The sequence below is a fragment of the Stenotrophomonas sp. 96582_Sma genome, assembly GCF_056480905.1.
On sequence record NZ_CM151122.1, the window covers coordinates 3,652,523 to 3,710,193 of the forward strand.

Here is a 57,671-nt window from a genome sequence, read left to right on the forward strand (position 1 = left end):
CGTTGGCCACCGAGTACGTATGCGTGCTGCGCTACTACCGGCACTACTTCATGGCCAAGGGCATGCTGGCCGACGCGGTGAAAGCCGAATTCCTCGAACATGCACAGCAGGAACAGGCGCACGCCGGCAAGCTGGCCGAGCGCATCGTCCAGCTCGGCGGTGAGCCGGACTTCAACCCCGATACACTGACCGCACGCTCGCACGCCGAGTACAAGGAAGGCAGCGACCTGCGCGACATGGTCCGCGAGAATCTGGTGGCCGAACGCATCGCCATCGACAGCTACCGCGAGATGATCAACTTCATCGGCGACCGCGATACCACCACCAAGCGCATCCTTGAAGAGATACTGGCGCAGGAAGAGGAGCACGCCGACGAGTTCGCCGACCTGCTGGATGGGTGGATCGGGGAATAGCGGCCCCGCATACGCCTTGGTAGATGCCCACCTTGGTGGGCGCATTTATCGCGTGCCAACCAAGGTTGGCACCTACCAGAGCACGGCGGTGTCGTTGGCGTTGGACCGCGCGCCGACCAAGGCCGGCATCTAGCGGAGAACGTTGAACCGCACCTGCGTCCACGCGCCATCGGCCGCCAGCGCGGTCAAAGTGTGTGCGCCCGGATCGGCGAACTCGCGCTGCATCAACTGCGCGCCACGGGTCTGCGCGATCCAACGGCCATCCAGCAGCCAGTCCACCGCCTGCTCGCTGCCCAGCGCGCGCAGCTGCAGGCGCACGCCATGTTCGGCATTGGGTGCACGCGCCAGCGTGGCGCCATCATTGAGGCCATCGATGTGCAGGGCCACGCTGGCCTCACGCCCGTCGTCGCGGCAATCCGGCGACAACGCCGGCAACTGCGAGGCAGCGCGCGTGGCCTTGGGCAGCCACGGTGACAACAACGCCGGCCAGCGCGCGATCTCGCGCGCTACTTCCTCATGTGGATTACGGCAATCGGCCGATACACGCAGTCCGGTCCGCGCGTCGGCCAGGTAACGCTGCCGCCCCGGCTGCCAGCGCCGCGCCTCGCGCTCGGGGAAGGTCGGTGGTGCCGCGCCGTCCAGCAGATAGGCCGACATCCGCCGCTGGCACAGTGCCGTCGGCAGGCCTTCGGCCCGTTCGCCGGTGGGCCAGCAGATATCTTCCTGGCTGACACTGGCCGGCATCGGTGCAGCAGCCGAATCGCCGCGCTGGCGCGGTAGGCTGTCCACCACTTCGAACATCAGCGGCAGCGCGGTCACCGCGCCGTACTGGCCCGGTAGCGGTGTGCCGTCCGGCCGGCCCACCCACACGCCCACGGTGTAGTGGCGCGTGCTGCCAATCGCCCACGCATCGCGATAGCCATAGCTGGTACCGGTCTTCCAGGCCACGCGCGGGCGGCCACCGATATCGAAGGTACCGACGCTGTAGCCCGGTCGCGGGTTCGATTCCAGCATCTCGCGCACGATCCAGCTGGCGCCCGGCGACGCCAGGCGCCGCTCGATCATCGGTTCGTCATCGGTGTAGCGCACGCGTCCGGCAATGCCGTTGCGGTTCAGCGCGGCGAACGCGCCGACCAGATCTTCCAGCCGCGCACCGGTGCCGCCCAGGATCAGCGAGAGGTTGGGCGTGCTGCCCGGCGGGAAGCGCAGCTGGATGCCGGAGTGCGACAGGCGCGCGGCGAAGCGCGCGGCCCCGACCCGCTGCAGCAGGTCCACCGAGGGCACATTGAGCGACAGCCGCAATGCGCTGGAAGCACCAATCGGCCCATTGAAGGCCATGTCGAAGTTGCCGGGGCGGTAGCTGCCGAAACTCTGTGGCGCATCCACCAGCAGGCTTTCCGAATGGATCAGGCCATCGTCCAGCGCCATCGCATACAGGAACGGCTTGAGCGTGGAGCCCGGCGACCGCCAGGCCTGCACCATGTCGACGTGGCCGAGCCGCTGGCGGTCACCAAAGGACAACGTACCGACGTAGGCACGCGCCTGCAGGGTCTGGTTGTCGACCACCAGCAAGGCTGCCGAGGTGCGCTCCGGCAGCGTCGAGAAATAGCTGGCCACACGTTCTTCCAGCGTGCGCTGCAGGCCGATGTCGATGCTGCTCTGGATACGCGCCTGGCCCGGATGCGCCGAGTGCAGGCGCTGCGCCAGCAGTGCGGCGTGCAGCGGAGGCCGCAGCGAGCGCGCCACCACGTTCTCGATGCGCGCATCCTGGACCTCCTCCGGCGTCCACGCGCCCAGTTCGGCCATGCGTGACAGCACCTTGTCCCGCGCCTTCTGCGCGGCTTCCGGGTGGCGGTCCGGGCGCAGCCGGCTTGGTGCCTGTGGCAGTACCGCCAGCAACGCGGCCTCTGCATGTGACAGCTGCGCCGCCGGCTTGCCAAGATAGGCCCAGCTGGCCGCTTCCACGCCCTCGATGGTGCCACCGTAGGGCGCGCGCTCCAGATACAGGGCCAGGATCTGCCGCTTGCTCAGGTGAACTTCCAGCTGCACCGCGCGCAGCATCTGCTTGAGCTTTCCCCAGGGTGTGCGCGTATGCGGGTCGAGGATGCGCGCGACCTGCATGGTCAGGGTCGAGCCGCCGGAAACGATGCGACCACCGCGCAGCAGCTGGCCGCTGGCACGCAGGATGGCCAGTGGGTTGATACCCGGATGGCGCCAGAACCAGCGGTCTTCGTAGGTCAGCAGCGCCTGCAGGTACAGCGGCGAGACGCTGTCGATCGATGCCGGATAGCGCCACACGCCCTCGGCATCGGCGAACGCACGCAGCGGCGTACCGTCGGCAGCCACCACCAGGGTGCTGGTATCGCGCTGCTTCGGCAGCGGCGGCGGGAAGGCGAAATCCAGCACCAGCAGCAGCGCCAGCGTGGCGGCCGTGCCCCAGCGCAGCCACGGCCACAGCGGCCGCAACCGGCGGCGCAGGGCCGCCAGCCGGATCGACATCGTCTTCTTCATTGCAGCGTGCCGGATTGGAGCTTGCCAGCGGGACGGGCCGCGCCGTCGCGGCCCGTCCGCGCGGTCACGGCTGTACCACCGTGATCGTGGTCGGGTTGCTACGGCCGACGCCACGCAGCTGCGGCCGGTACATGTCCTCCACCAGCGGCGGCGGCACCGAGTAGGTACCCGGGGTCACCGCACGCACCAGATAGAACACGTTGGCCTTGCTGCCACGCGAGAGCTTCAGCGCAGCCACATAGCGGTCGTCGCGGAACTCTTCGTGCTTGGTGTCGGCAGCTTCGCCGCGGTCGCTGATGGTGATGCCATCAACCACTACGTCGGCCCACTGCTTGGCATCGCCCAGGTTGAAGTTCTCGATCTCCAGACCCGCCGGCAGCAGGTCGGTCAGCAGGGCATCGGGCATCGTGGTGTCGGCGGTGACGGTGACGCGCACGATCAGCGCTTCGCCTTCCTTCAGCGGGCGCGGCGACCACGGCTTGCCATCGGTGCCGAAGTAGCTGCGCTCAATGCCCAGCACGCTGTTGTCCGGTGCCGGCGCACTGCGCGGGATACCGGCCACGTCGATGCTGGCGAACATCGGCGGCTGCCCCTGCGGGGTGAAGCGCACGCCGCTGGCCAGCTCGCTGGCGCTGAAATTGCGGCCGAACAGCTTGCGCTCGCCGATGGCTTCGGTGTTGCCACCGATCACCAGCTCACCGGCCACCAGCGCCTTCTGATTGGCGGCCAGTGCCTTGCCAAGGCGGGCGATGGCCACCTGTTCCTGCGTGCTCAGCCACATCCAGCCGGCATTGCGGCGCGCATCCAGGCCACGGCCCAGATCCACCGCACGCGCATCCCAGGCCGGCTTGGCCAGCTTGTTTTCGTGGGTCAGCGCGATCATCAGCGCGTCATCACGGATCGCGCTGCCGTAGTCGCCGAAGTACGACGGACGTTCGCTGCTGGACTTGGCGAAGGCCGCGGCCAGTGCCGCCTGGCCACGCTTGGCATCGCCCTGCAGCGACAGCGCCACGCCCAGATGGACCAGCGACAGGCCGCCGACCGCCTTGCTGCGCTCGTTGTCATACAGCGTGCGCAGCGTCCCCAGCGGAGCGCGGTTGACCCGGGCCAGCACGTAGCCCGAATAGGCCTGATTGGCGAACTTCAGCTTCTCGCGGTCGTCCTGGCCGTAGAACTGGTTGCCGCCGGACAGCAGGTCCTCGCTGAGCCGGTTCAGTGCCTTCTGCAGCACGTTGTCCGGCACCGCGAAGCCGGCCTCCTTGGCATCGAGCAGGAACTCGGTGATGTAAGGCGTCAGCCACGGGTTCACGTAGCCGTCGTCACCCCACATCGAGAAGTTGCCATTGGCCACCTGCATCGACGCCAGGCGACCGAACGCACCTTCCATGCGCTCGCGACGGGTCTTGGCATCCAGCCCGTCGGCACCGAGCATCGACGACGTCGCCTGGTCCAGGATCAACGCAGCGTAGCCCTTGCTGGTGGTCTGCTCGGCACAGCCATACGGGTAGTTCAACGCGCCCTGCAGCGCACTGGCGAACGGGATCGGCGGCAGCGGGCTGACCAGCAGGCGGGCATTCACCGACTCGGACATCAGGCCATCGGTCAGGCTGTTGTCGAGGCTGACCGCCGCCAGCGGATCAAGCGTACGTACCTGCGAACGCAGCACCTGCGGCCACGCCGCACGCACCGGCAGCTCGTAGCGGCGATCGGCCTTGAAGCCGTTGCCGTCCACACGTACGCGCACCTTGGCCACGCTGTGGCCCTCACGCGCCGACAGCGGGAAACTCAGCGTTGTCTTGGCATCAGCATTCAACTGCACGCTGCGGCTGCCCTCGCCCAGGTTCAGCGGGCCTTCGCTTTCCACCTTCACGTTGAACTGGCCCGGCTTGCCGGTGAAGTTCTGCACGTCCAGGGTCACGGTGCTGCGGTCGCCCGGGGCGAGCACGCGCGGCATGCTGGCTTCGGCCAGGATCGGCGCGCGCACCACGGTCTCCACGTCGCGCTTGCCGTACTGGTCATCGCTGTAGACCAGCGCCGACACCCGCAGGGTGCCGTTGAAGTCCGGCACCTTCAGGCGGATGCGGGCGATGCCCTTGGCATCGAGCTGCACCGGGCCGGAGAACAGGTCCACGGTCTGCACGCGCGCAGTCGGGCGCTTGGCCTGCGGCAATGCCTGCAGCGCCATGTCGCCACCGAACTTCAGCTTGCCGGCACCGCCGTCAAAGCTCTCGATCACCCGGCTGTAGATGTCATAGGCATCAATGCCGAGGCGACGCTGGGCGAAGAAGTGCGCACCGGCATCGGGTACCGGGAAGCGGGTGATGTTGAGGATGCCCACGTCCACCGCCGAGACGGTGACGTGCGCCATCTTGCCAGCCAGCTGCGGCGCGCTGACCGTCACCGGCAGGTCCTGCTCCGGTCGCATCTGCTTGGGCGCTGCCAGGCCGACGGCCACGGTGCGGCCCTTGCGGTCCATCGGCACATGCACCACGCCCACGGCACGGGCCGGAGTGATCTTGCTCGGCGCACTGCCGCCACGGAACACCAGCGCGGTGATGTAGACGTCGTGCCGCTCCCAATCGGCGGTGACCGGAATCTTGAAGGTCGAACCCGGCTTGGCGTCGATGTCCTGCACGTACAGCATGCGGTCGGTCTCGACCATCAGGATGCCCTTGCCGGCATGCGGCGGGGTCACCGTCACCTCCAGCGTGTCACCGGCCTTGTACCCGGTCTTGTCCAGGCCCAGCTTGACCTTGTCCGGGCGCGCGTCCAGGCCGCGGTTGTCATCGCCCCAGCTCCAGCCGGCACGGAACGGGTAGCGGCTGGTCAGGCCGGTGGACGGATCGAACACGTCCACCCGGTACTCGCCCCACTCCACCGGGAAATCGAAGGCGACCGCGCTGCTGCCGGCGTCGACGGTGCGCGTTTCCTTGTTCTCGAAGCGGCGGGTGAAATCGTAGTCCCAGCGGTTGTCGTTGAAGGTCCAGTGGTAGTCGCGCAGCTCGCGTACCAGGGTGATCTTCAGGCCCTTGGCCGGCTGCGGCGCACCGACGGCATCCACACGCATCAGTTCGAAGCGCGCATTGCCGTTGGAATCAGCACCATCCTCGGGGTTGAACAGCGGCCGCACGCCGACCAGCGCGTTGGCCGGCCACATCACCCGCTTCAGGGTACGGGTGACCGTGCGGCCACCGGTTTCATACAGGCTGCCGGACAGCACCACGGCGATCGGTGCCTTGGCCTTGGCGGCCTCTTCCGGCAATGCCACATCCTCACGCAGCTGGCCGTTGCCCGGCAGCGTGGAGTCGATCACGTCCTTGGCTTCGCGCGGCAGCTGCAGGGTCGGGTCACCGAAGAAGTAGCCCGGCAGGCCTTCGACTGGCTGCTGTTCGGCGGCCACCGCCATGCGCGCAGTGAAACGGTTGCCGTCGGCCGGCGCACCGTACAGGTAGGCACCATTGGCCTGCAGGCGCAGGTCCTCGCCCGGCTTCAGCGTCTTCTGCGCGCTGTCCAGGTCCAGCTTCATGCGCTCGGGCAGGAACTCCTCGATGCGCAGGGTCATGCCCTGGATCGCTTCCTTGCTGGCCGGATCGGTGCGGAACTCGACCTGCCAGCGCCCGGTCGGCGCCTCGGCGGGGATCACCTGCTCGAAGTTGATGTAGCCCTGCTCGCCCGGCTGCAGGCGGGTCTCGCGGAAGGTCTTGCCGTCGGGCTGCTTCAGGCGCAGGAACACCGGCTGTGCCTTGACCGGCTTGCCATCGTTGTCGCGCAGCAGGGCGGACAGGCGCACGGTCTCGCCCGGGCGGTACAGGTCACGGCCGGACCAGGCGTAAACGTCGAACCAGGCATTGTCACGACCGGCGACGGCAAATTCGCTCAGGTCCAGCGCCGGCTGGTTGAACGGCAGGAAGCTGGTGTCCTTGCCCGTGCTGGCGACCAGCACGTGGGTGGCATCCAGCGTGTAGTTCAGCAGCGCATTGCCGTTGCCGTCAGTGCTGCCCTTCAGCACCACCTCGCCCTTGGCGTCGAGCACGCGCAGGTCGATGCCCTTCAGCGGCGCACCGTCCTTGAGGCCGGCGGTGTGCACGAACAGCTTGTCCTTGTAGGCGCGGGTATGCAGGCCGATGTCGCTGACCGAGAAGAACGCGGTATCGAACTCGCCTTCATAGTCGCCGGTGCGCTTGAGCAGGGCAAAGTACAGGCCCGGTTCCTGCAGTTCCTTGATGTCCTGGGTCGGCAGGTAGGTCAGCACCCGCTCGTTCTTCTTGCCGCCGAGGATGAAGCGGTTGACGTAGACCGGCTCGGCCAGCTTGTTGATCGGGCTGCGCTCGTAGTCACTGCTCAGCTCCCAGCTGCCGCGGCGGCCACCGCGCTGGTACTGGCTGAAGAAAGTCGGCAGGTCCTTCTCGCGCACGCGCAGGAATTCAACATCAACCTCGGGCACGTTCACCGAGACCACCGGCAGGCCACGGCTGTCCTTGGCCGGCAGCACGCTGCCCTGTGAGGCGAAACCGACCACCGGCTTCAGCTCGCCGCTGAACACCTTCTGCTTCAGTTCCTTGCCCAGGCGGCTGCCATCGGCGGCCAGCAGGTCCGGCGAGACCACCAGGCTGAACTCCTTGCCAGCCTCGACGAACGGGTAACGCAGGGTCAGGCCGTCATCGGACAGCGTCCAGCTGCTGTCGTCGGTGCCGACCTTCTCTTCGAAGCGCACCAGCTTGTCGAAATCCTGGGTGCCGACCAGCGGGCGCGAGAACTCCAGCGCCAGCGACAGGCCGTCATTCTTCTGGTCCGGGTAAGCGCGCAGCAGGGTGAATTCCTTCACCTGCTCGGCCTTGGTGGTGATCGCTTCACCGCTGGCCTTGGGCAGCTGCCCGCTGTCGTTGCGGCAGCCGGCCAGGCCCAGCAACAGGCCTCCTGCCAGTACCGCCGCCGCCCATCCCCACCGCTTCCGCCGTGCCGGACCGCTCATGTCGTCACTCCTTGATCGAGGCGGCCATTATAGGCAGGCCGCGTCAAGGTGTTGACGCGAATTCGGCAATTGCCCGGGCGGGTAGTGCCGGCCGCTGGCCGGCGGAACCGGTAGTCGCCAACCTTGGTTGGCGTCGGCTGTGCCAACCAAGGTTGGCACCTACCAAAGCAGGTGCAGCTACGTGCCCGGCAAGCAGGCGCAGCGCCAGATCCGCCGAAGCGCGTTCCCTACACCGGCAGGTACAGGTCCACGTAATCGGTCACCGGCATCGCCGCCAGCGCCACCGGGTCCAGCGAGGCGGCCAGGATGCGCTGCTGCTGGGCGGTCGGGAAGCGATGGGCCAGGTGCCGGCGGAACTTGTCCATCAGCAGCGGAATGCCTTCCTCGCGGCGCCGGGCATGGCCGAGCGGGTACTCCACCAGCACCTCCGGCAGTCCGCTGCCATCGTTGAAGCGCACGCTGAGGCCGTTGGCGATGCTGCGCTTGTCCGGGTCCAGGTAGTCGGCGCTGAGCTGCGGATCCTCGTGGCAAGCCATCTTTGCGCGCAATGCGTCGATGCGCGGATCGGCGGCGACGTCGTCCTCATAGTCCTCGGCCACCAGCCGCCCATGCAGCAGCGCGATGGCGATCATGTACTGCACGCAGTGGTCGCGGTCGGCCGGGTTATGCAGTGGACCCCGCTTGTCGATGATGCGGATGCAGGCGTCCTGGGTCCGGATCGCGATGTGTTCGATGTCCTCGGCGCGCCGCCCGGCCACGCGCAATTGCTGGTGCAGCGTAATCGCTGCCTCCACTGCGGTCTGGCCGTGGAACTCGGCCGGGTAGCTGATCTTGAACAGCACGTTCTCCATCACATAGCTGCCCAGCGGTCTCTCCAGCGTCAATGCCTGGCCATGCATGGACACTGCCTCGAAGCCCCAGGTCGGTGCACTGAGCACGCTCGGATAGCCCATTTCACCCGTTGCCGCGATCAGCGCCAGGCGCACGCCACGGCTGGTGGCATCGCCGGCGGCCCAGCTCTTGCGCGAGCCGGTGTTGGGCGCGTGCCGGTAGGTCCGCAGCGCCTGGCCATCGACCCAGGCCAGCGACACTGCATTGAGCATGCGTTCGCGATCAAGCCCGAGCAGCTGCGCTACCACGGCGGTGGTCGCCACCTTGACCAGCACCACATGGTCCAGCCCGACCCGGTTGAACGAATTCTTCAGCGCCAACACGCCCTGGATCTCATGCGCCTTGATCATCGCCAGCAGCACGTCCTGCACGGTCGGCGGCGGGCGGCGCAGGGCCTGCGCATTGCGTCCCAGCCAATCGCAGACGGCGAGGATGCCGCCCAGATTGTCCGACGGGTGGCCCCATTCGGCGGCCAGCCATGTGTCGTTGAAATCCAGCCAGCGCACCATCGCGCCCAGGTTGAAGGCGGCCTGCACCGGGTCCAGCACGTAGTGCGTGCCCGGTACGCGCGCGCCGTTGACCACGCTGATGCCCGGCACCAGAGGACCGAGCAGCTTGCTGCAGGCCGGGAAGGACAGCGCTTCCAAACCGCAGCCCAGCGTGTCGAGCAGGCAGTGGTGCGCGGTCTGGAACGCCAGGGGTGAGTCGATGCGCGCGTCGCGCACGTAGTCGACGATGTCCACCAGCAGCGCATCCCACGCTGCACGCTCGTTGGATGGGGTGGGGTTGTCGGACATCGCCTGTTCTCCGGTAGCGCCGGGCCACGCCCGGCGGTTCATCGGCGGGCCCGCTGCGCTCGCCGGGCATGGCCCGGCGCTACCGCAATGAACCTGTCTTACAAGGTATCGCCCGGCACCCGCACCTTGCCTTCCATCAGCACGCGGGCGCTGCGGCTCATGATGGCCTTGGTCACCGTCCACTGGCCGTCAACGAGACCGGCCTGCGCGCCCACGCGCAGCGTGCCGGAGGGGTGGCCGAAGGTCACCGCCTCGCGCTCGCCACCACCGGCCGCACGATTGACCAGAGTGCCCGGAATCGCCGCGGCCGTGCCGATCGCCACGGCGGCGGTGCCCATCATCGCGTGGTGCAGCTTGCCCATCGACAGTGCGCGCGCATGCAGGTCGATGGCCGAGGCCGGAATGGCCTTGCCGCTGGATGACACATAGTCCTGCGCCGGCGCCACGAAGGCGACCTTCGGCGTGTGCTGGCGGGTTGCCGCATCTTCCAGGTTCTTGATCAGACCCATGCGCAGCGCGCCATGCGCGCGGATGGTCTCGAACTTCTGCAGTGCGGCCTTGTCCTCATTGATCGCCGGCTGCAGCTCGGTGCCGGTGTAGCCCAGGTCGGCGGCGTTGAGGAAGATGGTCGGGATGCCCGCGGTGATCATCGTCACCTCGAAGCTGCCCACGCCGGGAACATCGAGGGTGTCGACCAGGTTACCGGTCGGGAACATCGCGCCCGCATCACCGTCATCGGACGGATCGATGAATTCCAGCTGGATCTCGGCCGCCGGGAAGGTCACGCCGTCCAGTTCGAAATCGCCGATCTCCTGCACTTCGCCATCGCGCATCGGCACGTGCGCGATGATGGTCTTGCCGATGTTGGCCTGCCAGATGCGCACGGTGCACAGGCCATCGCGCGGCACCCGGGCCGGATCGATCAGACCATTGGCAATCGCGAACGGACCCACCGCAGTGCTGAGGTTGCCGCAGTTGCCGCTCCAGTCGACGAAGGCGGTGTCGATCGACACCTGGCCATACAGGTAGTCCACGTCGTGGTCAGGCACCGAAGCGGTGGAAATGATCACGCACTTGCTGGTGCTGGAGGTGGCGCCGCCCATGCCGTCGGTCTGCTTGCCATACGGATCGGGCGAGCCGATCACGCGCATCAGCAGCGCATCGCGTGCGGCGCCCGGCACCTGCGCGGCATCGGGCAGGTCCTGCAGGCGGAAGAACACGCCCTTGCTGGTGCCGCCGCGCATGTAGGTGGCGGGAATTCGGAGTTGCGGAAGAAAATTCATCGTCGGATCCAAGCGTTTGGATTTCAGGAAATGTCTTGCATCAGTGCGTCAAGGCCACGATCAACGCACCACACCCGCATGACGTCCACGCGGTCCGGCAGATCGAGGTAGTAGACGAGATAGCGTTCAAAGCCCGGAACCTGCATGAAGCGCAAGAGTGCCGGCAACTGTGCGGCGAGGTCGGCATGGCGGACGGAACCTGACGCAGGGAACATCGCAATACGTTGAAGCGTGGCCTTCAGCTCGGCGAGAAAGCGCTGCCCCAGTGCCAGCCCTCCCTGTCGTGCGTACCACAGCGCGGCGTCGGCTGCGTCTGTCTCGGCCCGGGGCCTCCATTCAATCGCCTTCACGCTCCATCCTTTCGGTCAGTTCGCGACGCATCCGCTCGAATGTGGCCGCAGTCACCGGAACGGCAGGCCCAGAAGCCAGCCCCTCGGCAATCAACTGCTTGAGCAGCTCTTCAGCCTTGCTGCGCTGACGCTGGCGGATCAGGTCACGCACATAATCCGACGTACTGGAGTAGCCGCCTTCGCGCACTTCTTCGTCCACGAACTGCTTGAGCGGATCGGTCAGCGAAATGTTCATGGTGGCCATGAAACTCTCCTTTGGCAATTTTTGCCAAGTCAGTGTGCGCCCCACCCTCGTGTCGGACAAGCCCGCCCCCGGCCTCCGGGGGCAGGCATTCAGCCTGGCATCACGCCACCTTGGCGCCTTCCAGGAAGTCCTGGGCGAAGCGCTGCAGCACGCCGCCGGCTTCGTAGATCGCAACTTCCTCGTCGCTGTCCAGGCGGCAGGTGACCGGCACGATCACGTCCTGGCCGTCGCGGCGGTGGATGACCAGGGTCAGCTCGGCGCGCGGGGTGCGCTCGCCGATCACGTCAAAGGTCTCGGTGCCATCGATGCCCAGGGTCAGGCGGGTGGTGCCCGGCTTGAACTCCAGCGGCAGCACGCCCATGCCGATCAGGTTGGTGCGGTGGATGCGTTCGAAGCCCTCGGCCACGATCGCCTCCACGCCAGCCAGACGCACGCCCTTGGCAGCCCAGTCACGCGAGCTGCCCTGGCCGTAGTCGGCACCGGCGATGATGATCAGCGGCTGCTTGCGGTCCATGTAGGTTTCGATCGCTTCCCACATGCGCATGACCTTGCCTTCCGGCTCCACGCGCGCCAGCGAACCCTGCTTCACGCTGCCGTCGTCGTTGCGCACCATCTCGTTGAACAGCTTCGGGTTGGCGAACGTTGCGCGCTGCGCGGTCAGGTGGTCACCGCGGTGGGTCGCGTAGGAATTGAAGTCCTCTTCCGGCAGGCCCATCTTCGCCAGGTATTCGCCGGCGGCGCTGGAGGCCATGATCGCGTTGGACGGCGACAGGTGGTCGGTGGTGATGTTGTCCGGCAGCACGGCGAGCGCGCGCATGCCAGCCAGTGTACGCTCACCGGCCAGTGCACCCTCCCAGTACGGCGGACGACGGATGTAGGTGCTCTGCGGGCGCCAGTCGTACAGCGGGCTGACTGCGGCGCCATGCTCCACGCGCACGTTGAACATCGGGTTGTAGACCTTGCGGAACTGCTCGGGCTTCACTGAGGCCTTCACCACCGCGTCGATCTCGGCGTCGGTTGGCCAGATGTCCTTCAGGCGCACCTGGTTGCCGTCGGCGTCCACGCCCAGCACGTCCTTCTCGATATCGAAGCGCACGGTACCAGCGATGGCGTAGGCGATCACCAGTGGCGGCGAGGCCAGGAAGGCCTGCTTGGCGTACGGGTGGATGCGGCCATCGAAGTTGCGGTTGCCCGACAGCACGGCCGTGGCGTACAGGTCACGGTCGATGATCTCCTGCTGGATCTTCGGGTCCAGCGCACCGCTCATGCCGTTGCAGGTAGTGCAAGCGAAGGCGACGATGCCGAAGCCGAGCTGTTCCAGGTCCGGCAGCAGGCCGGATTCTTCCAGATACAACTGCACGGCCTTGGAACCCGGCGCCAACGAGGACTTCACCCACGGCTTGCGCTGCAGGCCGCGCGCGTTGGCGTTGCGCGCCAGCAGTGCGGCGGCGATCACGTTACGCGGATTGGAGGTATTGGTGCAGCTGGTGATGGCGGCGATGATCACCGCGCCATCGGGCATCAGGCCCTGCGCCTGCTCGGCCTTGCCGGCTTCCAGCTTGGCTTCGTCGGCGATGCCGCGCTCGGCCAGCTCGGCCACCGGCAAGCGACGGTGCGGATTGCTCGGCCCGGCCATGTTGCGCACCACGGTCGACAGATCGAAGTGCAGCACGCGCTCGTACTGCGCGGTCGCCAAATCGTCGGCCCACAGGCCGGTGCTGCGCGCATAGTTCTCCACCAGCGCCACCTGCGATTCCTCGCGCCCGGTCAGGCGCAGGTACTCGGTGGTCTGCGCATCGATGTAGAACATCGCCGCAGTGGCGCCGTACTCCGGGCACATGTTGGAGATGGTGGCGCGGTCACCGATGGTCAGTGCCGCGGCACCCTCGCCGAAGAATTCGAGCCAGGCGCCAACCACACGCTCCTTGCGCAGGAACTCGGTCAATGCCAGCACTACGTCGGTGGCGGTGATGCCGGGCTGCGGCTTGCCGGTCAGCTCGACGCCGATGATGTCCGGCAGGCGCATCCACGAGGCGCGGCCCAGCATCACGTTCTCTGCTTCCAGGCCGCCAACACCAATCGCGATCACGCCCAGCGCATCCACGTGCGGGGTGTGGCTGTCGGTGCCCACGCAGGTATCCGGGAAGGCCACCCCGTTCTGCACGTAGATCACCGGCGACATCTTCTCCAGGTTGATCTGGTGCATGATGCCGTTGCCCGGCGGAATCACGTCCACGTTCTCGAAGGCCAGCTTGGTCCAGTCGATGAAGTGGAAACGGTCTTCGTTGCGGCGATCCTCGATGGCGCGGTTCTTCTCGAACGCCTGCGGATCGTAACCACCGCATTCCACCGCCAGCGAGTGATCGACGATCAGCTGCACCGGCACCACCGGATTGACCTTGGCCGGGTCGCCCCCCTTGTCGGCGATCGCATCACGCAGGCCAGCCAGGTCGACCAGTGCGGTCTGGCCGAGGATGTCATGGCACACCACGCGCGCAGGGAACCACGGGAAATCCAGGTCGCGGCGGCGCTCGATCAGCTGCTTCAGCGAATCGGTCAGCGTCGCCGGATCGCAGCGGCGCACCAGGTTTTCGGCCAGCACGCGCGATACGTACGGCAGCGTGGCGTAGGCGCCGGGCTGGATCGCATCGACAGCGGCATGCGCGTCGAAATAATCCAGCGAGCTGCCGGGGAGGTTCTTGCGGTAATCGGTATTCATGGGCTGGCGGAGTGCTTGAGGCGGGCCGGGTGCCGGCGGTGCGGCGGCGAAAGCATCCGGCCGGCACGCGGCCGGCCGGATGGGTACAGCAGGTGGATCAGACGCGCTTGTCGATGGCGACGAAGTCGCGGTCTTCCGGACCGATGTAGTTGGCGCTCGGGCGGATGATCTTGCCGTCGATGCGCTGCTCGACGATGTGCGCGCTCCAGCCGGCGGTGCGGGCGATCACGAACAGGGGGGTGAACATCGCGGTCGGCACGCCCATCATGTGGTAGCTGACGGCGCTGAACCAGTCCAGGTTCGGGAACATATTCTTGATGTCCCACATCACCGTTTCCAGGCGCTCGGCAATGTCGTACATCTTCAGGCTGGACTGCTCTTCGGACAGCTCGCGGGCCACGTCCTTGATCACCTTGTTGCGCGGATCGGACACGGTGTAGACCGGGTGGCCGAAACCAATCACCACTTCCTTGCGCTCCACGCGGGCCTTGATGTCTTCCTCGGCCTCGTCGGGATTGTCGTAGCGCTTCTGCACCTCGAAGGCCACTTCATTGGCACCGCCATGCTTGGGACCGCGCAGCGCACCGATGCCACCGCAGATCGCGCTGTACATGTCGCTGCCGGTGCCGGCGATGACGCGGCAGGCGAAGGTGGAGGCATTGAATTCGTGCTCGGCGTACAGGATCAGCGAGGTATGCATCGCCTTCACCCACGAATCCTGCGGCTTCTCGCCATGCAGCAGGTGCAGGAAGTGACCTCCGATCGAGTCATCGTCGGTTTCCACGTCGATGGCACGGCCGTTGTGGCTCCAGTGGTACCAGTACAGCAGCATCGAGCCGAGGCAGGCCATCAGCTTGTCGGCGATGTCGCGCGCGCCCGGATGGTTGTGGTCGTCCTTTTCCGGCGACACGCAGCCGAGCACGGACACGCCAGTGCGCATCACGTCCATCGGGTGCGCCGACGGCGGCAGTTCTTCCAGCGCCGCCTTCACCGCGGCCGGAATGCCACGCAGCGACTTCAGCTTGGCCTTGTACGAAACCAGCTCGGCGCGGGTCGGCAGCTTGCCGTGCACCAGCAGGTAGGCGATTTCCTCGAACTCGCTGGTGTTGGCCAGGTCCAGGATGTCGTAGCCACGGTAGTGCAGATCGTTGCCGCTGCGGCCCACGCTGCACAGCGCAGTGTTGCCGGCAGCAGTGCCGGACAGGGCGACGGACTTCTTCGGCTTGAAGGTCGGGGTTGCGGTCGTATCGTTCATGTTTTCCCTCCGAAAACTGATGGTGCAGGGTACTGCTTATTTCTTGGCGGCGAACAGTGCATCGAGCTGCTGCTCGAAGGCGTGGTAGCCGATGCGGTCATACAGCTCTTCGCGCGTCTGCATGCTCTCCACCACATTGCGCTGATGGCCATCGCGGCGCACCGCCTGGTAGACATTTTCGGCGGCCTTGTTGGCCGCACGGAACGCTGACAGCGGGAACAGCTGGATGGCCACGCCGGCCGAGGCCAGTTCATCGCGGCTGAACAGCGGGGTGGCACCGAATTCGGTGATGTTGGCCAGCACCGGCACCTTCACCGCATCGACGAAGCGGCGGTAGGTATCCAGGTCATAGGCAGCCTCGGCGAAGATGCCATCGGCACCGGCTTCGACACAGGCGATGGCGCGCTCGATGGCCTTGTCCACGCCGTCCACCTGGATGGCATCGGTGCGTGCGATCAGGAAAAAGTCCGGATCGGTCTTGGCATCGGCGGCGGCCTTCACGCGGTCGACCATTTCACCCTGCGAGACGATCTCCTTGCCCGGACGGTGGCCGCAGCGCTTGGCGCCAACCTGATCTTCGATATGGCAGGCCGCGGCGCCGGCCTTGATCAGCGACTTCACGGTGCGCGCGATGTTGAACGCGCTCGGGCCGAAACCGGTATCGATGTCGACCATCAGCGGCAGGTCGCAGACATCGGTGATGCGCCGCACGTCGATCAGCACGTCTTCCAGGGTGTTGATACCCAGGTCCGGCAGGCCCAGCGAACCAGCGGCAACGCCGCCGCCGGACAGGTAGATGGCACGGAAGCCAGCGCGCTTGGCCAGCAGCGCATGGTTGGCGTTGATCGCGCCGATCACCTGCAGCGGCGATTCGGCAGCCAGCGCCTCACGGAAGCGGGCACCGGCGGAGAATGGGGCGGAAGCGGTCATGCGGCAATCCAGGTTGAAGAACGGGAAGGTAGGCGCAAGCACCATGCCAAGCTGCAAGCGGTTGATTTCACGGGGATGACCGGCACGCAACTGTGAAACAAATGAAACATTGAAACGGATGTATCATGAAACACCCCACCCGAACCCGCCGCCATGTACCTGCCCCGATCACCCCTGCGCCACGCCGATACCGACCCCGGCCGCCCGGTGATCTGGACCGTCAGCGTCTCGCGGCTGACCGGCCTGCTCGGCGACGTCATTCCCGAGTTCGACCGCCGCGCACGCATCGAGCAGATCAACCTCGGCTTCGAGGAAGCGGTGGACGTGATCGGGCAGCGCCTGCGTCGCGAGCACTGCGATGTGGTGATCGCCGGCGGCTCCAATGCGGCGTGGCTGCGTGGTCGGCTGGAGCTGCCGCTGGTGCCGATCCAGGCCAACGGCTTCGACCTGATGGAAGCACTGGCGCGCGCGCGACGCATCGCTCCGCGCATCGGCCTGGTCACCCACGCCAGCGATGTACCAGTGTTCAGCAACTTCCAGCAGAGTTTCGGCCTGGATATCGAACATCGCCGCTTCGTCACCCGCGAGGACGCACGAGACTGCATCGCCGACCTGCGCGCCAACGGCATCGAGGTGATCGTCGGCACCGGCATGGCCATCGACCATGCAGAACAGGCCGGTCTGCCCGGGGTGCTGCTGTATTCGGCCGACTCGGTGCGGCAGGCGTTCGAACATGCGCTGGAACTGACCCAGACCCTGGCACGTTCCGGCAGCAACCGCCCTGCCCCGCGCCGGCGCCCGGCAGCGCGTGCCGATGCGCATGAACTACTCGGCGACAGCGACGCGATGGCGCAGGTGCGCGCGCAGATCGCGCTCTACGCCCCACATGACAGCACCGTGCTGGTCAGCGGCGAAACCGGCACCGGCAAGGAACTGGTGGCGCGCCAGCTGCACGCCGCCAGCGGTCGTCGCGGACGCTTCGTGGCACTGAACTGCGGCGCGATCAGCGAATCGCTGCTGGAAGCGGAGCTGTTCGGCTACAGTGATGGGGCCTTCACCGGCGCACGCCGTGGAGGCCGTGTCGGCCTGGTCGAAGCCGCAGACGGCGGGACGCTGTTCCTGGACGAAATCGGCGAACTGCCGCTACCGCTGCAGACCCGCCTACTGCGCGTACTGGAAGAACGCGAGGTACTGCGCGTGGGCGCCACCGAACCGACCCCGGTGGACCTGCGCGTGGTGGCCGCCACCCTGCAGTCGCTGGAGCAGCGCGCAGCAACCGGCAGCTTCCGTCGCGACTTGTATTACCGCTTGGCCGCACTGCGCATTGCCCTGCCGCCGCTGCGCGCGCGGCGCAGTGATATCCCGCTGCTGGCGCAGCACTTATTCCGCCAGCTGCGTGGCATCGATGCGCCACTGGATGAGCATGCACTGGCGGTACTGACCACCGCGGAGTGGCCCGGCAACGTGCGCGAACTGCGCAACCTGGTGGATCGCCTGCGCATCCACTGGCAGCCGGGCGAAGGGCTGATCGATGCGGCGCGCCTGCTGCAGCTGGCGCCCGAACTTGTGAATGAGGGCGTTGCAGCATTGCCGGTGGAAAGCAACGGGAAGCGCCCGCCGCGCGCGCAGCTGGAGACGCTGCTGCAGGAACATCGCAATGATCGCGAGGGGATGGCGCAGGCGCTGGGCGTCTCACGCACCACGCTGTGGCGCTGGCTGCGCGCGGAGGGGTTGTAACCACTCGTTGCCTGGTGGGTGCGAACCTTGGTTCGCACCGCTCTTCCGTCAAGCATCTCATCCACGCATGGCGTGGATCTACCTGGCCAGCAGCAGCTCGATTTCCTCCACCTGCACCACCGGCACCTGCCACGGGTGATGCGGCACGATGCCCTGTTCGAAGATGCGCTGCAGCCGCTGCGGATTCCGAGGCAGGCAGAACTCCAGACGCACGCTGTCGACCACCTCGGTGCGACCGGCCTCCCCCTGCACGGGTGACGCACCCACGCGCGGGCGGAACTGCTCGAACCCCGGCGCCGACCACCACATCCCGTGCTCGTAGTCGCCGGCCGCCAGCGCGTCCACCGCGAGGATGCCCTGCTTCACTGCATCCAGTGCTGCCGACGGCACGAACACCACCACACGGTACAGCGGCAGGCGTTGCATCAGGTTGCCTTACGGATACAGCAGGCGCTTGCTCCAGCGCCCTTCGGCACCGGCTTCATAGCACCAGCGTTCGTGCAGGCGGAACTGCGCGCCGTACCAGAACTCGATGCGGTCGGGTACCACGCGCAGGCCGCTCCAGCCGTCCGGGCGCGGCACGTCCTTGCCTTCGAAGCGGGCTTCGATCTCGGCCACGCGCGCGTCGAATTCCTCGCGCGTCGCCAGCGTCTTCGACTGCTGCGAGGCCCAGGCGCCGATCTGGCTCATGCGCGGGCGGCTGGCGAAATAGGCGTCGGCTTCAGCATCGGCAACCTGCTCGACACGGCCTTCGATGCGCACCTGGATACCCGCCTCGCGCAGGCTGCGCCACAGGAACAACAGCGCGGCCTGCGGATTGGCCTGCAGCTCCTGGCCCTTGTGGCTGTCCAGGTGGGTATAGAAGACGAAGCCACGCTCGTCGAAGGCCTTCAGCAGCACGGTACGCGCCGAGGGACGGCCCTGCGTATCGGCGGTGGCCACGGTCATCGCATTCGGCTCGACCTCGCGGCTCTGCTTGGCCTCGTCGAACAGGCCGGCAAACGTGGACAGGGCTTCGGCGTACAGGTCGCTCATGATTGCGTTCTTCTCACACGGATTGGGCTATTGTGGCTGCATGGCCGCTGCTGCGTATATGCCCCAGGTGAAAGGATTCCCCGAAACATTGGCCGAACAGGCGCTGGATGATGCGCTGGGCAGCGGTGCAGCGATTCCAGTATTGGCGATCAGCGGCCTGCAGGGGAGCGGCAAATCGACGCTGGCCGCGCAGGTGGTGGCGCGCGCCCAGGCACGCGGCCTGAACGCGGCCACGCTGTCGATCGATGACGTCTACCTCACCCGTGCGCAGCGCCAGCGACTGGCCCGCCAGGTGCATCCGCTGCTGATCACCCGCGGCCCGCCCGGCACCCACGACCTGCCGCTGGCCCATGCCGTGCTGGACGCCGTGGCCACACGCCAGCCCTTCGCGATGCCACGCTTCGACAAGCTGGCCGATGAACGCCTGCCCGAGGCTCAGTGGCCGCAGCTGCAGCAGCCATTGGACCTGCTGGTGTTCGAAGGCTGGTTCCTCGGCACACCGGCGCAGGATGACAACGCACTGGACAGCCCGCTGAACGCACTGGAGCGCGAGGCCGACGCCGATGGCCGTTGGCGCCGCTGGTGCAACCAGGCGCTGGCCCGCGACTACCCGGCGTTGTGGCAGCGCTGCGACCGCCTGTGGTTCCTGCAGCCGCCGGATTTCTCGGTGGTACCACGCTGGCGCTGGCAGCAGGAGCAGAACCTGCAGGCCGCGCAGCCGGGCCGGCACGGCATGAGCCGGCCTCAGCTGGAGCGCTTCGTGCAGTACTACGAGCGGGTCAGCCGGCAGGCACTGCACGCCCTGCCCGCCCTGGCCGACCACGTGGTGGTGCTGGACGGCCAGCGCCAGGTGCAGGACGTGCGCTGAGCACGCCTATTCCACCAGGAAGGTCACCCGCAGGTTGACCCGCCATTCGGTGATCTCGCCACTGCCGTTGGTGACCACCTTGGTCTCGTTCACCCAGGCGCCCTGGATGCCCTTGACCGTCTCGGAGACCTTCTTCAGACCGCTGCGCACGGCGTCCTCCACGCTCTTCGGCGAGGAGGCGGTGATTTCGATGACCTTGGCGACCGTCATGGCCTGTACTCCGGCTGGCGCGGGAGACCCCGCAGGAACGCCTACCCTGACGTGAAGAACGTAAAGGCAAGGGCACGGAGGTGTTAGCATCAGAGGGCATGAATCCTGCTCCGAACCTGATCCTGATCGGCCCGATGGGCGCCGGCAAAACCTGCATCGGCCGCCGCCTGGCCGAGCGCTTCACGCTGGACTTCGTCGATGTCGACCAGGCCATCGTAGATGCCGCCGGCGCCAGCATCCCGACCATCTTCGAGCACTCGGGTGAAACCGGCTTCCGCAGCCATGAGCGCGAAGCCTTGGCCCGTGTGCTGGAAGGCCGCGGCCAGCTGGTCTCCACCGGTGGCGGCGCCGTACTGGATCCGGACAACCGTGCGCTGATCGCCCAGCGCGGCTTCGTGGTCTACCTGCGGGTCAGCGTGGCCGCGCAGCTGGAACGCCTGGCCCGCGACAAAGGCAGGCCACTGCTGCAGCGCCCGGACCGCGAGCAGGTGCTGCACGATCTGGCTGCTCACCGCGACCCGCTGTACCGCGAACTGGCCGACCTCACCCTTGATACCGACCCGTATACCGCTGCCGACGCGACCGCCCACCTGGTGGTCAAGCTGGCCACGCAATGGCAGCGCCAGGACCTGACCGCATGACTTCCCCCGCCCTGCTGCAGGTCGCCGTTGGCGGCGACCGCCCCTACTCCATCACCATCGGCGCTGGTGCCCAGACCGACGGCACCGCGTTGGCCTCGCATGTGCGCGGCCGCCACGTGCTGCTGCTCAGCGACAGCGAAGTGGCTCCGCGCTACCTGGCCGCCGTGAAGCAGACGCTGCTGGCCGCACGCCCCGACCTGATCGTCGGCGAGCACGTGCTGGCCGCCGGCGAAGCCTCCAAGACCCTGGCCGAATTCGGCCGCGCGATCGAAGCGCTGGCCGCGCTCGGCGCCACCCGGGATGCCTGCGTGTTCGCCCTCGGTGGCGGCGTGGTCGGTGATCTCGCCGGTTTTGCCGCGGCCTGCTGGATGCGCGGCGTGGACTGCGTGCAGCTTCCGACCACCCTGTTGGCGATGGTCGATTCGTCGGTGGGCGGCAAGACCGCGGTCGACATTCCGGCCGGCAAGAACCTGGTCGGCGCATTCCATCCGCCGCGCGCGGTCATTGCCGATACCCGCGTGCTGGCCACCCTGCCACCGCGCGAGCTGCGCGCCGGCCTGGCCGAAGTGGTGAAGTACGGCGCGCTGGGCGACGCGGTGTTCTTCGAATGGCTGCAGCAGCATGCCGATGCACTGCTGGCCGGCGAGGATGCGGTACTGTCCGAAGCCATCGCGCGCAGCTGCCGGCACAAGGCCGCCATCGTCGAGCGTGATCCGTTCGAGAAGGGCGAGCGTGCCCTGCTCAACCTCGGCCATACCTTCGGCCATGCCATCGAGACCGAACAGGGCTACTCGGCCCCGGGCCGCGATGCGCTGAACCACGGCGAAGCGGTGGCGGTGGGCATGGTGCTGGCGGCAACGCTGTCCACCGACCTGGGCCTGGCCGACGATGCCGACCGCGCGCGCCTGCAGGCGCTGCTGAAACGCCTCGGCCTGCCGGTGGCGATCCCGGCGGGGCTGGACCCGCAGGCCCTGCTCGGCCGCATGCGGCTGGACAAGAAGAACGTGGCCGGCCGCCTGCGCCTGGTGCTGTGGCGTGGCATGGGCCGCGCCGAAGTGGTGCCGGACGTGGATGAGGCGGCGGTGCTGAAGGTGCTGTCGGCCCGGTAGTGCCGGCCGCTGGCCGGCAACTTCAGCAAACGGGGAAGCCGGCTAGCGGCCGGCACTACCGGGCTGCGCGGCAGGATTGCCGACCAGCGGCCGGCACGACCGCGTTGCGGCCGGGGTCACCCTGGCCCCGCTACAATCGGCACCATGCACGTCTACCTGCAACATCCCGACGCCGGTGCGCAGGCACCGCGCTTCCTGCGCCTGAGCCTGCAGCCGGATCTGTTCGGCGGCTGGGAACTGCTGCGCGAGAGCGGCCGCGTCGGCAGCCGCTCGCAGCTGCGGCGCGAGCTGTTCCTGCAGGCCGACGAAGCCCGCCATGCCTTCGAGAAGGCCCGCGATGCCGAACTGCATCGCGGTTTCCAGATCCTCTCGCACGGCGACTGACGCCGCTGCCAACTTTCGTCCAAGGAATGCCCATCGTGACCAGCCCTCTCCGCAACGATCGCCTGCTGCGCGCCCTGCGCCGCGAACCGGTGGACTGCACCCCCGTCTGGCTGATGCGCCAGGCCGGACGCTACCTGCCGGAATACCGCGCGACCCGAGCCAAGGCCGGCAGCTTCCTGGCCATGGCCAAGAATCCGGAGATTGCCTGCGAGGTTACCCTGCAGCCGCTGCGCCGCTTCCCGCTGGATGCGGCCATCCTGTTCTCGGACATCCTCACCATTCCCGATGCGATGGGCCTGGAGCTGTACTTCGTCGAAGGCGAAGGCCCGAAGTTCCGCCACCCGGTGCGTGATGAAGCGGCCATCGCCAGGCTGGCGGTGCCGGACATGGAACAGGACCTGGGCTACGTGATGGACGCGGTGCGCCTGATCCGCCGTGAGCTGGACGGCCAGGTGCCGCTGATCGGTTTCTCCGGCAGCCCGTGGACGCTGGCCTGCTACATGGTGGAAGGCGGCGGCAGCAAGGACTTCGCGCGGATCAAGGCGATGGCACTGAACCATCCGCAGGCCCTGCACCGCCTGCTGGAGGTCACCACCGAGGCGGTGATCGCCTATCTCGGCGCGCAGCGCGCGGCCGGTGCACAGGCGCTGCAGGTATTCGATACCTGGGGTGGCGTGCTGTCGCCGTCGATGTACCGCGAGTTCTCGCTGCGCTACCTGCAGCGGATTGCCGAGGGCCTGGAGCGCGGCGAAGGCAACGAGCGCACCCCGCTGATCCTGTTCGGCAAGGGCACCGGCCTGCATCTGGAAGCGCTGTCGCAGACCGGTGCCGATGCGCTGGGCCTGGACTGGACGCTGGATCTGGACGAGGCGATGCGCCGCACCGGCGGCCGCGTCGCCCTGCAGGGCAACCTCGACCCGACCACCCTGTACGCCTCGCCGGATGCGATCGCCGCCGCAGCAGCACGCGTGCTCGACACCTATGCCGCCGGCAACGGTGGTTCGCGCGAGGGCCATGTGTTCAACCTCGGTCACGGCATGTCGCCGGACATGGACCCGGCGCACGTGCAGGTGCTGGTCGACGCAGTGCACGCGCACAGCCAGCGCTGAGCATTGCGCATGCGGTTGCGGCGCGATGTTGATCGCGCCGTGACCCGCAGTGCGCGATCATGGCGTCCCCCACGCTGCACCGGCCACACCCCATGTCTACATCGCCATCGACCTACAACCGCCAGCGCCCCCTGCTGTGGCTGGTTTCGTTGGCGATCTTCATGCAGATGCTGGACTCGACCATCGTCAACACGGCCTTGCCGGCGATGGCGGCCAGCCTGGGCGAAAGCCCGCTGCAGATGCAGTCGGTGGTGTTCAGCTACGCATTGGCGGTAGCCACCTTCATTCCCGCCTCAGGATGGATCGCCGACCGCTACGGCACGCGTCGTACCTTCCTGGTAGCGATCATCCTGTTCACCCTCGGCTCGCTGGCCTGCGCGCTGGCCCAGCACCTGCACCAGCTGGTTGGGGCACGTGTGCTGCAGGGTATCGGCGGTGCGATGCTGCTGCCGGTCGGCCGCCTGGCAGTGATGCGTTCGGTGCCACGCGAGGACTTCCTGCGCGCGATGAGCTTCATCGCCATCCCCGCGCTGGTCGGCCCGTTGATCGGCCCGACGTTGGGTGGCTGGCTGGTCGAGATCGCGTCGTGGCACTGGGTGTTCCTGATCAACCTGCCGATCGGCGTGATCGGTTTCATCGCCGCGATGAAGATCATGCCCGACCACTACGCCAGCCATCGCACCCGTTTCGACCTGCGCGGCTACATCATGCTGGCCTTTGCGATGGTGGTGCTGTCGCTGGCGCTGGACGGCATCTCCGGGCTCGGAACGCCACATGCACTGGTGATGCTGATGACCGTGGCCGGCCTGGCCGCACTGGTCGGTTACTGGCTGCATGCCGCCAACTCCACCGCGCCGTTGTTCTCGCTGGCCCTGTTCCGCGTGCCCAGCTACCGCATCGGCATCCTTGGCAACCTGTTCTCGCGCATCGGCAGCAGCGCCATGCCGATGCTGATCCCGTTGCTGCTGCAGGTCGGCCTGGGCCTTGGCCCGATGAACGCCGGCCTGATGATGGTGCCGGTGGCGGCGGCCGGCATGGTGTCGAAGAAGCTGGCGGTGAAGCTGGTCGAGCGCTACGGCTACCGCCGCGTGTTGATGGTCAACACCGTGCTGGTGGGCCTGGCGATGGCCAGCTTCATCCTGATGACACCCGGCCAGCACCTGGCCTGGCGCCTGCTGCAGCTGGCGTTCTTCGGCGCGGTCAATTCACTGCAGTTCACCGTGATGAACACCGTGACGCTGCGGGATCTGGACCGCGAGTTCGCCAGTTCCGGCAACAGCCTGCTGTCGATGGTGATGATGCTCGCCGCCGGTTTCGGTGCCGCGGCGGCCGGCAGCCTGCTGGCCGCGTTCGGCAATCACCTGGACAGCAACAGCGCCACCGCGGCACTGCATGCGACGTTCCTGTGCGTGGGCGCGATCACCCTGACCTCGACGATGATCTTCTGGCAGCTGCCCGACACCAAGCCGGAGCCACGGCAGGTCGAGCACGTCGCGGAGTGAGGGGGTTCGGCAGGGCTGCGCCCTGCACCCGCTAGAAGCCGCAGCAACAGCAAAAACCGGCTCTGTGAATGCTGTGCGCTGGGCGGTGCGGTGTGGGGCTTCAGGACACGCCGTAAACCCCGCTCCGCGGTCCGGCCCAGCCGCTGGCGGCTGGGCGTTCGGGCGCTCGCGAAGCAGTGCTTCGCAAGCAAAGCGCCTTCACCCCTGGGGGCTCGATGGCGCCATCCATGGCGTCAACGGTCCTGCAGCCCCACACCGCCCCACCCCCGACAGTTTCCCGGTGACGGTAAGTAGATCCACGCCATGCGTGGATGAAACTTCATCGAAATCGAATATTTCGATATCGGAAAGATCTGAGCCGAGCATGGCTCGGCTCTACAGAAAGCAACTGTCGGCACCTCGCGAGAATCTGTCGAAGGCGGGGTGGGTCCGGTTGCGGGGGCGTGAGCCGCATGGGCCCGAGGCATGCCTCGGGCGAGTTGGGCAGGAGGCCCAACCCCGGTCTTGCCGTGTGCGCAGGACAGCGCACACGAGCAAGCGGCGACCGAGCTTACATGGGTGAGGGCGCTTTGCTTGCGAAGCACCGCTTCGCAAGCGCCCGAACGCACAGCCGCCAGCGGCTGGGCCGGGCCCCGGAGGGGGACTTGCAGCGTCCCCCGCAACCGGACCCACCCCGCCATCCCACGGATTGCACGCTTTTGACGTTGACGTTGCTTCTGCAGGTGCAGGGCTGCAAGCCCTGCAATAATCCCTACCTTCCCATCACCCGGGCAATCGCTTCCACCAGCAGTTCCCCGGTCACCGGCTTGCGCAGGAAGCCACCGATGCCGGCCGCCTCCACCTGCTGCTGCAGGTCCGGGTCGGTACGCGCGGTCACCGCCAGCAGCGGCAGCATGTAGCCCTGGTTGCGCAGATGCTGGGCCAGCTCGAAGCCGCTCAGGCCCGGCAGGTCGAGATCCAGCAGGCCGACGTCGAAATCACCAGCACTGATCTCACGCAGTGCCGCCAGCGCATGGCCCGCATGTACCACCTCGTGCCCGCGCGCACTCAGCAGCCCGCGCACTACATCGGCCACAGTCGCGTCGTCCTCCACCAGCAGTACCCGCAATGGCGGCATGTTGGCCGCGTCCTCGCGGTGCGTTTCACCATCTGCTTCGGCATCGGCATCGACCACCATGGGCAACGGCAACGTCACGCCGAAGCAGGTGCCGCGACCGAGCTGGCTCTCCACCTGGATCCGCCCCTGCATCGCATGCGCCAGTTCGCGGCAGATCGCCAGGCCCAGGCCACTGCCGCCGTACTGCGCCGCGGTACGTGCACCATCGGCCTGCTCGAAGCGGCGGAACAGGCGTTGCTGTTGCTCCTGACTGATGCCGGGGCCGGTGTCGCGCACTTCGAAATGCAGCGATCGCAGCTCGGCGTCGCTGCGCGCGTGCAGGGTGATGGTGCCACGGCTGGTGAACTTGACCGCATTCGAAAGCAGGTTCAGCAGGATCTGCCGTACCCGCATCGCGTCGCCGGTGGCCTGCAGGCCGGGCGGCAACTGGTTGTCGAGGGTGAAGCGCAGGCCCTTCTGTGCAGCCAACGGGCCCATCAGCGCCGCTAGGTCCTGCAGCAGGCAGCTCAGCGCGAACGGCTTGGACTGCAACTCCAGACGGCCCGATTCGATCCGCGCCAGGTCCAGCGCATCGTTGACCAGATGCAGCAGGTGCTCGCCGGCATGGCGGATTGATTGTGTATAGCCGCGCTGCTGCGGATCCAGCGGTGAGGACAGCAGCAGCTCGCTCATGCCGAGCACACCGGTCATCGGCGTGCGGATCTCATGACCAAGGTTGGCCAGGAAGCGGGTCTTGGCCGCCGACGCCTGCTCGGCCAGCTCCTGCTTGTGCAGCGCCAGCTGATAGGCGTGGCGACGCTGCAGGCGGCGACGGTACAGCCAGGCGAACCAGCTGGTCAGCAGCAGCGCGAACGAGGCCAGCACCAGCAGGCCGGACAGGCTGCGCCACCACGGTGGCTGCACGCGGAATTCCAGGCTCTGCACCCGTGACCAGACATGGTCGGCCGACCGCGCCTGCACTTCCAGCCGATAGCTGCCCGGTGCCAGCCGCGAGAACAGGCGCTCACCGGCCGGTCCCACTTCCACCCAGTCCGGGTCATAGCCGGCCAGCCGGTAACGATAGGTATTGGACGCCGAATCGGCGAACGACAACAGGCGCGCGACGATGCGCAGATCGCGGTCGCCATCGGCGATCTGCAACGGCGTGTCGTGGGTGAGGTCCAGCACCTGCTCGTTGCGGCGCACCTCCACCCGCTCGATCACCAGCGGCGCACGCCGCATCGAGGGCCGCACCTGCTCCGGGTCGAACACCACCACACCGGCCGGCGTACCCGCCACCAGATGGCCGTCTCCCGACATCACCAGCGTGTGCTCGCGGAATTCCTGGCTCGGCAGGCCGTCATGCACGCCATACAGGCGCACGCTCTGGCCATCGGCGCCGATGCGCACCAGGCCACGCGCGCTGGTTGCCCACGCCACCCCCTGTGCATCGACCACCAGCCCCGAAGCGGAGATCGCCGGGTAGCCCTGCTCGGCACCGATCACGGCCTGCCGCTCCAGCCGGCCCTGGCTCCAGCGGTAGCGCGACAGGCGGCCATCCTCGGACAGCCAGACCTGGCCATCGCTGCCCACGTGCAGTGCATGGATCGCGGTCGCCGGTGCGCCCGGCACCGGCTGGAAGCGCTCGCTTTCCGGCAGCCACTGCAGCAGGCCTCGGCTGCTGGCCAGCCAGATATGGTCCTGCGGCCCGCATTCCACATCGAGATTGAGCTGGCCCTGCTGCAATCCGCGCTGGCCATTGTCCAGCTGGCGCCGCAGGCGCCCATCCAGATCGCGCTGCTGAAGACCCGACGGCAGCATCAGCCAGAGGCTGTCACCATCACAGGTCATCATCGATTCGATGACCCCTTCCATGGTCGCGTCGGCGCCGGCATCCCGGCCCCAGCGGCGCAGATCTCGCCGCTTCGGGTCGTAGCGCAGCAGCGCGTCGTTGGAGCCGATCCAGACCTGGCCGCGGCGATCCTCGCGCACCGAGGTCAGCCAGTGCATGCCGTTGACCCAGGTGCGGTGCTGTTCGATGCGGCCGGTCTTCGGATCGAAGCGGTCCAGCGCGCCGTGGCTGCCGACCGTCCAGATGCCGCCGTTGCTGGATGGGCTGGTACCCAGCACGAAGGCATTGCGCAGCGAGCGCGGGTCGTCCTCCAGCCGCGACAGCACCGAGAACTGCCACCAGCGCGGCAGCAGGTGCCACAGGCCGGCGTTGGTGCTGGCCAGCCAGATGCCCCCCTCGCGATCCTCGTAGGCGCCGGTCCAGTTCGGGCGTACCGGGCCACGCGCCACCGCGCTGTACAGCGGCACGGCCTGGTACTGGCCATCGACCGCGCGGCCAAGGCCGGTGCGGGTGTCCAGCCAGTGCCCGCCCTGCTCGTCGCGCAGCATCATGCCCAGCACCTGTTCGCCTTCGGGCAGCTTCCAGGACGGTGCCTCGAAACGACCATCGGGACGACGCACGATGGCACCGGCCATCGTGCTGATCCAGAGGCTGCCATCGGGCTCGGCCGTCAGGCCATTGATCAGCAGGCTGGGAACGATGCCGGCACCAACCCGTTCAAAGTCCGTGCCGGTCCAGCGCGCGACACCATGCTTGGTGCCGATCCACAGGCTGCCATCGGCCAGGGTTGCCAGATAAGGCACCGATGCGGCCGGCAGGCTGCGTGGGTTGTTCGCTTCGGGCAGGAAGCGCTGCAGCCGGTCCTGGTTGTCCAGGCGGTACAGACCACCTTCGTGGGTGCCGAACCAGACCGAACCATCCGGCGTGGTGGCCAGGCTCCAGACCGTGTTGGTGCCCATCAACGGCTGGCTGCTGCGGTCGTAGAAATGCAGCTGGCGGCGATCGGCCGACATCCGTACCAGGCCCGCGTTCTCGGTGCCGATCCAGAGCTGGTTGCGGGCATCGACCAGCACCGTCCAGATGCGGTTGTCGCGCAGGCCGTCTTCCGAGCGCCAGATCCGGTAGTTGCGCCCGTCGTAGCGGGCCAGACCGTCGTTGGTGGCGATCCAGAGGTAACCGTAACGATCCTCGGCCATGCGATTCACGGTATTGGACGGCAAGCCGTCGAACACCGTCACCTGGCGCGGGCTCGGTGGCACCGGCTGCGCCGCAGCGGGCGACAGGCAGCACAGGAGGACCAGCAGCAGCATCGCCGCCCGCAGATACACCACCGATTGCCTCCTCACGCTGCTTCTGATGATTCCCGCACTACGGGCGTCGGCATGGTAAACCGAAAGTCGCGCCGTTCACGCCCGGCACTGGCGCATTCAAAGGGCGGCTTGTCGTTTTGCGCGCGCCTGGGCAATGGCAGTCACCAGCATGTCACCGGTCACCGGCTTGCGCAGGAAGCCATCGAACCCGGCCGCCAGGACCTGGGTCTCGGCGTAGGCATCGGAGCGCGCGGTGACCGCCACCAAGGGGAGTTCATAGCCCATGGTGCGCAGCTGGCGAGCGATGGCGGTGCCGTCCAGCGCGGGCAGATCGAGATCGAGCAGGCCCACGTCAAAACCATCGGTGGCAATCTCCGAAAGCGCGCCCAGGCCATGCAGCACGTGCACCACGTCGTGGCCACGGCCACGCAGCAGGCCGGCGATGACCTCGGCCACGGTCGCGTCATCTTCCACCAGCAGGATGCGCAGCGGCGGCAGCACCGGCAGCACCGGCGACTCGCCCGGCGCATTGGCGGCCTGCCGGATCCAGGGCAGCGGCAACCACACCCGGAATCGCGCGCCCTTGCCCGGCTGGCTGTCCACTTCGATGCGTCCGTTCATGGCCACGGCCAGCTCCTGGCAGATCGCCAGGCCCAAACCGCTGCCGCCATAGCGCGACGCGGTGCGCGGGCCGTCCGCCTGTTCGAAGCGATGGAACAGGCGGTCCTGCTGTTCGGCGTTGATGCCCGGGCCGGTGTCATGCACTTCGAAGCAGAGTCCGCCACCGTTCTCTTCCAGGCGCACGGCAAGGCCGACGTGCCCGCGCTCGGTGAACTTGATTGCATTGCCCAGCAGGTTGAGCAGGATCTGCCGCACGCGCATCTCGTCGCCGCTGACGCTGATCGGCCCCGGCGGATCGCCCCCACGCTGGAACCCCAGGTTGCGCTGCTTCGCCATCGGCTCCATCAACGCCTGCACCTGGTCGAGCAGGCCAGCCAGATCGAACGGGCGCAGGTCGAGCTCCAGCCGGCCTGCCTCGATGCGGGCCAGATCCAGTGCGTCATTGACCAGCCGCAGCAGGTGGCTGCCAGCCTGCTGGATCGAGCCTGCATAGCTGCGCTGCACCGCATCCAGCGGGGTGGCCAGCAGCAACTCGCTCATGCCGAGCACACCGGTCATCGGCGTGCGCACCTCATGGCCCAGCGTGGCCAGGAACCGGCTCTTGGCCTGGGAGGCCTGCTCTGCCAGTTGCTGCTTGTGCACGGTCAACTGCCATTGCTGGCGGCGGCGCAGGCGCGCACGGATCGACCACACCAGGATAAGCAGCAGCAGCGAGCCGATCAGCAGGTAGCCGAAGATCGCCATGCCGCTGCGCCACCAGGGTGGCAGCACCTTCACCTGCAACCGCTGTGAAGGCGTCCACGTGCCACTGGCCGTTGCCGCCTGGACTTCAATGACGTAGCTGCCGGTCGGCAGCCGCGACAGCGTGCGCTGGCCGTCACCGCCCTGCTCCACCCAGTTCTGGTCGTAGCCCTGCACCCGGAAGCGGTAACGGTTGCCCTGCGGATTGGCATAGGAAAGCAGTCGCGCATCGATCTGCAGATCACGATCATCCGGCCCCAGCAACAGCGTGCCGGTGGTCGGCAGCGGTTGCCAGCCGCGAGCATCATCGCGCCGCACGCGGACCTCGGCGATCACCAGCGACGACGGCGGCAGCACCGCATCGGCAGCATTCACATCGAACACGACCAGGCCGGTCTGGGCCACCGCGAGCACGCGACCATCGGCATTCACCGCCGGCGGCCTGCTGGTGAACTCGGCGTCGGGCAGGCCATCGCGTTCGTTGAACTGCTGCAGGCGGCGCGTCTTCGGGTCCCACCGCAGCAGGCCACGTGGCGTGGTCGCCCACAGGCGGCCGTCTTCGGCCAGCGCCAGTCCTCCCATGCTGACCGAGGGTACGCCAGCACTGCCATCGATGCGCTGGATCAGGCGCAGGCTCATGCCATCCCATTGGTAGCGTTCCAGCGCCCCCTGCCGGGCCAGCCACAGCTGCTGCGGATCCACCCACACCAGATCGTAGATCAACCCGCGCGAAACGCCCGGCACCGCTTCGAAGCGCCCGGCCTGTTCACGCCAGATCCCCATGTCGCCCATCACCCAGGCCTTCCCCTGTGCATCAAAGCGGATCTGCTCAACCGGTGAATCGGCGGTCTTGCGGAGATCCTCCAGCGGGTAACTACGCAGCACGCGGCCATCGGCGCTGCGCTGCTGCAGGCCCAGGTTCATCACCGACAGCCAGACCGTGCCATCGGGGGCCTGCCGCATCAGATCGATGCGCTGGCGCAGATCGGCTCCCCCATCGATATGCCAATCGTGCAGCGCGCGGGTGGCCGGGTCGTACACGCTGATGCGGCCGGCACGCCCCAGCCACAGGCGCCCGTCCGGCCGCGGCAGCACCGACCACACCGCCCCGCTGCCGATCTCGCGATCGCTGGCCAGCAACTTCAGTACTCCCTGCGCGTCCAGCTGGTACACGCCATGCGCTGAGCCGACGTAGTAATTCCGGCCATCACTGGCTGCACTCAGCAGGTACTGGCTGTCCAGCGGCTTGCCGTCAAGCTGGTTCCAGATCGAAAACCGGCGCCAGTCCGGCGGCAGGTAGGCCAGGCCCTGGGTCAGCAGCGCCACCCACAATCCGCCCTCATGGTCCTGCATCAGATCAAGCACACCGCTCTGGGCAGTGAGGAAGCCACTGCCGCGGTCGCCGTCGAGCCGCCGCAGCATGCTGGCATCTCCACGCAACAGGCCATCGGAGGTGCCCGCCCAGTAACCGCCCTGGCGATCGGCCAGCACCAGTGCCGAACGCAGGTGTGCACTGTCGGCCCAGCGCGGACGGCTGACCCGGTCCTGCGCGTCGATACGGTAGAGGCCGTCATTCTGGCTGCCGGCCCAGATCGAGCCATCGGGGTCGCGGCTCAGCCGCAATACACTAAGCGCCCCCAGTTCGCGCGGCGCGACAGCCTCGAATCCAGTCCCGTTCCAGCGCGCAATGCCCGCCTCGGTGCCGATCCACAGTCGCCCCTGCGCATCGACCAGGCTGCTGTAGATGGTATTGCTGGGCAACCCGCCAGGACGGGCCGGATCATGCTCGAAGAAGCGCAGGCTGCCGTCTTCACCGAAACGGCAGACGCCATGGCCACTGGTGCCGATCCACAGTGCATCCTCGGCGTAGGCCAGCGTCCAGAACTGGCTCATGCAGGGGCCGTTGACCGCATCGAAGGTCTTGAAGCGTTCGCGGTCGGCATCCAGCCGGGCCACGCCCTTGCCATTGATGCCGACCCAGACGCGGTCCAGGGGATCGACCAGCAGGGTCTCGATCTCGTTGCCGGGCAGCGAGCCCGGCTGCTCCGGATCATGTTCCCAGACCCGCAGGTTGCCGCCGTCATAGCGCACCAGGCCACCATCGGTGGCCGCCCAGATATGGCCCTGGCGGTCCTCGGCCAGCGCCAGCACCATGCGCGAGGGCATGCCTTCAGCTGCACCGAAACGGCGCAGGCGCGGTGTTTCCGCCATGTCGAGGGCCGTGGCCGCCGTGGCGAACGCCATCAGCAGCAGCCCCATTCCCGCGATGCCTCGGCACCACAGGCGCCAACCGCTCGTCATCCTGAACCCCCCTGTCCTGTCCCGATTGTCACACAGGGCCGGGTTCATGGCTGCAACAGCCTGTTTCCACCGGTGGACCCACCACGAACTGTTGCAGCCATGCACGCAACGTTGGCGGGGGGCTGTGCGTATGATCGCAACGTCCCCCTTCCGGAGCCCGCCATCGATGCGTCCCTGCCTGGCCCTGCTGCCGATGCTGCTCGCCACCGCCCCCGCCTGGGCGGATGCAGATACCTATCGCCTCGATCCGGTGCATACGCGTGTGCTGTTCACCATCGACCACGCGGGTTACTCGCAGGCGATGGGGACGGTCTCCGGCAGTGAGGGCCGCCTGCAGTTCGATCCCGACAACTGGCGCGAGGCCACACTGGATGTCGAGGTCCCCGTGTCGCGATTGGACCTAGGTGATGCCAAATGGAACCAGGCCACGCTGGCCCGCAGCCTTCTGGATGGCGAGCGTTTCCCGAAGGCACATTTCGTCTCCAGCCGGGTCGAACCGATCGATGCCAAGCGTGCGCACGTGATCGGTACCCTGACCCTGCGCGGCGTCAGCCAGGAAGTCACCCTGGACGTGACCCTCAACGCCATCAAGCGCTACCCCCTTCCCCCGTTCCGACGCACCGCCGGTTTTTCCGCCAGCACCACGCTGAGCCGGCGCGCGTTCGGCATCACCGCCTGGCCGGGCGTCATCGGTGATGCAGTACAGCTGAGGATCGAGGCTGAAGCCACCCTCGACCGCAGCGACGCCCCGGGAACTCCCGCTCCCGTTCCGCACTCCGACCCCAAGACGGCCCGCTAGAGGACCTTTCATGACCGCCAAGAACACCCCCGCCGCCTGGGGGAGTGTCAGCCAGATCCTGCATTGGTTGATCGCACTGCTGATCCTCGCCCTGGGCGTGGTCGGCCTGACCATGGGCGAACTGCCCAAGACGCCCAAGTACTTCTGGGTCTACACCGCACACAAGTCGATCGGCATCACCGTACTGGCGCTGGTGCTGTTCCGCCTCGGCTGGCGCCTGTACGCCGGCGCCCCCAAGCCGGTGCCGGGCGTGCCCAGCTGGCAGGAGCGCATCGCAAGCGCCACCCACGTGCTGTTGTATGTGCTGATGTTCGCCATCCCGCTGTCGGGCTGGCTGTACGACTCGGCCAGTGGCCTGCGCCCGTTCCGCTGGTTCGGCCTGGTGGATGTGCCCAAGCTGAGTGGCCCGGATCCGCAGGTCGTCGCGGTGTCCCACGCCATCCACGAATACGGCTTCTGGCTGTTGATCGCGGTGGTGCTGGCCCATGCCGGCGCTGCCTTCTACCACCACCTGTTCCAGCGCGATGCAACGCTGTCCCGCATGTTGCCGCGCGGCTGGCTCGCCTCCCCTCAGAAGGACTGACCGATGAACCTGAAACTGACCACTCCGGCCGCCGTGGCCGCCGCCCTGGCCGGCATGCTGGCCACCGCCCCGGCGCTCGCCGCGGACTACGCGCAGGCCCCCGGCGCCGGCTCGATCCTGGTGTTCGCCACCAAGTACGACGGCGAAGTGTTCACCGGCAGCTTCCCGGGCTTTGCCACCAAGCTCAGCTTCGACCCGGCCAACCCGGCCGCCGGTTCGCTGGACGTGGTGATTCCGCTGGCCGGTGCCAAGAGCGGCAACAGCGACCGCGACTCGACCCTGCAGACCGCCGACTTCTTCAACGTCGGCAAGTTCGCCACTGCGCGTTACACCGCCAAGGGCTTCCGTGCGGTGGGCAACGACCAGTTCGCCGCCGACGGCACGCTGGAGCTGCGCGGCGTCAGCAAGCCGGTCACCCTTACCTTCACCTGGAAGCCGGGCACCCAGCCGGTGTTGACCGGCAAGGCCACCGTCAAGCGCCTGGACTTCGGCGTCGGCAGCGGTGACTGGGCCGACACCAAGACCATCCCGGACGAAACCGCGATCAGCACGATCGTGAAGTTCGACGCGAAATGATCAACAGGCCGGGGCACCGCCCCGGCCATCATCTCCGGTGGTGCCGGCCAGCGGCCGGCACTACCGTTCGACGGCCAGCCAGGCTTGAACCGCAGCCGCGTCGAACGGCCAGTCCAGCTCACGGTCGCCGCGCTCGTCGCGCAGCACCGGCACCCGCGCGCCGTAGCGCGATTCCAGCGCTGGCTGGTCATCCAGGAACACCGATTCGAATTCCGGCGCCCGGGCCTTGGCCAGCTCGGCCAGCGCCATGTCGCACAGGTGGCAGTCGTCACGCTGGAACAGAGTCAACACCGGCAGGGTCCCCTTGGTGGAAATGCTGCGCCGCAGCCATTGAAGTGCGGCGTGAACCGCTAGAATAGCGGTCTCTTCCGGTACCCGCAGTACGGCAACCATGGCTGTCAGCACGTTCGACGTTTTCAAGATCGGCATTGGCCCGAGCTCCTCGCACACCGTCGGGCCGATGAAGGCCGCCGAGCGATTCATCCACCGCTGGCTGCTCGACCCGGGCCGCCTGCACGAGGTCGCGCGCATCCGCGCCGATGTCTATGGCTCGCTGGCGCTGACCGGCCGCGGCCATGGTACCGACAAGGCGATCCTGCTCGGCCTGGAAGGGCAGCGGCCGAACCTGATCGACCCGGACATCATCCCGGCCACGCTGGAGCGCATCCGCAGCAGCAAGCGCATCCAGCTGATGGGCCAGCACGAGATCGCCTTCGACGAAAAGCGCGACCTCGGCATGAACAAGCGCCAGAAGCTGCCGTACCACACCAACGGCATGCGCTTCACCGCGTACAACGCCGAGGACGAAGTAATTGCCACCCGCGATTACTACTCGGTCGGTGGCGGCTTCGTGGTCAACCAGGACGACGCGGCCGATGACCGCATCGTGCCCGACGAGACCCCGCTGCCCTACCCGTTCAAGAGCGGCGACGAGCTGCTGGCGCAGACCGCACGCAGCGGCCTGAGCATTGCCCAGTTGATGTTCGAGAACGAGAAGTGCTGGCGCAGCGAAGACGAGATCCGCGCCAACCTGCGCGAGATCTGGAGCGCGATGCAGTCGTGCGTCGCGCGTGGCATCCGCGAGGAAGGCGTGCTGCCGGGTGGCCTGAAGGTCGGCCGTCGTGCACCGGCGCTGTACCGCGAGCTGTCGTCGAAGCCGGAAGCGGCGATGCGCGATCCGCTGACCACGCTGGACTGGGTCAACCTGTACGCACTGGCGGTGAACGAAGAAAACGCCGCCGGTGGTCGCGTGGTGACCGCGCCGACCAACGGTGCAGCCGGCGTGCTGCCGGCGGTGCTGCATTACTTCGACCGTTTCTGCCCGGGCGCCAACGAGCAGCGCGTGTTCGACTTCCTGCTGACCTCGGCGGCGATCGGCATCCTGTACAAGGAAAACGCTTCGATTTCCGGTGCCGAAGTGGGTTGCCAGGGCGAAGTGGGCGTGGCCTGCTCGATGGCGGCCGGCGGCCTGGTCGCGGCGCTGGGCGGCAACCCGAGCCAGATCGAGAATGCTGCGGAAATCGGCATGGAACACAACCTGGGCCTGACCTGCGACCCGATCGGCGGCCTGGTGCAGATCCCGTGCATCGAGCGCAATGCGATGGGTGCGGTGAAGGCGATCAATGCCTCGCGCATGGCGATGCGCGGCGACGGCAAGCACAAGGTGTCGCTGGACAAGGTGATCAAGACCATGCGCGATACCGGCCGCGACATGCAGGACAAGTACAAGGAAACCAGCCGCGGTGGCCTGGCGGTGAACGTCATCGAGTGCTGATGGCCGCAGCCAGGCATGGCCTGGCTCTACCCTGCAGCCGGGCATGAGCCCGGCTCAACATCGGACGACACCGTCACCGCGTTCCGGTTAGGCTCGGGGCTCCCCTGCCCCGGATTGGCCCCATGCGCGTGATCGCTGCTGCCCTGCTTGCCTGCCTGCCGCTGCCTGCCTTGGCCGCGCCCACCTACGGGCCGCGGCTGGAGGGTTTCGACTACGGCTATCCGGTGAAGATCTTCGCACTGGAGTCGCAGCGGCAGCCACTGGAAATGGCCTATCTGGATGTCCTGCCCAAGCGCCGCGCCATCGGTGTGGTGGTGCTGCTGCACGGCAAGAATTTCTGCGCAGCCACCTGGCAGCAGACCATCGCACCGCTGCTGAACGCCGGTTACCGGGTGATCGCCCCGGACCAGGTGGGCTTCTGCAAATCCAGCAAGCCCGAACGCTACCAGTATTCGTTCGCGCAGCTGGCCGCCAACACCCATGCCCTGCTGCAACAGCTGCAACTTGGTGATGTACCGGTGCACCTGGTCGGTCATTCGATGGGCGGCATGCTGGCGGTGCGCTACGCGCTGATGTTCCCGCAGGACCTGCGGAGCCTGTCACTGGTCAATCCAATCGGGCTGGAAGACTGGAAGGCGCTGGGTGTTCCCTGGCGCAGCGTGGACACGTGGTACGCCGGCGAAATGAACATCAGCTATGACAGCATCCGCCGCTACCAGCTGGACGTGTACTACGACGGCAAATGGAAGCCGGCGTATGAACCGTGGGCGCGGATGCAGTCGGGCATGTATGAAGGCCCGGGCAAGCAGGTCGTTGCGTGGAGCCAGGCACTGGCATCGGACATGGTGTTCAACCAGCCGGTGGTCTACGAACTGAAGAATCTGCAGGTGCCGACCACGTTGTTCATCGGCCAGAAGGACCGCACCGCGATCGGCCGTGACCTGGCGCCGCCTGCGGTGAAGGCGACGCTGGGCAATTATCCGGTGCTGGGCAGAGCAGCGGCCGCGGCCATTCCGGGCGCGACGCTGGTCGAGTTCGCCGAACTGGGCCATTCGCCGCAGGTGCAGGACCCGAAGCAGTTCAATGCGGCATTGTTGAAGGCGTTGAGGTCGCGTTGAGATTGCGGGCCCGCCGGGCATGGCCCGGCGAGCGCAGCAACACGGACATCAACCCACGATCCGCAGCACGTCATCCAGCAACGCGGCCGCAGTGACTTCCGCACCCGCGCCCGGCCCCTGGATCAGCAACGGCTGGCGGTGATAGCGATCGCTGTGGATGGCCACGCGGTTGTCGGTGCCCGCGCCCTGCGCCAAGGGGTGATCGGCCGGCAACTCGCGCAGGCCTACCTGCGCACCCTCGCCATCAACGCGGCCGACGAAACGCAGCACACGACCATTGTCGCGCGCCTGCTGCCAACGCGCCTGCAGCGGCGCATCCAGTTGCTCCAGTGCGGCCACCGCATCCTCCAGCGGCAGCGCTGCCAGCGCTTCAGGCACCAGTGAATCCACCTGCACCTGCGAAGCATCCAGCGCCAGCCCGCTGCTGCGCGCCAGGATCAACAGCTTGCGGCGCACGTCCTCGCCGGACAGATCCAGACGCGGGTCCGGTTCGGTATAACCGGCCGCCAGCGCCTCGCGCACCGCCGCCGAGAACGGCGATTGGCCGTCATAGCGATGGAACAGCCACGCCAGCGAGCCGGACAGCACGCCCTCGATGGCGTGGATGTGGTCGCCACCGGCTACCAGCGCGCGCAGGCTGCTCAGCAACGGCAGGCCGGCACCGACGGTGGCGCTGTCGCCATAGCGTGCGCCACTGTCTGCGCAGCTCTCGGCGATGGCCGTGGCACGTGCCAGCTGCGCACCGCGGCCCAGCTTGTTGGCGGTGACCACGTGCACCCCACGCGCCAGCCACTGCACGTGACGTGCGGCCACATCTTCGCTGGCAGTGGCATCGACCACCACGTCACCCCGTTCCAGCCCTTCGGCGCTCGCCCATGGCGGTGAGCTGAGACCGTCACGCGGTGCGCGTCGTGCCAGCTCCAGCGGCAACGCCAGATCACGGTCGATCGCCAGTGCGGTGCGCGAATTGGCCAGCCACTGCACGCTGGGCAGTTCCAACCCGCGTGCCTGCAACGCCTGGTAGCGCTGCACGAAGGCAGAGCCCACCGTGCCGGTGCCGAGCAGCGCCAGGCGTCCCACGCCCAGCGCAGGAATGTCAGCGGCGAGCGCGCTCATGCATCCACCACCTGTTTGCGGCGCGCAGCCGCATCGATCACGGCTTCGGCGCGCTGCAGCGCTGCGCCGAGATCAGCCAGCAGGTCACGCTCGGCCTCGATGCCGACCGACAGGCGCAGCAGGCCTTCGCTGATGCCGGCGGCCGCGCGCGCTTCAGCGGTCATCGCCGCATGGGTCATGGTGGCCGGGTGCGCGATCAGGCTTTCGACGCCACCCAGCGATTCGGCCAGGGTGAAGCAGCGCAGGCCATCGACGAAGGCACGCACTGCGGCATGCGGATCATCGCCTTCGCAGTCGGCCAGTTCGAACGACAGCATCGCGCCGAAGCCGCTTTGCTGGCGCGCGGCGATGGCGTGGCCCGGGTGATCGGCCAGGCCCGGGTAGTACACCGTGCCGACCGCCGGATGCTGATCCAGCAATGCGACGATCGACGCGGTGTTTTCCTGGTGCACGCGCAGGCGCGCATCCAGCGTGCGCAGGCCGCGCAGGGTCAGGAACGCATCGAACGGCGAGCCGGTCAGGCCCAGCGCGTTGCCCCACCACACCAGCTGCTCGTGCAGCGCCGGATCGCGCGCGACCACCGCCCCACCGACCACATCGCTATGGCCATTGATGTACTTGGTGGTGGAATGCAGCACAAGGTCCGCGCCGAACGACAGCGGCTGCTGCAGTGCCGGCGACAGGAAGGTGTTGTCGACTACCACCAGTGCACCGGCCTTGTGCGCGGCCTCGATGACGAAGCGCAGGTCGGTGATGCGCAGCAGCGGGTTGGACGGGGTTTCCACCAGCACCAGCTTCGGCTGCGTGGCCAGCGCCTGCGCCAGTGCGCGCGGATCGGTCAGGTCGGCGGTGACCAGTTCGAAGTGGCCCTTTTTCGCCAGCGCATTGAACAGGCGCCAGCTGCCGCCGTATGCATCGTGCGGCACCACCAGGGTGTCGCCCGGCTGCAGCAATGCGTTCAACACCAGGTTGATCGCACCCATGCCGGTGGCGGTGATGACGCCGCCGGCGCCGCCCTCCAGTTCCGCCAGCGCCTCGCCGAGCAGGTCACGGGTCGGGTTGCCACTGCGCGTGTAGTCGTACTGGCGCTTGTTGCCGAAGCCTTCAAAACTGAAGTTCGACGACAGCACGATCGGCGGCGTGACCGCACCATGCGCGGTGTCCCGATCGATGCCGGCACGGACGGCGGCAGTGGTGCGACTACAGGACGGCTCGTTTGCGTGCAGGCTCATGCGGACTCTCCAGAAGTGCGGAAGGCGGTGGCGAGGATCGCGTCGATGCGATCGGTTTCTTTGAGGAAGGCGTCGTGGCCGTAGGGCGAGCGCAGCACGCGCAGACTGCCGCGCGGGCCCAGCCCTTCGACCAGACCGACCAGGTCGGCCAGCGGCACCAGGCGGTCACCCTCCACCGCGACAACTACGGTGGGCGGCAGGATCGCGGTGGGGTCGACGCGGTGCAGGTCGATCGATTCGGACAGGCGCAGGTAAGCAGTCACCGGCGTGCGCGCGACGTACTGCGCACCGGCCGCATCGAGATAGTCTTCGGCGGCCACGCGCACGCGGCCATTGATCACTTCCGGCGCGGCATCGAAGCGCTCGCCGAACTCTTCCGGGGTGCGGTAGCTGAGCATGGCGAACTGCCGGGCCAACGCCAGACCGTGGTCTTCGCCGCACTGCAGCTGGCCCAACGCGACCGCGCGGCGCTGCAATGCGCGCCAGGCGGCGGCATACGGATGCGGGCGATGCGCGCCACTGGCCAGCACCAGCTGGCGCACGCGTGCACGGTGGCGGATCGCGAACTGCTGGCCGACCAGCGCCCCGTAGGAGTAGCCCACGAACGCCTTCAGCGTGCGGATGCCGAGATGGTCCAGCAGCAGCGCCAGTGCATCGGCCTGGTCGGCGGTATCGATCGGCACATCCAGTGCACCATCGGCGCCGATGAAGTCGAAGGCCAGTACACGCAGCTGCTGCGGATCCAGCGCGCGCCCGCTGCCGACCAGGTCTTCGGCCCAGCCCTTCTCGCTGAACTGTGCATTGGACGCCACGTGGCGATGGGCGGAAATGCCACCGGCCAGCACCACCACCGGCGCATTGGCCGGGCCGACCCACTCATAGCGCAGGCGCACCGGGCTGGGGCCGGCGTGACGCATCGACAGCACCGCGGCGAACTCACCGCGCTCGGCATGCACGCGGTCTTCGACCGGCACGCTGACGGGGACAAAGGGTTCGGGGCGAAGCGCGGTACTGGCGGCGAAGCTCATGGCGGGATCCGGTTGGGGAATCGGCCATCGAGCCTTCGCGGGGCCCGCGTTCGAGATGCACGTGGGGTGCATGGTTCGAACCATCTTTCGGTGGACGCCACGGTCCCCGCAGGATTTGGCACCTACGCAGACGCTTTCGCATCCGCGGGCTGCCCCGGCTTCAAAGGGCCTGTCCCTCTGCCGGTCTCGATGGTGGAGCCACGATGCCAGCCCTTTCCGGCACTGTCAATCCCTTCATGCGGATAAAGCGATGAATATTTTCAACGCGACTATGCGAAGGCGGTCGCGGTCGTCCTGTTCAGGATCGGCTACAGTCCCGGCGGTCCCTACCCTCTGGAACCACTGATGCTGCGCCTGCCCCTGACCTGCCTGCTGATGTCCCTGCTGGCGAGCACGACGGCCAGCGCCGGTGACTGGCGCCAGGGCTGGGGACTGGTTTCCCCCGCCACCCCAACCACCCACGCTGGCAGTGCCGAGGGCGCCGCCCCCATGGCCCGGCTGCGCCTGCAGCCGGTCGGCACGCAATGGCAGGCCCGGATCGACAATGGGCTGGCAGGACCGCTGCAGATCGAACTGCGCGCTGCACCCGGACGCCCGGTCGAAGGGCTGCCGCTGCAATCGCTGATCCAGGGCGACAGCAGCCTGGTGGTCGGCCACCTGCCCGCCCCGCTCGATGGCCGCACGCTGGATCTGCGCCTGCAGTCGGTGCCGGGCAACCCGGCCGCACAGGCCGAAGATGTCGCCTATCGCCTGCCTTTCGATGCGGCCCGTCCGCGCGTGGACCAGGCGCCGCAGGGCCGGTTCAGCCACGATGACGAGGAGAACCGCGACGCGGTGGACTTCGCACTGCCGGAGGGCACGCTGGTGCTGGCCGCGCGCGAGGGCACGGTGATGCAGATCCAGGATGGTTTTCGTGGCAACGGCCAGGACCGCGAACGTGATGGTGCCCGCGCCAACTTCATCCGTGTGCTGCACAGCGACGGCAGCATGGCGCTGTACGGCCACCTGCAGGCCGGCGGCATGCGCGTGCGTCGCGGCCAGGCGGTGGGGGCCGGGCAGCCGCTCGGCCTGTCCGGCAACAGCGGCTTCAGCAGCGCGCCGCACCTGCACTTCGTGGTGCAGGTCAACCGCGGCATGGGCCTGCGCTCGGTGCCGGCACGCATCTTCGCCGAACAGGGCCAACTGCAGTTCGCCCGCCAGGACGAGGTCGAGGGCGGCATCGGGCGCTGAACGGCCCCGGCCGGTATAATCGGGCGCTTATCTCTTTGAAAAGCGCCCCGGGCGGGCGCCACTGCCATGTCCGAAGTCGCCAACGAAGCGTCGCGTCGCCGCACCTTCGCCATCATCTCCCACCCTGACGCCGGCAAGACCACGCTGACCGAAAAGCTGCTGCTGTTCGGAGGCGCGATCCAGATGGCCGGTTCGGTCAAGGGCCGCAAGGCCGCCCGCCACGCCACCTCCGACTGGATGGCGCTGGAAAAGGAGCGCGGCATCTCCGTCACCTCCTCGGTGATGCAGTTCCCGTACGAAGGCAAGATCGTCAACCTGCTCGACACCCCCGGCCACGCCGACTTCGGCGAGGACACCTACCGCGTGCTGACCGCGGTGGACTCGGCGCTGATGGTGATCGACGTGGCCAAGGGCGTGGAAGAGCGCACCATCAAGCTGATGGAAGTCTGCCGCCTGCGCGACACCCCGATCATGACCTTCATCAACAAGCTCGACCGCGAGGGCAAGGACCCGATCGAGCTGCTGGATGAAGTGGAAACCGTGCTGGGCATCCAGTGCGCGCCGGTGACCTGGCCGATCGGCATGGGCCAGCGCCTGAAGGGCGTGGTCCACCTGCTGACCGGCGAAGTGCACCTGTACGAACCGGGCCGCAACTTCACCCGCCAGGACTCGACCATCTTCCCGTCCATCGATGCGCCCGGCCTGGCCGAGAAGATCGGTGCACAGATGCTGGCCGACCTGCGCGACGAACTGGAACTGGTGCAGGGCGCCAGCCATCCGTTCGACCTGGACGCCTACCGCGCCGGCAAGCAGACCCCGGTGTTCTTCGGCTCGGGCGTGAACAACTTCGGTGTGCAGCCGCTGCTGGACTTCTTCGTCGAACATGCCCCGTCGCCGCAGGCGCGTTCCACCACCGGCCGCGAGATCGCCCCGGAAGAGAACAAGCTGACCGGCTTCGTGTTCAAGATCCAGGCCAACATGGACCCGCAGCACCGTGACCGCGTGGCGTTCATGCGGGTCTGCTCGGGCCGCTTCAGCGCCGGCATGAAGACCTTCCACGTGCGCACCGGCAAGGAAATGAAGCTGGCCAACGCGCTGACCTTCATGGCCAGCGACCGCGAGATCGCCGCCGAGGCGTGGCCGGGCGATGTGATCGGCATCCACAACCACGGCACCATTTCCATCGGCGATACCTTCACCGAAGGCGAAGCAGTCACCTTCACCGGAATCCCCAACTTCGCCCCGGAACTGTTCCGCCGCGCACGCCTGCGCGATCCGCTCAAGCTCAAGCAGCTGCAGAAGGGCCTGGCCCAGCTGTCCGAGGAAGGTGCGACCCAGTTCTTCCGCCCGCTGACCAGCAACGACCTGATCCTGGGTGCGGTCGGCGTGCTGCAGTTCGACGTGGCCGCCTACCGCCTGAAGGACGAGTACGGCGTGGAAGCCACCTTCGAGCCGGTCAGCGTGACCACTGCGCGTTGGGTCCACTGCAGCAACGAGAAGAAGCTGGAAGAGTTCCGCGAGAAGAATGCGCTGAACCTGGCGCTGGATGCAGCCGGCCACCTGGTCTACCTGGCACCGACCCGGGTCAACCTGCAGCTGGCGCAGGAACGCTCGCCGGACGTGCGCTTCTCGGCCACCCGCGAAGCGGCGCATACGGTTTCGGTGGGCTGATGCCAGCGGGCCGGATCCCTTTCCGCAAGGAAAGGGCTCTGCCCCCGGCCGTCGCGGGTGGTTCATCCACGCATGGCGTGGATCTACCGCTCACGGATTCATCGGCGCAACGCAGGGATTCACCCACCATACGGTGACGGGCGTGCACACGGCGGCCATCGCGGCGATGATAGGGGGACGCGGGTCCCCCTCCCCGTGAACGATGCCCATGCCCATGTCCACGACGTCCATTGCTTCGATCCGTGAAGAAATCGCCAGCGCCCTGACCCATGGCCTGGGCGCGGTGTTCGCCCTGGCAGCCAGCGCGGTGCTGATCACCCTGGCTGCGATCTACGGCGACGGCTGGCAGCTGGCCAGCGCGATCGTATTCGGTATCGCGCTGTTGCTGCTGTACACCGCCTCCACCCTGTATCACGCCATCCAGCATCCGGTCGCCAAGGGCCGCTTGAAGGTGTTCGACCACTGCGCGATCTACGTGCTGATCGCGGGCACCTATACCCCGTTCACCCTGATCGGCCTGCGTGGTCCGTGGGGCTGGGGCCTGTTCACCGCGATCTGGGCGCTGGCGCTGGGCGGCGTGGTGTTCAAGCTGTTCTACACCGGCCGCTTCAAGGTGCTCTCAACAGTGATCTACATCGCCATGGGCTGGCTGGTGGTCGTGGCGATCAAGCCGATGTGGGCTTCGATCGACGGCGGCACCCTCACCTGGCTGTTCGCCGGTGGCCTGTCGTACACGCTGGGGACCTACTTCTACCACCGTGAATCGATCCCGTATTCGCATGCGATCTGGCACCTGTTCGTGATCGGTGGCAGCGTCTGCCACTTCGTCGCGGTCACCATGCAGGTGCTGTAAACCAGCGTTCGAACGCGGCGTTTGCACACCACGCACATGGACGCTTCGCGCCCTGTCCACGAAGAGGGGGCAACCATGGCGGCGTGAATGCTGCCACCTCCCCTGCCACAAAGCGCACGACCCGCTGGCGCCTCCGCCGCCCCGGCCCACGAGGCCGGCGCTGGCTCACGATCCTGATCTTCCTGCTGGCGGCACTCCTGCTGCTGATCGCGTTATGGGACTGGAACTGGTTCAAGGGGCCGGTTGAGCGTGCGGTGCAGGCACGTACCGGCCGTGCGCTGCACATCGGGAACCTTGATGTCGACCTCGGCCGCACCAGTACGATCCGCGCCGATGCGATCACCTTCGCCAATGCAAGCTGGGCGAAGCAACCCGATATGGCCACCGCAGACCGCGTCGAGATCGACATGCGGGTGTGGCCGCTGCTGCGCGGCAGCGTGCAGCTGCCCGAAGTACGCCTGACCCGGCCGGACGTGCTGCTGGAAACAGCGCCGCGCAAGGGCGACCCGGGCAATTGGGATTTCCTCGGTGGCAGCGCCGGTGGGGCCAGCCCGCAGCTCAAACGGTTGCGCATCGATGACGGTCGCCTGCAGTTCCTCGACGCGCTCGGCCGTACCGATATCCGCGTGGACGTGCGCAGCGGCCAGCCGAAACAGGCCGATGCGGCGCCACCGCTGCTGGTACAGGGCAAGGGACACTGGCACGGCAATCCGTTCACCCTGCGTGGCGGCACGGAATCACCGCTGGAGCTGACCGACAGCGACCATCCGTTCCGCATCCATCTCGATGGCCGAGCAGGCGCCACCCACGCGGTAGCCAGTGGCACGCTGACCAATCCCTTCCAGCTGCGCTTGTTCGATCTGCAGTTTGCGCTCAGCGGCCAGGACCTCGCCGACCTCTATCCGCTGCTCGGCATTGCCATTCCGCCGTCGCCACCCTATGCGTTGAACGGCCGGCTCAAGCGTGACCACAACGTCTGGCGCTACGACGCCTTCACCGGCAAGGTCGGCGACAGCGACCTCGGTGGCAATCTGCAGTTCGAAGTGGGCGGTGCGCGGCCGCGGCTGACCACCACGCTGGAATCCAAGCGCCTGGACTTCGATGACCTTGCCGGCTTCGTCGGTGCCCCACCGAAAACCGGCGGCGGCGAAACCGCCAACGCCGAACAGAAGGCCGAGGCCGCACGGGTTGCCGCCCGCGCACGCGTGTTGCCCGACACGCCCTACAACCTCGGCAAGCTGCGCGCGATGGATGCCGACGTGCGCTGGAAGGCCCACCGCATCAACGCGCCATCGCTTCCGTTGGATGACATGGATGCACACCTGTTGCTGGATGACGGCGTACTGCGGCTGGACCCGCTGAACTTCGGCGTGGCCGGAGGCGATATCCGCAGCACGATCCGCATGGACGCGCGCCGTCCGCAGATCAGCACCGCCCTGAAGGCCAGCGTGCGCGGCGTGCAGCTCAGCCAGCTGTTTCCGGACGCGAAACTGGCCGAGCAGGCCAAGGGCGGCATCGGCGGCGAGGTGGACCTGAGCGGCCGCGGCAACTCGATCGCCGCAATGCTCGGCAGCAGCAGTGGCAAGGTCGGCCTGGCGATGGGCCGCGGCCATGTCGGCAACCTGGTGATGGAACTGGCAGGGCTGGACATCACCGAATCGCTGAAATTCCTGGTGACCGGCGACAAACAGATTCCCCTGCGCTGCGCCTTCGCCGACTTCGGCGTGCGCGACGGCCTGATGACCAGCCAGGCGCTGGCGGTGGACACCACCGATACGATCCTCATCGGCGAAGGCACGGTCAGCCTGCGCGACGAGACCCTGGAGCTGCTGCTGAAACCGCGCCCGAAGGACAAGAGCATTCTGGTGCTGCGCTCTCCACTGCACATCAGTGGCACGTTCAAGGACCCGTCATTCCGACCGGACTTCAAGGCGTTGGGCATCCGGGGAGCCGTGGCCCTGGCACTGGGCAGCATTGCCCCGCCGGCGGCGTTGCTGGCGACCATCGAACTGGGGCCGGGGAAGGATGCCGACTGCGGTGGGCAATATGCGAAGTAGGTTTACAGCGTTGTTCGCGGCGCCTCTTTTCCCGCGCGTAGAGCCGGAGCAAGGCGACAGGCAGGACACGCCGTAAATACGTCCCCGTAGGCTCGGTCGGCGCATCCATGCGCCTCACGGTCCTGCCTGCCGCCTTGCTTCGGCTCCGGACAGGTTCCTGCGCGCGGAACGAGAGCGGAAATTCAAAGTCAGAAGAAAAAAGCAAATTCAAAAGCTGTTGCCAACCAAGGTTGGCAGCTACCAAAAGCAGATCGTCTGGGGCGAATCTCACCGCGCTCGCGGCAATGTATCCAGAGGCAGAGGGCATGGGCGTGCAGGACCGTTGGCGCCATGGATGGCGCCATCGAGCCTACAGGGACGTACTTGCGGCGTGTCCTGCACGCCCATGCCCTCAGCCTCCCGGCGTACCAGGAAGGCGCTGCCCTCAGCTCTGGCTCTGGCTTCGAAAAGCGGGCCGGCGGGCCGCAGGCCCGCCAGCGAACACCTCACCCCGCCACGATGTACTGCTGCAGCTGATCCAGCTCGCGCCGCTGCGCATCGATCACCGACTTCACCAGGTCGCCGATGGAAATCACCCCCAGCACCTGTGCCCCCTCCACCACCGGCAGGTGGCGGATGCGGTAGTCGGTCACCAGCTGCAGGCACTGCTCCACCTGCTCGCCCGGCGAAACCGTCACCACCTTCGCCGTCATGATCTCGGCCACCGCCGTATCCCGCGACGAACGATCACGCAGCACGATCTTGCGCGCGTAGTCGCGCTCCGAAAGGATCCCGACCAGCCGCGGACCGTCCATCACCAGCACCGCGCCAATGCCCTTTTCCGCCATCAACCGGATCGCATCGATCACCGCCGCATCCGGCGCGACCGCATGTACTTCAGGAGACTTGCCGTCCAACAGTTGCCGTACCGTGGTCATCTGCCTGCCCTCCGAGGGTGGGTTGCAAGGCCGAGTCTGCCACGGCGGATGCTAGCCAGGCGTCAACCAGGTACAACGGGCGCTGCTTGGATTCCTCGTACAGCCGTCCCAGGTACTCGCCGATCAGGCCCAGCGCGATCAACTGCACCCCGCCCAGGAACAGGATCACCGCCATCATCGTCGGCCAACCCGCCACCCGGTCACCGTACAGGGCCGCCTTGGCAATCACCCAAACGCCGAATACGAAGGCCACCGCCGCCGTTGCCAGGCCCATGTAGGTCGCCGCCCGCAGGGGAACGGTCGAGAACCCGGTGATGCCCTCCAAGGCGAAATTCCACAGCCGCCACAGGCTGAACTTGCTGGAGCCGGCCACCCGCGCGTGACGGTGGTAGGGCACAGCAATACGCTTGAATCCGACCCAGCTGAAAAGGCCCTTCATGAAGCGGTGGCGTTCACGCATCTCGCGCAGCGCACTCAGCGCGCGTGGCGACAACAGGCGGAAATCACCGGTGTCGGCAGGGATCGGCGTGCGTGACAGACGACCGATCACCCGATAGAACGCCGCCGCCGTGGCGCGCTTGATCCAGGCTTCGCCATCGCGGGCCATGCGCGTGCCATAGACGTTGTCATGGCCCTCGCGCCAGCGCGCAACGAACTGCGGCACCAGTTCCGGCGGGTCCTGGCCATCGGCATCCAGGATCATCGCCGCGCCGTCGCGCACCAGATCCAGGCCGGCAGTCAGCGCGGCCTCCTTGCCGAAATTGCGCGACAGCTTCAACGCCGATACGCGCGCGTCGTCCTGCGCCAATCCTGCGATCACCTGCCAGGTACCGTCGTGGCTGCCATCGTCCACATACAGGATGTGGCCATCGATGTCGGGCATTCCGTCCAGCACCGCACACAGGCGGGGATGCAGGCACGGCAGCGCCTGCTCCTCGTTGTAGGCGGCGATGACGAAAGTAAGGCGTTCGCGGTTCATGCCCGGATTGTACGTTGCCTGCAGGTGCATGGCCTGCCGCCCCGAGGGCAGGTGTCCTCAGTCTTCCGACAGGTAAGCCGCGCCGCCCAGCTGCCGTGCCTGGCGCTGGATCCATGCCGCGCGCCGCTGCACGTACGGCCCTGGCTTTGCCGCGTTGTAGCGCCGCGGTGCCGGCAACACCGCCGCCAGCCGTGCACTCTCGGCCGGACTCAACCGGGACGCATCCTTGCCCCAGAACGTCTGCGCCGCCGCCTGCGCGCCATAGACGCCGTCGCCGAACTCGGCGATGTTGGCGTACATCTCCAGGATCCGTTCCTTCGGCCACAGTGCTTCGATCAGCACCGTGTACCAGACTTCCAGGCCTTTGCGGATCCAGCTACGGCCCTGCCAGAGGAACAGGTTCTTGGCGACCTGCTGGCTGATCGTGCTGGCCCCCCGCAGGCGTCCGCCCTTGGCGTTGTGGTCGCGGGCCTTCTCGATCGCCTGCAGGTCGAAGCCATTGTGGTCGGGGAAGCGCTGGTCCTCCGCGGCCACCAGCGAGATCGGCAGGCTCGCTGCCATCTGGTCCAGGTCGCGCCACTGGTAATGCAGGCGATAGGACCAGTCGGCCTCCCCCAATGCCTCGCCATAGCGCCACAGCATGACCGTGGATACCGGCGGGTCGATGAACCGCAGCACCAGTACCTGCAAGCAGCTGAAAGCGGCCAGCAGCAGCGGCAGCCAGAGCAGCCGTTTCCAGCGCCAGCGCCTGCGGCGCGGGACTTCTGCGATGGCCTCCACCTTGTGCTGCTCTCCCCCTGCCCCCATTACTGGTGCATCCTTCTTCTATCCGGTTGTCGGCGCATTATCCGGCAACCGCCCTCGTTTACGCGCGATGTGAGCCGATGACCGCCAACCCCGATTCCCTGATCCGCTTCCTGCTTCCCGACGCTGGCGTCCGTGGCGTCCACGTGCGCCTGCAGGCTACCTGGCAGGAGATCCTGTCCCACGCCGAGTACCCGGATACCGCCGCCGAACTGCTCGGCGAGGCCTGCGTGGCCTCGGCGCTGTTCACCGGCCACACCAAGATCGATGGCCGCCTCTCGATCCAGCTGCGCAGCAGCACCGCGCTGCGCACCCTGTTTGCCGAGTGCACCGCCGCCGGTACCCTGCGCGGCATCGCCCAGCTCAGCGACGGCGCCGATGCGCCGCGCGACCTGTCCAGCCTGGGTGATGACGCCCTGCTCGCGATCACCATCGAGAACCCGGGCCTGGACCCGCGCGAGCCGCAGCGCTACCAGAGCCTGGTCGCGCTGACCGCACCGGAGCTGGACGAGGCCTTCGAGGACTACTTCCGCCAGTCCGAACAGCTGCCGACCCGCCTGCTGCTGGCCGCCGACCGCAACGGCGCCGCCGGCCTGCTGCTGCAGAAGCTGCCGGGTGACGAGGGTGACGAGGACGGCTGGGCGCGTGCCAGCGCCCTGTTCGAGACCCTGGGCAAGGCCGAGCTGCTGGCCACCCCGGCCGAGCAGTTGCTGCACCGCCTGTTCCACGAAGAGAAGCCGGAACTGATGGGCGGCAAGCCGCTGTCCTTCGCCTGCTCCTGTTCCCGCGAGCGGGTCGCGTCGATGCTGCAGTCGCTGGGCGAGGACGAGGCCCGTGCCGCAGCCGCGGACACCGGCGCCGTCGAGGTCCGTTGCGAATTCTGCGGGCGGGAGTATCACTTTCCTTTGACGGAGTTCGGCATACTGTTCCACGGTGCCGAGGGGACTGTACCGGCGCCTGAACGGCTTCAGTAAACGGCTTGTCTTGCATCTGGGGGGATCAAGGCTTGTTAAGAATTCATAAACACCCTAGGATCAAGTTCCCGTCTCCGCGGGAACTTCCGTTGTCCGTCCCTGTCTGAACTGGTCCGATGCGTACCTTCCTGCGTCTACCGCTGGCCCTGCTGATCGCCCTTGGCGCGATCACGGGCGTGCACGCGCAGAGCAAGGACACCCGGACCGTGCTGCCGGTATGGAACAAGGGCAGCGGCAAGGTCGAGGCCCTGCTGTACCTGGAGCCCACCGGTGAACAGGCCGCCGGCGCCCGCTGGCACTTCGGCCGCAACTCACTGGATGCGGCCTTCGGCCTGTCCTCCGGCGATTCGCTGGGCCTGCTCTGCAACAGCAGCAGCGGGACCAGCATGAGCGGCCTGGCCAGTCACTGCATGCTGGCCAGCCTGGGTGACGACGACGACCTCAACAGCCGCCGCTTCACCGGTACCGCCGCGCTGAACCGCAGCAGCAGCCGTCTCGGCATCACCGCCGGCACCGGCCGTGAAACGCTGCCGGCGTGGCTGTCCGGCCCGAACAAGACACCCTCGCTGCGTGCCGAGCAGAACGATCTGACCGTATTCGCGCAGAAGAACATCGGCCGCGAGGGCTTTGTCTCGATTGCCGGTACCTACGCCAAGGCGCGCCTGGTGCCGCTGGCCGACGCCGCACCGTCCATCGTCGACCGCTGGGACAGCAAGAGCCTGAGCATCGGCGCCGGCTACGGCAATTTCACCGGCAGCATCATCGGCCGCGTGATCGATGTGCCGGGCAAGCCCGGCAAGTGGGAAGGGCTGGGTATCGGCCTGACCTGGCGTACCCCGTGGTCTGGCCAGCTTACTGTTGGCGCCGAGAACGTGATCAGCCGCGGTAAGAATCCGTTCTCCCCGCGCAATGAAAGCAACGACGACGGCACTGTGCCGTATGTGCGTTACGAACAGGATCTCTGACCCCACCAGGTGTGGGTCCAACGATTGACTGTCCACGGGCGCCGAAAGGCGCCCGTGGCGCATGCGTGATCGCGATACAGACTGAACGCTACCCTACGCCGGAGAGACGCTGGCATGCATTTCGACATGCTGCGATACACAACAGTGAAAATTTTTTCATCACTTCCGCATAACAAACGAGACGCAGCTGAGCTTCCACACATACAAGCCTTTGATTTTTCGCATTAAATTTCATTTTTACTAAAATCACAGACTTGATTAACGTAGCTTTAATTCTTGGCGAGCGCCCGCTACTATCGACTCAGCCTCGCGATTTGGGAGCGCTTTTCGCTCCCCCGCCGGGCATTAACCCAGCCAAGATTTCTTGGAGAGAGAGAGCCAATGAATTTCCAGTCCAACAAGCTGCGCGATGCCGTTCTGGTCGCGCTCGTTGCCGGTGTGGCGTCCACTGCCACCGCCCAGGCCCAGGAAGCGACCAACCTTGACCGCATCTCGGTCACCGGTTCGCGCATCAAGAGCACCGACATCGAAACCTCGCAGCCGGTCCTGAGCCTGACCCGCGCCGACATCGACAAGCAGGGCGTGACTTCGGTCGCCGACATCCTGCAGCGCGTTGCCGCCAACGGTGCCGCCCTGAACCGTACCTACAACAACGGCGGTGACGGTTCTGCCGGCGTCAGCCTGCGCAACCTGGGTTCCGAGCGCACCCTGGTACTGGTCAACGGCCGCCGCTGGACCACCGGCCTGGATGGCAGCGTCGACCTGAACACCATCCCGACCGCGATGATCGAGCGCATCGACATCCTGAAGGACGGCGCATCGACCATCTACGGTTCGGACGCGATCGCCGGCGTGGTGAACATCATCACCAAGCAGAACTTCGATGGCGCGGAAGCCAACTTCTACAAGGGCCAGTACAGCGCCGGTGACGGCGACCGCGAAGCGGCCGACTTCACTCTGGGCACCACCACTGACCGCGCTTCGCTGGTGCTGGGCGTCTCCTACGTCAACGAAAAGGCCGTGATGGCCGGCGATCGCAAGATCTCCGCCGGTGGCCCGCCGTTCTTCAGCGGCCAGAGCAGCACCGGTATTCCGGGTTCGTATCTGCGTAACGACGAGCGTTACATCATCCTCAACGGCGTTGAAACGCCGTTCGATCCCAATGTTCACGGCTACAACACCGCGCCGGACAACTACCTGCTGACCCCCAACGAGCGCACCTCGCTGTTCGCGGTGGGTTCTTACAACGTTACCGACAACATCACCTTCCGCACCGAGGCGATGTACAACGAACGCAAGTCCGAACAGCTGCTGGCTGCCATGCCGGTCACCGGCCAGCGCCTCAGCGCGGGCAGCATGTACAATCCGTACGGCGTTGATCTGACTGGCGTCGCGCGCCGCTTCAACGAAACCGGTGGACGTTCGTTCAACCAGAACGTCAAGAACTGGCACTTCTACGGTGGTTTCGAGGGCTTCTTCGAATTCGCCGACCGCAATTTCGACTGGGATGTCGGCTACCGCTACGACAAGACCGACCAGAACGATCTGACCTACGGCCTGTTCAACAAGCAGCGTCTGGCCGAGGCATATGGTCCCTCGGCGATCCGCGATGGCAAGGCTGTGTGCCTCAACTCCGCTGGCGCAATCATTCCGGGCTGCGCCCCGATCAATCCGCTGGGTGGGATGGGTTCGATCTCGCAGGAGGCACTGGATTACACCTCGTTCACCGCGCATGACTCCGCCAGCCTGGTGTCCAAGGGTTATTACGCCAACATCTCCGGCGAAATCGTGCAGCTGCCGGCGGGTGCATTGGGCTTCGCAGCTGGTTACGAATATCGCAAGGAAACCGGTCAGTTCGATCCGGACGCCTTCATCGCCTCTGGCCTGAGCACCGGCAACGGAGCATCCCCAACCAAGGGTAGCTATGACCTGGACGAGTTCTTCCTGGAACTGTCGATCCCGGTGCTGGCTGACCTGCCGGGCGCCAAGCTGCTCGACTTCAGCGCGGCAACCCGCTACTCGAAGTACAGCAACTTCGGCAACACCACCAACAACAAGTTCGGTTTCCGCTGGAAGCCGATCGACGACCTGATGGTGCGTGGTAACTACTCGGAAGGCTTCCGCGCCCCGAGCATCAACAACCTGTATCGCGGTGATGCTGACTCGTTCGAGAGCTACATCGATCCGTGCTCCTCAACGTCTGGTCGCCGTACCGGCGCTATCGCGGCACAATGTGCGGCAGAGGGCGTGCCGATCGGCTTCGTTCAGCCGGGCGCTGGTAGTGGTGCGAAGCAGACTCCTGAGCCGTTCACCTGGCAGGCCAACCCGAACCTGAAGCCGGAAACCTCGACCAGCAAGACGCTGGGCCTGGTGTGGAGCCCGAGCTTCGTGCAGGGTCTGAACGTGACCCTGGACTGGTGGCAGATCAAGATCGAGGACGCCATCACCCGTCCGGCCATCCAGGACATCATGGATCGTTGCTATGGCGGCACCGCGCAGGAGCAGGCAGCCAACTGCGGCCTGATCACGCGTGACCCGAACTACGGCAGCACCAACCAGCGTTACACCATCACCAACGTCAACATGCCGCTGCAGAACCTGGCGTCGTACAAGGTGGAAGGTTGGGATCTGGGCATCCTGTACAAGTTGCCGGAAACTTCGATCGGCCAGTTCACCATCACTCTGGACGGCACCTACCTGTCCAAGTGGGATACCAAGTCGACTCAGGATGCTCCGATCGAGGGTCGCCAGGGACGCTATCTCGACCAGGATCCGTACTGGCGCATCCGTTCCAATCTGTATGTGGACTGGTCCTACGGGGACTTCGGGGTCAACTACGGCATTCGTTACAAGTCCGGCATGACCGAACCGTGCCCGTTTGATCCAGTCAAGGAACCGGAAACCTTCGCATACTGCTCTGATGGCGCGAAGGGAACGAACCACATTGGTGCCACGACGTACCACGACATCCAGTTCCGCTACAACACGCCGTGGAAGGGCACCATCATGGTCGGCCTGAACAACGCGTGGGACAAGAGCCCGCCGGTTTCGTACTACACCTCGTACAACATGTTCGACCCGCAGTACGACCTGCCGGGCCGCTACATGTACATGCAGTACAAGCAGAAGTTCTGATCGATCCACTGATCAGCTGATGCAGCAACGGCCCCGCAAGGGGCCGTTGTTTTTTGTGCCTCCGGCAATACATGGATGGCGCAAGAAAAAAGCCGCGGCAGTGCCGCGGCTTTCTCGTGACCAGTACGGCAATCTTCAACCGTTCGGAATCAGCGTCTCGATGAGATGCTCGACATAGGCCTCGAAATCCTCGCGCGCCTGCTTGGGCTGCTGCAGCTGCAGCGACAGCTGCAGGAAGCCGACATAGGCGGCGTAGGCCAGGCGTGCGCGGTGGCGCGCATCGGTCGAGCTGAGCCCTGCCTGGCGGAACGAGGCGATCAGATAGTCGAGGCGGCGCTGCGACACGCGGTCGATCACCGGACGCACCATCGGATGGTCCAATGCCTTCAGCAGCTCGCTGTAGATGATGTGCGGCTGCACTTCATGCGCCACCATCTGGAACAGCTGGCGCAGGCGCACGCGCGGGTCCGGCACGTCTTCCAGGCTGCCGAACACCTGTTCCTGTTCGAACAGTTCCCAGCGTTCCAGCGCAGCCTGCAGCAAGGCGTCACGCGAGGGGAAATGCCAATAGAAACTGCCCTTGGTCACGCCAAGGCGCCGCGCCAGCGGTTCCACCGCAACGGCGCCTACGCCTTGTTCAGCAATCAGGTCGAGGGCCGCCTGGGCCCAGTCTTCGGCACTCAGGCGGCTGTTGCGGCCGGCGCGCGGTTCGCCGGCGGAAGCGTCAGGTTGATTCATGGGCTGATTTAACCATACGCCGGGGTTCGTTGCAGTACGCCGTTGCGGGCGAAACCGTCAAAGGGCTCTCCTGCAGGGCTGCCGCACCGCACCATACGATGCAGTATTGACTTCCCTCACAAGCGATCCATACTAGCAAGTATGGTTACGTCCCCTACTCCCGCTGCGTTCCATGACCTGCACCTGGAGGCGGCCCATGGTGCCCGCCTCGCCGCCACTGCCAGCGACCACGGTCGTCGTGGCCGGGTGCTGTTCGCGCACGGTTTCGGCCAGACCCGTCACGCCTGGAATGCCACCGCGCGTGCCTTGTCTGCAGCCGGCCTGCAGACGCTGGCTTATGACGCACGTGGTCACGGCGATTCGGACTGGAATGCCGCCGACCTGCCCTATCATGGCGAACAGTTCGCCGATGACCTGATCGTGCTGGCTGGCGAACAGCCGCGCCCGCCGGTGCTGGTTGCGGCCTCGATGGGGGGCCTGTTCGGCCTGCTGGCCGAGTCGCGCTGGCCGGGCCTGTTCTCGGCGATGGTGCTGGTCGACATCACCCCGCGCTGGGATACCGCCGGTGTCGAGCGCATCCTCGCCTTCATGACCGCCCATCCCGACGGATTCGCCTCGCTGAGCCAGGCCGCCGACGTGATCTCGGCCTACATGCCGCACCGTCCGCGCAAATCCGAGCAGTCGCTGCGCGCGCTGCTGCGCGAAGACGGTCACGGCCGCTGGCGCTGGCACTGGGATCCGCGCCTGGTGGCCGAACTGGCCCGCGACAGCGAACAGCACCAGGACGCACTGGCCGAAGCCGCGCGCCAGGTAAAGTGCCCGCTGCTGCTGGTCAGCGGCGGTCGCAGCGACCTGGTCACGCCGCAGACCGTGGCCGAATTCCTGGCGTTGGCGCCGCACGCGCGCCATGTACAGCTGCCGCAGGCCACGCACATGGTCGCCGGCGATGACAACGACGCCTTTACCGCTACTGTGTTGGACTATCTGGACGTGTTGCCCGCAGCAGACGCTGCGGCTTCGTCCGCCACAAACGAGCACGTCACCGGAGCACGCTCATGAGCATCGTTCTTCCCTTCCTCGCCCTGCTGCTGGCAGGCGCGTTCGTCGCCTACCACCGCATGCGGCTGGTTACCTGGACGCTGATCAGCGTGGCCCTGCTGGCCGCCTGCTGGTTCATTCCCTACGTCAACCAGACCGCCACGATCGTCGCGGCCGCTGTATTGGCCGTCATCGCCGTGCCGCTGCTGCTGCCGTTCATCCGCAAGCCGCTGCTGACCGGCCCGATGATGAAGGTGTTCCGCAAGGTGCTGCCGCCACTGTCGCAGACCGAGCGCATCGCGCTGGAAACCGGCTCGGTCGGTTTCGAGGGTGAACTGTTCACCGGTGATCCGGACTGGAACATCCTGCTCAACTATCCCAAGCCGCAGCTGACCGCCGAAGAACAGGCCTTCCTCGATGGCCCGGTGGAAGAGCTGTGCATCATGGTCAACGACTGGGAAATCACCCACGTCCACGCCGACCTGCCGCCGGAACTGTGGGCCTTCATCAAGAAGAACAAGTTCTTCGGCATGATCATCCCGAAGGAATACGGCGGCCTGGGCTTCTCTGCGCTGGCCCACCACAAGGTGATCCAGAAGCTGGCGTCGGTGTCTTCGGTGGTCAGCTCCACCGTCGGCGTGCCCAACTCGCTGGGCCCGGGTGAACTGCTGGTGCATTACGGCACCCAGGAACAGAAGGACCAGTACCTGCCGCGCCTGGCCGATGGCCGCGAAGTGCCCTGCTTCGGCCTGACCGGTCCGTTCGCCGGTTCCGACGCCACCTCGATTCCGGACTACGGCATCGTCTGCAAGGGCGAGTGGAACGGCGAGCAGGTGCTCGGCGTCAAGCTGACCTTCGACAAGCGCTACATCACCCTGGCCCCGGTTGCCTCGCTGATCGGCCTGGCCTTCCGCATGTACGATCCGGATGGCCTGATCGGCGATACCCGCGACATCGGCATCACCCTGGGCCTGCTGCCGCGCGACACCGCCGGTGTTGAAATCGGCCGCCGCCACTTCCCGCTGAACTCGACGTTCCAGAACGGTCCGATCCGCGGCAAGGACGTGTTCATTCCGCTGACCCAGCTGATCGGTGGCGCTGCCATGGCCGGCAAGGGCTGGAACATGCTCAACGAGTGCTTGGCCGTGGGCCGCTCGATCACCCTGCCGTCCACCGCCAGTGGTGGTGCCAAGGCCGGTGCCG

44 protein-coding genes and 1 riboswitch (2 of these 45 running past the window's edge) are annotated in these 57,671 nt (G+C 66.8%); of the genes, 22 read left to right on the plus strand and 22 right to left on the minus strand.

Annotated features, from left to right (window positions below):
• Positions 1-413 carry the 3' portion of a ferritin-like domain-containing protein gene (locus ACZK2R_RS17125; RefSeq protein WP_049421227.1) on the plus strand. It extends 163 nt beyond the left edge of the window, so only the last 413 of its 576 coding nucleotides appear in the window; its start codon lies off the left edge, out of view; it ends in the stop codon at positions 411-413.
• Positions 414-542: 129 nt separating this feature from the next.
• On the opposite strand, the gene pbpC is transcribed toward ACZK2R_RS17125, so the two are convergent.
• The 9 genes from pbpC to prpB form a co-directional block, all read right to left on the minus strand.
• Positions 543-2,924 (minus strand): penicillin-binding protein 1C, encoded by a 2,382-nt coding sequence (pbpC, locus tag ACZK2R_RS17130; protein ID WP_180838651.1) that lies wholly within the window; start codon positions 2,922-2,924, stop codon positions 543-545.
• 64 nt (positions 2,925-2,988) lie between these two features.
• The gene (locus tag ACZK2R_RS17135) at positions 2,989-7,896 is read right to left on the minus strand and encodes an alpha-2-macroglobulin family protein (protein ID WP_180838650.1); all 4,908 of its coding nucleotides are present in this window, start codon (positions 7,894-7,896) and stop codon (positions 2,989-2,991) included.
• A gap of 227 nt (positions 7,897-8,123) precedes the next feature.
• Entirely contained in the window at positions 8,124-9,584 is a 1,461-nt protein-coding gene (locus ACZK2R_RS17140; protein ID WP_180838649.1) for a bifunctional 2-methylcitrate dehydratase/aconitate hydratase, read from the minus strand.
• Between the two features lie 98 nt (positions 9,585-9,682).
• The gene (gene prpF, locus ACZK2R_RS17145; RefSeq protein ID WP_180838648.1) at positions 9,683-10,867 is read right to left on the minus strand and encodes a 2-methylaconitate cis-trans isomerase PrpF; all 1,185 of its coding nucleotides are present in this window, start codon (positions 10,865-10,867) and stop codon (positions 9,683-9,685) included.
• Between the two features lie 23 nt (positions 10,868-10,890).
• Positions 10,891-11,217 carry a type II toxin-antitoxin system RelE/ParE family toxin gene (locus ACZK2R_RS17150; RefSeq protein WP_100435106.1) on the minus strand — a complete coding sequence of 109 codons (327 nt, stop codon included), beginning with the start codon at positions 11,215-11,217 and terminating at the stop codon, positions 10,891-10,893.
• Positions 11,204-11,461 (minus strand): type II toxin-antitoxin system ParD family antitoxin, encoded by a 258-nt coding sequence (locus ACZK2R_RS17155; protein WP_006384133.1) that lies wholly within the window; start codon positions 11,459-11,461, stop codon positions 11,204-11,206. The genes ACZK2R_RS17150 and ACZK2R_RS17155 overlap by 14 nt, the downstream gene beginning before the upstream one ends.
• A gap of 100 nt (positions 11,462-11,561) precedes the next feature.
• A complete protein-coding gene (gene acnD / locus ACZK2R_RS17160) occupies positions 11,562-14,180 on the minus strand; it encodes a Fe/S-dependent 2-methylisocitrate dehydratase AcnD (RefSeq protein ID WP_180838646.1) in 2,619 nt (872 codons plus the stop codon).
• Positions 14,181-14,277: 97 nt separating this feature from the next.
• Complete coding sequence (prpC, locus tag ACZK2R_RS17165) at positions 14,278-15,435, minus strand: bifunctional 2-methylcitrate synthase/citrate synthase (protein ID WP_180838645.1); 1,158 nt, start codon at positions 15,433-15,435, stop codon at positions 14,278-14,280.
• A gap of 36 nt (positions 15,436-15,471) precedes the next feature.
• Positions 15,472-16,365 (minus strand): methylisocitrate lyase, encoded by an 894-nt coding sequence (prpB, locus tag ACZK2R_RS17170; RefSeq protein WP_012511842.1) that lies wholly within the window; start codon positions 16,363-16,365, stop codon positions 15,472-15,474.
• Positions 16,366-16,518: 153 nt separating this feature from the next.
• On the opposite strand from prpB, the gene prpR reads away from it, so the two are divergent.
• On the plus strand, positions 16,519-18,102 hold the full coding sequence (prpR, locus tag ACZK2R_RS17175) for a propionate catabolism operon regulatory protein PrpR (protein ID WP_180838644.1): 1,584 nt from the start codon (positions 16,519-16,521) through the stop codon (positions 18,100-18,102).
• Positions 18,103-18,180: 78 nt separating this feature from the next.
• Here prpR and ACZK2R_RS17180 read toward each other — a convergent pair whose 3' ends face one another.
• Both ACZK2R_RS17180 and pdxH read right to left on the minus strand, forming a co-directional pair.
• Positions 18,181-18,528 (minus strand): YqfO family protein, encoded by a 348-nt coding sequence (locus ACZK2R_RS17180; RefSeq protein ID WP_125895329.1) that lies wholly within the window; start codon positions 18,526-18,528, stop codon positions 18,181-18,183.
• Positions 18,529-18,537: 9 nt separating this feature from the next.
• Positions 18,538-19,137 carry a pyridoxamine 5'-phosphate oxidase gene (pdxH, locus tag ACZK2R_RS17185; protein WP_032127805.1) on the minus strand — a complete coding sequence of 200 codons (600 nt, stop codon included), beginning with the start codon at positions 19,135-19,137 and terminating at the stop codon, positions 18,538-18,540.
• A 40-nt stretch (positions 19,138-19,177) separates the two neighbouring features.
• On the opposite strand from pdxH, the gene ACZK2R_RS17190 reads away from it, so the two are divergent.
• On the plus strand, positions 19,178-20,005 hold the full coding sequence (locus tag ACZK2R_RS17190) for a kinase (RefSeq protein ID WP_180838643.1): 828 nt from the start codon (positions 19,178-19,180) through the stop codon (positions 20,003-20,005).
• 6 nt (positions 20,006-20,011) lie between these two features.
• Here the strand turns inward: ACZK2R_RS17190 and ACZK2R_RS17195 are convergent, their stop codons facing one another.
• On the minus strand, positions 20,012-20,215 hold the full coding sequence (locus ACZK2R_RS17195; RefSeq protein ID WP_005410663.1) for a dodecin family protein: 204 nt from the start codon (positions 20,213-20,215) through the stop codon (positions 20,012-20,014).
• Between the two features lie 98 nt (positions 20,216-20,313).
• Here ACZK2R_RS17195 and ACZK2R_RS17200 point away from each other — a divergent pair, with 98 nt between their 5' ends.
• The 5 genes from ACZK2R_RS17200 to mdtD all read left to right on the plus strand — a co-directional run bounded on the left by ACZK2R_RS17200 (position 20,314) and on the right by mdtD (position 24,960).
• Positions 20,314-20,856, plus strand: a complete 543-nt coding sequence (locus tag ACZK2R_RS17200) for a shikimate kinase (protein WP_032127802.1) — start codon at positions 20,314-20,316, stop codon at positions 20,854-20,856.
• Positions 20,853-21,965 carry a 3-dehydroquinate synthase gene (aroB, locus tag ACZK2R_RS17205; RefSeq protein WP_125895331.1) on the plus strand — a complete coding sequence of 371 codons (1,113 nt, stop codon included), beginning with the start codon at positions 20,853-20,855 and terminating at the stop codon, positions 21,963-21,965. The genes ACZK2R_RS17200 and aroB overlap by 4 nt, the downstream gene beginning before the upstream one ends.
• Positions 21,966-22,109: 144 nt before the next feature.
• Entirely contained in the window at positions 22,110-22,349 is a 240-nt protein-coding gene (locus ACZK2R_RS17210; RefSeq protein WP_032127800.1) for a WGR domain-containing protein, read from the plus strand.
• A 26-nt stretch (positions 22,350-22,375) separates the two neighbouring features.
• Positions 22,376-23,458: a uroporphyrinogen decarboxylase gene (gene hemE / locus ACZK2R_RS17215; protein WP_032127799.1), complete on the plus strand. Its 1,083-nt coding sequence runs from the start codon at positions 22,376-22,378 to the stop codon at positions 23,456-23,458.
• Between the two features lie 92 nt (positions 23,459-23,550).
• Positions 23,551-24,960 carry a multidrug transporter subunit MdtD gene (mdtD, locus tag ACZK2R_RS17220; protein ID WP_010482759.1) on the plus strand — a complete coding sequence of 470 codons (1,410 nt, stop codon included), beginning with the start codon at positions 23,551-23,553 and terminating at the stop codon, positions 24,958-24,960.
• Between the two features lie 751 nt (positions 24,961-25,711).
• Here mdtD and ACZK2R_RS17225 read toward each other — a convergent pair.
• Positions 25,712-29,239, minus strand: a complete 3,528-nt coding sequence (locus ACZK2R_RS17225) for a hybrid sensor histidine kinase/response regulator (protein WP_107431908.1) — start codon at positions 29,237-29,239, stop codon at positions 25,712-25,714.
• A 96-nt stretch (positions 29,240-29,335) separates the two neighbouring features.
• On the minus strand, positions 29,336-32,881 hold the full coding sequence (locus tag ACZK2R_RS17230; RefSeq protein WP_125895616.1) for a hybrid sensor histidine kinase/response regulator: 3,546 nt from the start codon (positions 32,879-32,881) through the stop codon (positions 29,336-29,338).
• Between the two features lie 166 nt (positions 32,882-33,047).
• Between ACZK2R_RS17230 and ACZK2R_RS17235 the strand changes: the two genes are divergently transcribed.
• From ACZK2R_RS17235 to ACZK2R_RS17245, 3 genes are read left to right on the plus strand one after another with little or no spacing between them, the layout of a single operon-like run.
• The gene (locus tag ACZK2R_RS17235; RefSeq protein WP_032127796.1) at positions 33,048-33,680 is read left to right on the plus strand and encodes a YceI family protein; all 633 of its coding nucleotides are present in this window, start codon (positions 33,048-33,050) and stop codon (positions 33,678-33,680) included.
• 10 nt (positions 33,681-33,690) lie between these two features.
• The gene (locus tag ACZK2R_RS17240) at positions 33,691-34,263 is read left to right on the plus strand and encodes a cytochrome b (RefSeq protein WP_005410672.1); all 573 of its coding nucleotides are present in this window, start codon (positions 33,691-33,693) and stop codon (positions 34,261-34,263) included.
• Between the two features lie 3 nt (positions 34,264-34,266).
• Positions 34,267-34,839, plus strand: coding sequence for a YceI family protein (locus ACZK2R_RS17245; protein ID WP_010482754.1), 573 nt, complete (start codon positions 34,267-34,269; stop codon positions 34,837-34,839).
• Positions 34,840-34,899: 60 nt separating this feature from the next.
• Here the strand turns inward: ACZK2R_RS17245 and ACZK2R_RS17250 are convergent, their stop codons facing one another.
• Positions 34,900-35,130 carry a glutaredoxin family protein gene (locus tag ACZK2R_RS17250; RefSeq protein WP_032127830.1) on the minus strand — a complete coding sequence of 77 codons (231 nt, stop codon included), beginning with the start codon at positions 35,128-35,130 and terminating at the stop codon, positions 34,900-34,902.
• 100 nt (positions 35,131-35,230) lie between these two features.
• Between ACZK2R_RS17250 and ACZK2R_RS17255 the strand changes: the two genes are divergently transcribed.
• Positions 35,231-36,613, plus strand: a complete 1,383-nt coding sequence (locus ACZK2R_RS17255; protein WP_024956918.1) for an L-serine ammonia-lyase — start codon at positions 35,231-35,233, stop codon at positions 36,611-36,613.
• Between the two features lie 122 nt (positions 36,614-36,735).
• Positions 36,736-37,731 carry an alpha/beta fold hydrolase gene (locus ACZK2R_RS17260; protein ID WP_180838343.1) on the plus strand — a complete coding sequence of 332 codons (996 nt, stop codon included), beginning with the start codon at positions 36,736-36,738 and terminating at the stop codon, positions 37,729-37,731.
• A 48-nt stretch (positions 37,732-37,779) separates the two neighbouring features.
• Here the strand turns inward: ACZK2R_RS17260 and ACZK2R_RS17265 are convergent, their stop codons facing one another.
• From ACZK2R_RS17265 to metX, 3 genes are read right to left on the minus strand one after another with little or no spacing between them, the layout of a single operon-like run.
• Complete coding sequence (locus ACZK2R_RS17265) at positions 37,780-38,847, minus strand: homoserine dehydrogenase family protein (protein WP_049420952.1); 1,068 nt, start codon at positions 38,845-38,847, stop codon at positions 37,780-37,782.
• A complete protein-coding gene (locus ACZK2R_RS17270; protein WP_049401406.1) occupies positions 38,844-40,079 on the minus strand; it encodes an O-succinylhomoserine (thiol)-lyase in 1,236 nt (411 codons plus the stop codon). The genes ACZK2R_RS17265 and ACZK2R_RS17270 overlap by 4 nt, the downstream gene beginning before the upstream one ends.
• Entirely contained in the window at positions 40,076-41,107 is a 1,032-nt protein-coding gene (gene metX, locus ACZK2R_RS17275; RefSeq protein WP_049401407.1) for a homoserine O-succinyltransferase MetX, read from the minus strand. The genes ACZK2R_RS17270 and metX overlap by 4 nt, the downstream gene beginning before the upstream one ends.
• Positions 41,108-41,184: 77 nt before the next feature.
• Positions 41,185-41,303: riboswitch (SAM riboswitch) on the minus strand.
• A gap of 149 nt (positions 41,304-41,452) precedes the next feature.
• Here metX and ACZK2R_RS17280 point away from each other — a divergent pair.
• The 4 genes from ACZK2R_RS17280 (at position 41,453) to ACZK2R_RS17295 (ending at position 46,918) form a co-directional block, all read left to right on the plus strand.
• Complete coding sequence (locus ACZK2R_RS17280) at positions 41,453-42,337, plus strand: M23 family metallopeptidase (RefSeq protein WP_121504649.1); 885 nt, start codon at positions 41,453-41,455, stop codon at positions 42,335-42,337.
• Between the two features lie 66 nt (positions 42,338-42,403).
• The gene (locus ACZK2R_RS17285) at positions 42,404-44,008 is read left to right on the plus strand and encodes a peptide chain release factor 3 (protein WP_014038155.1); all 1,605 of its coding nucleotides are present in this window, start codon (positions 42,404-42,406) and stop codon (positions 44,006-44,008) included.
• A gap of 214 nt (positions 44,009-44,222) precedes the next feature.
• Positions 44,223-44,861: a PAQR family membrane homeostasis protein TrhA gene (gene trhA, locus ACZK2R_RS17290; RefSeq protein WP_005410682.1), complete on the plus strand. Its 639-nt coding sequence runs from the start codon at positions 44,223-44,225 to the stop codon at positions 44,859-44,861.
• Positions 44,862-44,944: 83 nt separating this feature from the next.
• The gene (locus tag ACZK2R_RS17295) at positions 44,945-46,918 is read left to right on the plus strand and encodes an AsmA family protein (RefSeq protein WP_125895612.1); all 1,974 of its coding nucleotides are present in this window, start codon (positions 44,945-44,947) and stop codon (positions 46,916-46,918) included.
• Positions 46,919-47,403: 485 nt separating this feature from the next.
• On the opposite strand, the gene ACZK2R_RS17300 is transcribed toward ACZK2R_RS17295, so the two are convergent.
• The 3 genes from ACZK2R_RS17300 to mtgA are packed head-to-tail and all read right to left on the minus strand — an operon-like array spanning position 47,404 to position 49,621.
• Positions 47,404-47,835, minus strand: coding sequence for a CBS domain-containing protein (locus tag ACZK2R_RS17300; protein ID WP_125895576.1), 432 nt, complete (start codon positions 47,833-47,835; stop codon positions 47,404-47,406).
• Entirely contained in the window at positions 47,795-48,814 is a 1,020-nt protein-coding gene (locus tag ACZK2R_RS17305; protein WP_049401430.1) for a glycosyltransferase family 2 protein, read from the minus strand. The genes ACZK2R_RS17300 and ACZK2R_RS17305 overlap by 41 nt, the downstream gene beginning before the upstream one ends.
• A gap of 57 nt (positions 48,815-48,871) precedes the next feature.
• Positions 48,872-49,621: a monofunctional biosynthetic peptidoglycan transglycosylase gene (gene mtgA, locus ACZK2R_RS17310; RefSeq protein ID WP_032130069.1), complete on the minus strand. Its 750-nt coding sequence runs from the start codon at positions 49,619-49,621 to the stop codon at positions 48,872-48,874.
• A 77-nt stretch (positions 49,622-49,698) separates the two neighbouring features.
• Between mtgA and hslO the strand changes: the two genes are divergently transcribed.
• The 3 genes from hslO to ACZK2R_RS17325 all read left to right on the plus strand — a co-directional run bounded on the left by hslO (position 49,699) and on the right by ACZK2R_RS17325 (position 54,692).
• A complete protein-coding gene (gene hslO / locus ACZK2R_RS17315; RefSeq protein WP_032130068.1) occupies positions 49,699-50,592 on the plus strand; it encodes an Hsp33 family molecular chaperone HslO in 894 nt (297 codons plus the stop codon).
• Positions 50,593-50,708: 116 nt separating this feature from the next.
• On the plus strand, positions 50,709-51,557 hold the full coding sequence (locus ACZK2R_RS17320) for an XOO1806 family protein (protein WP_125895574.1): 849 nt from the start codon (positions 50,709-50,711) through the stop codon (positions 51,555-51,557).
• Positions 51,558-51,938: 381 nt separating this feature from the next.
• The gene (locus ACZK2R_RS17325) at positions 51,939-54,692 is read left to right on the plus strand and encodes a TonB-dependent receptor plug domain-containing protein (RefSeq protein WP_049401415.1); all 2,754 of its coding nucleotides are present in this window, start codon (positions 51,939-51,941) and stop codon (positions 54,690-54,692) included.
• Positions 54,693-54,827: 135 nt separating this feature from the next.
• Here ACZK2R_RS17325 and ACZK2R_RS17330 read toward each other — a convergent pair whose 3' ends face one another.
• A complete protein-coding gene (locus ACZK2R_RS17330) occupies positions 54,828-55,430 on the minus strand; it encodes a TetR/AcrR family transcriptional regulator (RefSeq protein WP_006464233.1) in 603 nt (200 codons plus the stop codon).
• A gap of 141 nt (positions 55,431-55,571) precedes the next feature.
• Here ACZK2R_RS17330 and ACZK2R_RS17335 point away from each other — a divergent pair, with 141 nt between their 5' ends.
• Both ACZK2R_RS17335 and ACZK2R_RS17340 read left to right on the plus strand, forming a co-directional pair.
• Complete coding sequence (locus tag ACZK2R_RS17335; RefSeq protein WP_032130065.1) at positions 55,572-56,489, plus strand: alpha/beta fold hydrolase; 918 nt, start codon at positions 55,572-55,574, stop codon at positions 56,487-56,489.
• Positions 56,486-57,671: the beginning of an acyl-CoA dehydrogenase gene (locus ACZK2R_RS17340; protein ID WP_125895573.1), read on the plus strand. Its footprint extends 1,292 nt past the window's final position; only the first 1,186 of its 2,478 coding nucleotides appear in the window; its start codon is at positions 56,486-56,488; its stop codon lies beyond the right edge, outside the window. The genes ACZK2R_RS17335 and ACZK2R_RS17340 overlap by 4 nt, the downstream gene beginning before the upstream one ends.

Bases quoted from the DNA above. Each gene is read 5' to 3' on its own strand.
- ACZK2R_RS17280 (WP_121504649.1), top strand. From the start codon at position 41,453: ATGCTGCGCCTGCCCCTGACCTGCCTGCTGATGTCCCTGCTGGCGAGC.
- ACZK2R_RS17320 (WP_125895574.1), top strand. From the start codon at position 50,709: ATGCGTACCTTCCTGCGTCTACCGCTGGCCCTGCTGATCGCCCTTGGC.
- trhA (WP_005410682.1), top strand. From the start codon at position 44,223: ATGTCCACGACGTCCATTGCTTCGATCCGTGAAGAAATCGCCAGCGCC.
- ACZK2R_RS17135 (WP_180838650.1), bottom strand. From the start codon at position 7,896: ATGAGCGGTCCGGCACGGCGGAAGCGGTGGGGATGGGCGGCGGCGGTA.
- pdxH (WP_032127805.1), bottom strand. From the start codon at position 19,137: ATGAGCGACCTGTACGCCGAAGCCCTGTCCACGTTTGCCGGCCTGTTC.
- ACZK2R_RS17270 (WP_049401406.1), bottom strand. From the start codon at position 40,079: ATGAGCCTGCACGCAAACGAGCCGTCCTGTAGTCGCACCACTGCCGCC.
- ACZK2R_RS17265 (WP_049420952.1), bottom strand. From the start codon at position 38,847: ATGAGCGCGCTCGCCGCTGACATTCCTGCGCTGGGCGTGGGACGCCTG.
- ACZK2R_RS17285 (WP_014038155.1), top strand. From the start codon at position 42,404: ATGTCCGAAGTCGCCAACGAAGCGTCGCGTCGCCGCACCTTCGCCATC.
- ACZK2R_RS17200 (WP_032127802.1), top strand. From the start codon at position 20,314: ATGAATCCTGCTCCGAACCTGATCCTGATCGGCCCGATGGGCGCCGGC.
- ACZK2R_RS17235 (WP_032127796.1), top strand. From the start codon at position 33,048: ATGCGTCCCTGCCTGGCCCTGCTGCCGATGCTGCTCGCCACCGCCCCC.
- ACZK2R_RS17305 (WP_049401430.1), bottom strand. From the start codon at position 48,814: ATGAACCGCGAACGCCTTACTTTCGTCATCGCCGCCTACAACGAGGAG.
- ACZK2R_RS17255 (WP_024956918.1), top strand. From the start codon at position 35,231: ATGGCTGTCAGCACGTTCGACGTTTTCAAGATCGGCATTGGCCCGAGC.
- ACZK2R_RS17140 (WP_180838649.1), bottom strand. From the start codon at position 9,584: ATGTCCGACAACCCCACCCCATCCAACGAGCGTGCAGCGTGGGATGCG.
- ACZK2R_RS17155 (WP_006384133.1), bottom strand. From the start codon at position 11,461: ATGGCCACCATGAACATTTCGCTGACCGATCCGCTCAAGCAGTTCGTG.
- ACZK2R_RS17230 (WP_125895616.1), bottom strand. From the start codon at position 32,881: ATGACGAGCGGTTGGCGCCTGTGGTGCCGAGGCATCGCGGGAATGGGG.
- ACZK2R_RS17335 (WP_032130065.1), top strand. From the start codon at position 55,572: ATGGTTACGTCCCCTACTCCCGCTGCGTTCCATGACCTGCACCTGGAG.
- ACZK2R_RS17325 (WP_049401415.1), top strand. From the start codon at position 51,939: ATGAATTTCCAGTCCAACAAGCTGCGCGATGCCGTTCTGGTCGCGCTC.
- prpF (WP_180838648.1), bottom strand. From the start codon at position 10,867: ATGAATTTTCTTCCGCAACTCCGAATTCCCGCCACCTACATGCGCGGC.
- metX (WP_049401407.1), bottom strand. From the start codon at position 41,107: ATGAGCTTCGCCGCCAGTACCGCGCTTCGCCCCGAACCCTTTGTCCCC.
- ACZK2R_RS17330 (WP_006464233.1), bottom strand. From the start codon at position 55,430: ATGAATCAACCTGACGCTTCCGCCGGCGAACCGCGCGCCGGCCGCAAC.
- aroB (WP_125895331.1), top strand. From the start codon at position 20,853: ATGACTTCCCCCGCCCTGCTGCAGGTCGCCGTTGGCGGCGACCGCCCC.
- ACZK2R_RS17300 (WP_125895576.1), bottom strand. From the start codon at position 47,835: ATGACCACGGTACGGCAACTGTTGGACGGCAAGTCTCCTGAAGTACAT.
- ACZK2R_RS17210 (WP_032127800.1), top strand. From the start codon at position 22,110: ATGCACGTCTACCTGCAACATCCCGACGCCGGTGCGCAGGCACCGCGC.
- ACZK2R_RS17180 (WP_125895329.1), bottom strand. From the start codon at position 18,528: ATGCAACGCCTGCCGCTGTACCGTGTGGTGGTGTTCGTGCCGTCGGCA.
- prpC (WP_180838645.1), bottom strand. From the start codon at position 15,435: ATGAACGATACGACCGCAACCCCGACCTTCAAGCCGAAGAAGTCCGTC.
- ACZK2R_RS17260 (WP_180838343.1), top strand. From the start codon at position 36,736: ATGCGCGTGATCGCTGCTGCCCTGCTTGCCTGCCTGCCGCTGCCTGCC.
- mdtD (WP_010482759.1), top strand. From the start codon at position 23,551: ATGTCTACATCGCCATCGACCTACAACCGCCAGCGCCCCCTGCTGTGG.
- prpR (WP_180838644.1), top strand. From the start codon at position 16,519: ATGTACCTGCCCCGATCACCCCTGCGCCACGCCGATACCGACCCCGGC.
- pbpC (WP_180838651.1), bottom strand. From the start codon at position 2,924: ATGAAGAAGACGATGTCGATCCGGCTGGCGGCCCTGCGCCGCCGGTTG.
- ACZK2R_RS17245 (WP_010482754.1), top strand. From the start codon at position 34,267: ATGAACCTGAAACTGACCACTCCGGCCGCCGTGGCCGCCGCCCTGGCC.
- ACZK2R_RS17195 (WP_005410663.1), bottom strand. From the start codon at position 20,215: ATGACGGTCGCCAAGGTCATCGAAATCACCGCCTCCTCGCCGAAGAGC.
- ACZK2R_RS17240 (WP_005410672.1), top strand. From the start codon at position 33,691: ATGACCGCCAAGAACACCCCCGCCGCCTGGGGGAGTGTCAGCCAGATC.
- prpB (WP_012511842.1), bottom strand. From the start codon at position 16,365: ATGACCGCTTCCGCCCCATTCTCCGCCGGTGCCCGCTTCCGTGAGGCG.
- mtgA (WP_032130069.1), bottom strand. From the start codon at position 49,621: ATGGGGGCAGGGGGAGAGCAGCACAAGGTGGAGGCCATCGCAGAAGTC.
- ACZK2R_RS17190 (WP_180838643.1), top strand. From the start codon at position 19,178: ATGGCCGCTGCTGCGTATATGCCCCAGGTGAAAGGATTCCCCGAAACA.
- hslO (WP_032130068.1), top strand. From the start codon at position 49,699: ATGACCGCCAACCCCGATTCCCTGATCCGCTTCCTGCTTCCCGACGCT.
- acnD (WP_180838646.1), bottom strand. From the start codon at position 14,180: ATGAATACCGATTACCGCAAGAACCTCCCCGGCAGCTCGCTGGATTAT.
- hemE (WP_032127799.1), top strand. From the start codon at position 22,376: ATGCCCATCGTGACCAGCCCTCTCCGCAACGATCGCCTGCTGCGCGCC.